56 protein-coding genes and 1 riboswitch (1 of these 57 running past the window's edge) are annotated in these 57,671 nt (G+C 52.4%); of the genes, 5 read left to right on the plus strand and 51 right to left on the minus strand.

Features of this window, described 5'->3' with window-relative positions; genetic code table 11:
• From GNP95_RS17510 to GNP95_RS17660, 32 genes are all read right to left on the minus strand, one after another.
• Nucleotides 1-634 (minus strand): hypothetical protein (locus GNP95_RS17510; protein ID WP_196427230.1); only part of this gene is annotated, 634 nt, incomplete at its 3' end.
• Between the two features lie 653 nt (nucleotides 635-1,287).
• Nucleotides 1,288-2,637, minus strand: coding sequence for a UDP-N-acetylglucosamine 1-carboxyvinyltransferase (gene murA / locus GNP95_RS17515; protein WP_155612154.1), 1,350 nt, complete (start codon nucleotides 2,635-2,637; stop codon nucleotides 1,288-1,290).
• Nucleotides 2,588-2,806, minus strand: coding sequence for a hypothetical protein (locus GNP95_RS25825; RefSeq protein WP_196427231.1), 219 nt, complete (start codon nucleotides 2,804-2,806; stop codon nucleotides 2,588-2,590). The genes murA and GNP95_RS25825 overlap by 50 nt, the downstream gene beginning before the upstream one ends.
• Nucleotides 2,807-2,972: 166 nt before the next feature.
• Nucleotides 2,973-3,224, minus strand: coding sequence for a DUF1146 family protein (locus GNP95_RS17520; RefSeq protein ID WP_155612155.1), 252 nt, complete (start codon nucleotides 3,222-3,224; stop codon nucleotides 2,973-2,975).
• 818 nt (nucleotides 3,225-4,042) lie between these two features.
• Nucleotides 4,043-4,468: a F0F1 ATP synthase subunit epsilon gene (locus GNP95_RS17525; RefSeq protein WP_330163486.1), complete on the minus strand. Its 426-nt coding sequence runs from the start codon at nucleotides 4,466-4,468 to the stop codon at nucleotides 4,043-4,045.
• A 61-nt stretch (nucleotides 4,469-4,529) separates the two neighbouring features.
• Complete coding sequence (gene atpD, locus GNP95_RS17530) at nucleotides 4,530-5,930, minus strand: F0F1 ATP synthase subunit beta (protein WP_155612156.1); 1,401 nt, start codon at nucleotides 5,928-5,930, stop codon at nucleotides 4,530-4,532.
• Nucleotides 5,931-6,077: 147 nt separating this feature from the next.
• Complete coding sequence (atpG, locus tag GNP95_RS17535) at nucleotides 6,078-6,938, minus strand: ATP synthase F1 subunit gamma (protein ID WP_155612157.1); 861 nt, start codon at nucleotides 6,936-6,938, stop codon at nucleotides 6,078-6,080.
• 275 nt (nucleotides 6,939-7,213) lie between these two features.
• On the minus strand, nucleotides 7,214-8,728 hold the full coding sequence (atpA, locus tag GNP95_RS17540) for a F0F1 ATP synthase subunit alpha (protein ID WP_155612158.1): 1,515 nt from the start codon (nucleotides 8,726-8,728) through the stop codon (nucleotides 7,214-7,216).
• A 15-nt stretch (nucleotides 8,729-8,743) separates the two neighbouring features.
• Complete coding sequence (locus GNP95_RS17545; RefSeq protein ID WP_155612159.1) at nucleotides 8,744-9,292, minus strand: F0F1 ATP synthase subunit delta; 549 nt, start codon at nucleotides 9,290-9,292, stop codon at nucleotides 8,744-8,746.
• Entirely contained in the window at nucleotides 9,289-9,780 is a 492-nt protein-coding gene (gene atpF / locus GNP95_RS17550; protein ID WP_330163487.1) for a F0F1 ATP synthase subunit B, read from the minus strand. The genes GNP95_RS17545 and atpF overlap by 4 nt, the downstream gene beginning before the upstream one ends.
• A 102-nt stretch (nucleotides 9,781-9,882) precedes the next feature.
• Nucleotides 9,883-10,095: a F0F1 ATP synthase subunit C gene (gene atpE, locus GNP95_RS17555; protein WP_379393095.1), complete on the minus strand. Its 213-nt coding sequence runs from the start codon at nucleotides 10,093-10,095 to the stop codon at nucleotides 9,883-9,885.
• 98 nt (nucleotides 10,096-10,193) lie between these two features.
• Entirely contained in the window at nucleotides 10,194-10,958 is a 765-nt protein-coding gene (gene atpB / locus GNP95_RS17560; RefSeq protein ID WP_155612161.1) for a F0F1 ATP synthase subunit A, read from the minus strand.
• A 34-nt stretch (nucleotides 10,959-10,992) separates the two neighbouring features.
• The gene (locus GNP95_RS17565) at nucleotides 10,993-11,370 is read right to left on the minus strand and encodes an ATP synthase subunit I (protein ID WP_155612162.1); all 378 of its coding nucleotides are present in this window, start codon (nucleotides 11,368-11,370) and stop codon (nucleotides 10,993-10,995) included.
• Entirely contained in the window at nucleotides 11,363-11,596 is a 234-nt protein-coding gene (locus tag GNP95_RS17570) for an AtpZ/AtpI family protein (protein ID WP_155612163.1), read from the minus strand. Before GNP95_RS17570 ends, GNP95_RS17565 begins: the two co-directional genes overlap by 8 nt.
• A 104-nt stretch (nucleotides 11,597-11,700) precedes the next feature.
• Nucleotides 11,701-12,867, minus strand: a complete 1,167-nt coding sequence (gene wecB, locus GNP95_RS17575) for a non-hydrolyzing UDP-N-acetylglucosamine 2-epimerase (RefSeq protein WP_155612164.1) — start codon at nucleotides 12,865-12,867, stop codon at nucleotides 11,701-11,703.
• Between the two features lie 44 nt (nucleotides 12,868-12,911).
• Complete coding sequence (gene upp, locus GNP95_RS17580) at nucleotides 12,912-13,541, minus strand: uracil phosphoribosyltransferase (RefSeq protein ID WP_155612165.1); 630 nt, start codon at nucleotides 13,539-13,541, stop codon at nucleotides 12,912-12,914.
• 303 nt (nucleotides 13,542-13,844) lie between these two features.
• Nucleotides 13,845-15,095 (minus strand): serine hydroxymethyltransferase, encoded by a 1,251-nt coding sequence (locus GNP95_RS17585; RefSeq protein WP_155612166.1) that lies wholly within the window; start codon nucleotides 15,093-15,095, stop codon nucleotides 13,845-13,847.
• 56 nt (nucleotides 15,096-15,151) lie between these two features.
• A complete protein-coding gene (locus tag GNP95_RS17590) occupies nucleotides 15,152-15,739 on the minus strand; it encodes a TIGR01440 family protein (protein ID WP_155612167.1) in 588 nt (195 codons plus the stop codon).
• Nucleotides 15,740-15,867: 128 nt separating this feature from the next.
• Nucleotides 15,868-15,950: riboswitch (ZMP/ZTP riboswitch) on the minus strand.
• A gap of 63 nt (nucleotides 15,951-16,013) precedes the next feature.
• On the minus strand, nucleotides 16,014-16,598 hold the full coding sequence (locus GNP95_RS17595; RefSeq protein WP_155612168.1) for a low molecular weight protein arginine phosphatase: 585 nt from the start codon (nucleotides 16,596-16,598) through the stop codon (nucleotides 16,014-16,016).
• 49 nt (nucleotides 16,599-16,647) lie between these two features.
• Entirely contained in the window at nucleotides 16,648-17,208 is a 561-nt protein-coding gene (locus GNP95_RS17600) for a manganese efflux pump MntP (RefSeq protein WP_155612169.1), read from the minus strand.
• 102 nt (nucleotides 17,209-17,310) lie between these two features.
• A complete protein-coding gene (locus GNP95_RS17605; RefSeq protein WP_155612170.1) occupies nucleotides 17,311-18,165 on the minus strand; it encodes a DUF72 domain-containing protein in 855 nt (284 codons plus the stop codon).
• 29 nt (nucleotides 18,166-18,194) lie between these two features.
• The gene (locus tag GNP95_RS17610; RefSeq protein WP_230873890.1) at nucleotides 18,195-19,409 is read right to left on the minus strand and encodes an L-threonylcarbamoyladenylate synthase; all 1,215 of its coding nucleotides are present in this window, start codon (nucleotides 19,407-19,409) and stop codon (nucleotides 18,195-18,197) included.
• Nucleotides 19,410-19,544: 135 nt separating this feature from the next.
• Nucleotides 19,545-20,285: a stage II sporulation protein R gene (spoIIR, locus tag GNP95_RS17615; protein ID WP_155612171.1), complete on the minus strand. Its 741-nt coding sequence runs from the start codon at nucleotides 20,283-20,285 to the stop codon at nucleotides 19,545-19,547.
• Between the two features lie 118 nt (nucleotides 20,286-20,403).
• Nucleotides 20,404-21,588 (minus strand): FtsW/RodA/SpoVE family cell cycle protein, encoded by a 1,185-nt coding sequence (locus tag GNP95_RS17620; RefSeq protein WP_155612172.1) that lies wholly within the window; start codon nucleotides 21,586-21,588, stop codon nucleotides 20,404-20,406.
• A gap of 264 nt (nucleotides 21,589-21,852) precedes the next feature.
• The gene (gene prmC / locus GNP95_RS17625) at nucleotides 21,853-22,746 is read right to left on the minus strand and encodes a peptide chain release factor N(5)-glutamine methyltransferase (protein WP_155612173.1); all 894 of its coding nucleotides are present in this window, start codon (nucleotides 22,744-22,746) and stop codon (nucleotides 21,853-21,855) included.
• Between the two features lie 4 nt (nucleotides 22,747-22,750).
• Nucleotides 22,751-23,818, minus strand: a complete 1,068-nt coding sequence (gene prfA / locus GNP95_RS17630) for a peptide chain release factor 1 (protein WP_155612174.1) — start codon at nucleotides 23,816-23,818, stop codon at nucleotides 22,751-22,753.
• A 149-nt stretch (nucleotides 23,819-23,967) separates the two neighbouring features.
• Nucleotides 23,968-24,771 carry a Cof-type HAD-IIB family hydrolase gene (locus GNP95_RS17635; protein ID WP_155612175.1) on the minus strand — a complete coding sequence of 268 codons (804 nt, stop codon included), beginning with the start codon at nucleotides 24,769-24,771 and terminating at the stop codon, nucleotides 23,968-23,970.
• A gap of 4 nt (nucleotides 24,772-24,775) precedes the next feature.
• Nucleotides 24,776-25,900, minus strand: coding sequence for an ABC transporter ATP-binding protein (locus GNP95_RS17640; RefSeq protein ID WP_230873891.1), 1,125 nt, complete (start codon nucleotides 25,898-25,900; stop codon nucleotides 24,776-24,778).
• Nucleotides 25,897-27,597 (minus strand): ABC transporter permease, encoded by a 1,701-nt coding sequence (locus GNP95_RS17645; protein WP_230873892.1) that lies wholly within the window; start codon nucleotides 27,595-27,597, stop codon nucleotides 25,897-25,899. The genes GNP95_RS17640 and GNP95_RS17645 overlap by 4 nt, the downstream gene beginning before the upstream one ends.
• Before the next feature lie 20 nt (nucleotides 27,598-27,617).
• A complete protein-coding gene (locus tag GNP95_RS17650) occupies nucleotides 27,618-28,718 on the minus strand; it encodes an ABC transporter substrate-binding protein (RefSeq protein ID WP_230873893.1) in 1,101 nt (366 codons plus the stop codon).
• A gap of 19 nt (nucleotides 28,719-28,737) precedes the next feature.
• The gene (locus GNP95_RS17655; RefSeq protein ID WP_230873903.1) at nucleotides 28,738-29,676 is read right to left on the minus strand and encodes a Cof-type HAD-IIB family hydrolase; all 939 of its coding nucleotides are present in this window, start codon (nucleotides 29,674-29,676) and stop codon (nucleotides 28,738-28,740) included.
• A gap of 76 nt (nucleotides 29,677-29,752) precedes the next feature.
• Nucleotides 29,753-30,487, minus strand: a complete 735-nt coding sequence (locus GNP95_RS17660) for an MBL fold metallo-hydrolase (RefSeq protein ID WP_155612177.1) — start codon at nucleotides 30,485-30,487, stop codon at nucleotides 29,753-29,755.
• A 251-nt stretch (nucleotides 30,488-30,738) separates the two neighbouring features.
• Here GNP95_RS17660 and GNP95_RS17665 point away from each other — a divergent pair, with 251 nt between their 5' ends.
• Nucleotides 30,739-31,677: a sugar-binding transcriptional regulator gene (locus tag GNP95_RS17665; RefSeq protein ID WP_330163488.1), complete on the plus strand. Its 939-nt coding sequence runs from the start codon at nucleotides 30,739-30,741 to the stop codon at nucleotides 31,675-31,677.
• A gap of 382 nt (nucleotides 31,678-32,059) precedes the next feature.
• Here the strand turns inward: GNP95_RS17665 and ychF are convergent, their stop codons facing one another.
• The 8 genes from ychF to mobA all read right to left on the minus strand — a co-directional run bounded on the left by ychF (nucleotide 32,060) and on the right by mobA (nucleotide 40,996).
• Nucleotides 32,060-33,160: a redox-regulated ATPase YchF gene (gene ychF / locus GNP95_RS17670; protein ID WP_155612178.1), complete on the minus strand. Its 1,101-nt coding sequence runs from the start codon at nucleotides 33,158-33,160 to the stop codon at nucleotides 32,060-32,062.
• Between the two features lie 123 nt (nucleotides 33,161-33,283).
• Nucleotides 33,284-34,111, minus strand: a complete 828-nt coding sequence (locus GNP95_RS17675; RefSeq protein WP_155612179.1) for an energy-coupling factor transporter transmembrane component T family protein — start codon at nucleotides 34,109-34,111, stop codon at nucleotides 33,284-33,286.
• The gene (locus GNP95_RS17680; RefSeq protein WP_155612180.1) at nucleotides 34,104-35,849 is read right to left on the minus strand and encodes an ABC transporter ATP-binding protein; all 1,746 of its coding nucleotides are present in this window, start codon (nucleotides 35,847-35,849) and stop codon (nucleotides 34,104-34,106) included. The genes GNP95_RS17675 and GNP95_RS17680 overlap by 8 nt, the downstream gene beginning before the upstream one ends.
• Nucleotides 35,850-35,863: 14 nt before the next feature.
• Nucleotides 35,864-36,430: an ECF-type riboflavin transporter substrate-binding protein gene (locus GNP95_RS17685; RefSeq protein ID WP_155612181.1), complete on the minus strand. Its 567-nt coding sequence runs from the start codon at nucleotides 36,428-36,430 to the stop codon at nucleotides 35,864-35,866.
• Nucleotides 36,431-36,595: 165 nt separating this feature from the next.
• Nucleotides 36,596-37,624 (minus strand): type 2 isopentenyl-diphosphate Delta-isomerase, encoded by a 1,029-nt coding sequence (gene fni / locus GNP95_RS17690; RefSeq protein WP_155612182.1) that lies wholly within the window; start codon nucleotides 37,622-37,624, stop codon nucleotides 36,596-36,598.
• A gap of 56 nt (nucleotides 37,625-37,680) precedes the next feature.
• A complete protein-coding gene (gene cls, locus GNP95_RS17695; protein ID WP_155612183.1) occupies nucleotides 37,681-39,189 on the minus strand; it encodes a cardiolipin synthase in 1,509 nt (502 codons plus the stop codon).
• A 243-nt stretch (nucleotides 39,190-39,432) separates the two neighbouring features.
• Nucleotides 39,433-40,128: a TorD/DmsD family molecular chaperone gene (locus GNP95_RS17700; RefSeq protein WP_155612184.1), complete on the minus strand. Its 696-nt coding sequence runs from the start codon at nucleotides 40,126-40,128 to the stop codon at nucleotides 39,433-39,435.
• Between the two features lie 214 nt (nucleotides 40,129-40,342).
• Nucleotides 40,343-40,996, minus strand: a complete 654-nt coding sequence (gene mobA, locus GNP95_RS17705) for a molybdenum cofactor guanylyltransferase (protein WP_155612185.1) — start codon at nucleotides 40,994-40,996, stop codon at nucleotides 40,343-40,345.
• A gap of 133 nt (nucleotides 40,997-41,129) precedes the next feature.
• Between mobA and GNP95_RS17710 the strand changes: the two genes are divergently transcribed.
• Entirely contained in the window at nucleotides 41,130-42,374 is a 1,245-nt protein-coding gene (locus GNP95_RS17710; protein ID WP_230873894.1) for an MFS transporter, read from the plus strand.
• Between the two features lie 227 nt (nucleotides 42,375-42,601).
• Nucleotides 42,602-43,579 carry a LacI family DNA-binding transcriptional regulator gene (locus tag GNP95_RS17715; protein WP_330163489.1) on the plus strand — a complete coding sequence of 326 codons (978 nt, stop codon included), beginning with the start codon at nucleotides 42,602-42,604 and terminating at the stop codon, nucleotides 43,577-43,579.
• Between the two features lie 125 nt (nucleotides 43,580-43,704).
• Here GNP95_RS17715 and GNP95_RS17720 read toward each other — a convergent pair whose 3' ends face one another.
• Nucleotides 43,705-43,923: a DUF378 domain-containing protein gene (locus GNP95_RS17720; protein WP_283926115.1), complete on the minus strand. Its 219-nt coding sequence runs from the start codon at nucleotides 43,921-43,923 to the stop codon at nucleotides 43,705-43,707.
• Nucleotides 43,924-44,907: 984 nt separating this feature from the next.
• Nucleotides 44,908-46,614, minus strand: coding sequence for a glutamine--tRNA ligase/YqeY domain fusion protein (locus GNP95_RS17725; RefSeq protein ID WP_413773759.1), 1,707 nt, complete (start codon nucleotides 46,612-46,614; stop codon nucleotides 44,908-44,910).
• 271 nt (nucleotides 46,615-46,885) lie between these two features.
• Between GNP95_RS17725 and GNP95_RS17730 the strand changes: the two genes are divergently transcribed.
• Nucleotides 46,886-47,146 carry a DUF2164 domain-containing protein gene (locus tag GNP95_RS17730; RefSeq protein WP_155612189.1) on the plus strand — a complete coding sequence of 87 codons (261 nt, stop codon included), beginning with the start codon at nucleotides 46,886-46,888 and terminating at the stop codon, nucleotides 47,144-47,146.
• A 60-nt stretch (nucleotides 47,147-47,206) separates the two neighbouring features.
• Here GNP95_RS17730 and GNP95_RS17735 read toward each other — a convergent pair whose 3' ends face one another.
• The 5 genes from GNP95_RS17735 to GNP95_RS17755 all read right to left on the minus strand — a co-directional run bounded on the left by GNP95_RS17735 (nucleotide 47,207) and on the right by GNP95_RS17755 (nucleotide 53,753).
• On the minus strand, nucleotides 47,207-47,743 hold the full coding sequence (locus tag GNP95_RS17735) for a GNAT family N-acetyltransferase (protein WP_155612190.1): 537 nt from the start codon (nucleotides 47,741-47,743) through the stop codon (nucleotides 47,207-47,209).
• Nucleotides 47,744-47,817: 74 nt separating this feature from the next.
• Nucleotides 47,818-49,038, minus strand: coding sequence for an MFS transporter (locus tag GNP95_RS17740; protein WP_155612191.1), 1,221 nt, complete (start codon nucleotides 49,036-49,038; stop codon nucleotides 47,818-47,820).
• Nucleotides 49,039-49,125: 87 nt separating this feature from the next.
• On the minus strand, nucleotides 49,126-51,213 hold the full coding sequence (locus GNP95_RS17745) for a molybdopterin-containing oxidoreductase family protein (protein WP_155612192.1): 2,088 nt from the start codon (nucleotides 51,211-51,213) through the stop codon (nucleotides 49,126-49,128).
• A gap of 161 nt (nucleotides 51,214-51,374) precedes the next feature.
• On the minus strand, nucleotides 51,375-52,202 hold the full coding sequence (locus GNP95_RS17750; RefSeq protein ID WP_155612193.1) for a formate/nitrite transporter family protein: 828 nt from the start codon (nucleotides 52,200-52,202) through the stop codon (nucleotides 51,375-51,377).
• A gap of 189 nt (nucleotides 52,203-52,391) precedes the next feature.
• On the minus strand, nucleotides 52,392-53,753 hold the full coding sequence (locus GNP95_RS17755; RefSeq protein ID WP_155612194.1) for an FAD-dependent oxidoreductase: 1,362 nt from the start codon (nucleotides 53,751-53,753) through the stop codon (nucleotides 52,392-52,394).
• 238 nt (nucleotides 53,754-53,991) lie between these two features.
• Between GNP95_RS17755 and GNP95_RS17760 the strand changes: the two genes are divergently transcribed.
• Nucleotides 53,992-54,624: an SDR family oxidoreductase gene (locus GNP95_RS17760; RefSeq protein WP_155612195.1), complete on the plus strand. Its 633-nt coding sequence runs from the start codon at nucleotides 53,992-53,994 to the stop codon at nucleotides 54,622-54,624.
• A 39-nt stretch (nucleotides 54,625-54,663) separates the two neighbouring features.
• On the opposite strand, the gene GNP95_RS17765 is transcribed toward GNP95_RS17760, so the two are convergent.
• From GNP95_RS17765 to GNP95_RS17780, 4 genes are all read right to left on the minus strand, one after another.
• The gene (locus tag GNP95_RS17765; protein ID WP_155612196.1) at nucleotides 54,664-55,476 is read right to left on the minus strand and encodes a hypothetical protein; all 813 of its coding nucleotides are present in this window, start codon (nucleotides 55,474-55,476) and stop codon (nucleotides 54,664-54,666) included.
• Nucleotides 55,477-55,521: 45 nt separating this feature from the next.
• Nucleotides 55,522-56,382, minus strand: a complete 861-nt coding sequence (locus GNP95_RS17770; protein WP_155612197.1) for an ABC transporter ATP-binding protein — start codon at nucleotides 56,380-56,382, stop codon at nucleotides 55,522-55,524.
• A gap of 176 nt (nucleotides 56,383-56,558) precedes the next feature.
• The gene (locus tag GNP95_RS17775) at nucleotides 56,559-56,903 is read right to left on the minus strand and encodes a DUF3243 domain-containing protein (RefSeq protein WP_155612198.1); all 345 of its coding nucleotides are present in this window, start codon (nucleotides 56,901-56,903) and stop codon (nucleotides 56,559-56,561) included.
• A 96-nt stretch (nucleotides 56,904-56,999) separates the two neighbouring features.
• Nucleotides 57,000-57,671: the 3' portion of a M15 family metallopeptidase gene (locus tag GNP95_RS17780; RefSeq protein WP_330163491.1), read on the minus strand. It continues 186 nt past the right edge of the window; only the last 672 of its 858 coding nucleotides appear in the window; the start codon falls outside the window, past its right edge; the stop codon is at nucleotides 57,000-57,002.

The raw sequence follows: 57,671 nt of genomic DNA on the forward strand, positions 1-57,671 counted from the left end.
GCGCGGACGGGCGCGCTGCGCTGCGCGGCTGCGGCTGCGGCGTGCCCCGCGCCGGAGCTGGCGCGCTCCGCATGCGGTCTGGCGTGCTGCCCGCAACCCTTAGCTGCGCCCAGCCGCCCCCACTTGACGGTGTAGTTCGCCCGTCCAGCTCTTCCACTGCAATACCTGCTTTGCTTTCCGCAGCACTGTTCGCCGCACTGCGCTGCCCGCTGACAGCCGCCACGCTGCGTTGCACACTCTTTACAAACCCGCCCGCCCCAGCGCTTGAAGTGCTGGACTGTATTCTGCTTTGCACATTTTGGTGCGTATTGTTTACCTCTTTGTGCAATATTGATCCTACATGCGGCTTATCCGGTCCCCTGCTTTGTCCCGGTACAAACCCCGCTTCCATATGCGCATCATCTTTTACACACAGTCCGTACTCCGTTCCCAGCGATGCCTGCTTCTGACCCTTCCGTCCTGCCACGGCTGGATCACGGCTTGCAGCGATTCTCGGCTGTTCTTGCCCTGCGGCCGCTCTTTTCCGCCAGCTGCTTTCCAGACTGCCCCCGATCGACGCACAGCTTTGATCTCTTTTATTTTTACGAGCCGATAGATTGATGACCAAATGTTCCTGATTAGAATCCGTACTCAAAATAAGCAACCTCCATCCCGATTCATGCTGCAGCCGCATGGCTTCCTCTGCCGAGGGGTTATGCGACCCTAGCGATTGAATTCGTTATACTTTTTGTTCGCTATACTTATAGATATGATCTTCACAAGCCTGCTAGAACCGGAATGGATAGGTCATCAGCCCGAATATATGAGAAACGAGCAGGTTTGATATGATGATCAGCCAGCATAATCTTATATATTGGCTCCCCTTCAAGCAGTGCTCGATATGCAATAATCTTATTCAACTCAGTTCAGCACCACTTCCCTCTGCCAACGGACAGAGCGCGCTCTATTTCTATTTTGAAGCTGAATTACAGTACTTATCGGGCCCAGTTGCACTTATGTTAATTTTCCCCTTCTATATAAGAGCTCATATAGCCAAATAACGGAACCACAGTCCGTACGCATTAGTTTTTGCTGCTTTTACGCAAAATAATGGATCAACGGTCCATTCAGTCAATTTCGCACCGATCCAATCCATTTCACGCCGACCGCGGCACCCAGCACGAATGGTGTTACACCATGTCCGGCGAAACCCAATTACGGCCATTTTCTCCTGCCGCAACAAAAAAAAGGACTGTGCACAAAAACACAGTCCTTTTCACATCTAAAGGTTATGATATTAATTCGCAATCATGCCCAGGTCGGTTGTACTTTAAGCATCGGGAGCTCATCCTTCTTATTGACAGGAACCCGTTCGCTTTGGGCAGCGGATTCCTTCTCGTCAACAGTGATTCGCCAGATGTCTGCCCCTAGGCCCGAAAGCTTCTCGGCCAAATTAACATAGCCGCGGTCAATATGATGTGTGCCGCTTACTTCCGTGGTACCATCAGCGACGAGCCCGGCAATTATGAGTGCGGCCCCGGCGCGCAAATCCGTAGCGCATACTTTGGCTCCGCTCAGCTTGGCACCGCCCGTGATGATGGAAGTACGTCCTTCCACTTTGATTTCCGCATTCATCAGTGCAAATTGCTCTACGTGCATGAAACGGTTCTCAAACACGGTTTCCGTTACCACGCTTGTTCCTTCGGACACAAGCAATAGCGCCATCATTTGCGACTGCATGTCGGTTGGGAAGCCCGGATATGGCAGCGTTTTGACGTCCACAGCCTTAAGCGGCTTATCCGCTATAACCCGCACACCATTCTCGTGTACTTCAACCTTTGCGCCCATTTCCTCAAGTTTGGCAATGACGGGACCCAGATGATCCGCAATCGCGCCCTCGACAAACACGTTTCCGCCTGTCGTGGCGGCAGCAATCATAAAGGTGCCTGCTTCGATGCGATCAGGAATTACTGTATGCTCTACGCCGCGCAGCTTCTCCACGCCTTCGATGCGAATGACGCCCGTTCCTGCACCGCGGACGATCGCGCCCATTCCGTTCAAGTAGTTGGCAAGATCTACGATTTCCGGCTCCTTCGCCGCATTCTCGATAACTGTCGTTCCTTCCGCCAGAGTAGCCGCCATCATAATATTCTCCGTTGCACCAACGCTGGCTACATCCAGATAAATTTTCGCTCCGCGCAGGCGTCCGTTCGATTTGGCTTCGATAAAACCCTGTCCTAGATTGATCTCAGCACCCATCGCTTCAAAACCTTTCAAATGCTGATCAATGGGTCTCGTACCGATCGCGCAGCCTCCAGGTAGAGAAATTCGCGTATAACCCGTGCGAGTCAACAAAGGTCCCATAACAAGAAAAGATGCCCGCATTTTCCGTACCCATTCGTACGGCGCTTCACAATTCGCGATCTTTTGCGCATTGACCGTAACTACTTCACGATCATATGTAACTGTCGCTCCGAGCGATTCCAAGACTTTGATAATGGTCATCACATCATCTAGCGGCGGGGCATCACGAATTACGCTTACGCCTTCCTCCCCCAGTAGCGATGCTGCGATGATCGGCAGCACAGAATTTTTAGCTCCGCTAACTTTAACGTTCCCGGACAAAATATTGCCGCCGCGGACGATAAATTTGCTCATCACTGTTTCCCTCCGCGCGTTCATTTTCACCCTTATTTTCGATGCAAAATAAAGGCATCCCGCTCATTTCCCTAAATTTCATCATATCATCGGTAGCTTGAGGCGCACAAGGCTCTAATCTTGTAGAAATAACACGAATCATGAAGAGTTTCGTCTTATTCGCAAGCATTCACCAGATCCCCTTGGCGTAATCCTTATTCACCATTGTTGACACAATGTTTTGATGTTATTCGACAAAGTTCACTCTGCGTATGATTACGCATAAAGGCTCCAAGACCCCCAAAAAATCCTGTAACCCGAATAGTCTAACACACTTATAACCAAAGACTTAGGAATTAAAACATATAGCGAAGCATCTGCGTATATCCCAAGTACTCCAATATGAAGGCTGCCACAAACCGTCCCAGCACGATGGCCAGAAGCAGATGGAGCAGCTTGCCTTGCGGCCCCTTCGGATGCCGGATGAATAAATCCAGCTTGAGATTTTGCAGCGCCCACCAGGACAAGACAATACAAGCCAGCGATATTAAAATGGCCGTCAAGCCATTCATGCCAACCGAAGTCGGCACTGAATCCATGGGATTCATATCTGCGCCTCCCGCCTTGTTCTATACTTATGCAACCGCCCCAGAAAGGGTTAAAACACTATAAATATATATCGGCAAGCATAATGTAAAAAATTTATAGACCCTATATATCATACTTGCCTGAGTGATAATAATCCAGTCTTTCTTTTCGCTCAGAGCGCTTCCATTTGTATATTTATTTAAAAGCTGTTTCACCCTGCTGCAATCGCAAAAACACACTCAGAATTATTGCCTCATAGCGGTCACAGGGAACCTGTTGCATTCTCCATCGTCGACATTTTCTGCTTCAATGCAACATAGTTCTATGTTACAAAATATTGTTCGTTTCCGCTACATCGAATTTGCAGCCTTGGATACTATATTCAATTTCATGCATTAAAGTCAACCATACCGCATTTTCGTATTTTCTGCGGCAGTATCCGCCATAAACCTCATGTAATATTCTGGGACATTTTTCATACGTAAACTGTAATTAAGCTTTGGAGCAAGGTTTCAGTGTGTTTTTTATACTGCCAGGTTCTTATGACCATGGCAATGCATTTACTGCCTGCAGAACATTTTTCATTAAAATTATTCAGAATTGGGCGAATGTCCCAATACCGATTGTATCTTAAGTCGGTCAAAAAAGGGGCCAAGGAAACGGTTATTACCCACTATTAATTACTACATTTTACAAGTCCTTCTTAATTTATACCTTCTTTTAATGAAGGCTGCAGGCGGATGGTTGAATATAGCTCATCGTAAGTGCCCCGCTCGCGGGTTCCCGAAAAAGAAAAAACCGAACACCAGAGTGTTCGGTTTGGCTATATAATTCACAATTAATGATGCTTTTTGATCTTCGCGTTGCCGGATACATTAATCCGGGTAATCGCCCTTTGCAGAGCCAATTCTGCACGACGGTGATCAATTCGATCCTGATTGTTGCCTGCAGACAACCTGCGCTCAGCACGCTCTCGTGCAGCTACCGCGCGATCGACATCGATCTCCTCCGGAAGCTCGGCGCTTTCTGCGAGAATGATAACTTTGTCTTTCTGGACTTCAACAAAGCCGCCATGTACCGCAATTGTGGTCGAATCTCCACCGGTTTTGGCCACAATTGGAGCAACCTGAAGCGGTGTTACCAGCGGAACGTGATGCGGCAAAATACCAAGCTCGCCCTCGACACCGCGGACGGTCAGGCTATTCACCTGCTCGGAGAACACCACTTGTTCCGGCGTAACAATTTCCAATAAAAAGGTGCTCACTAGTCATCCCTCCTGTTCGTGGGACAGTTCATTTCTGAAGCATCCGAGTTCACGGTGCGTATTACAACGTTTTTGCTTTTTCTACAGCCTCTTCGATCGTACCAACGTAGAGGAAGGCTGCTTCTGGAAGGGTATCGTGCTTGCCTTCAAGGATTTCCTTGAAGCTGCGAACCGTTTCAGCAATCGGCACATATTTACCTTTGATTCCAGTAAACTGCTCGGCAACGTGGAACGGTTGCGACAGGAAGCGTTCGATCTTCCGTGCACGGGATACGATCAGCTTGTCATCCTCGGACAACTCATCCATACCAAGGATCGCGATAATATCTTGCAATTCCTTATAACGAGCCAACAATTGTTTAACGCCTTGCGCTACGTTATAGTGTTCTTCGCCAACGATTTCAGGCGTCAAAATCCGGGAGCTGGAAGCCAGCGGGTCAACCGCAGGGAAAATCCCTTTCTCGGAAATTTTACGCTCAAGGTTCGTTGTTGCATCCAAGTGAGCAAATGTGGTCGCAGGAGCTGGATCCGTATAGTCATCCGCAGGAACATAAATCGCTTGGATGGAAGTAACGGAACCTTTCTTCGTCGATGTGATGCGCTCTTGAAGCTGACCCATCTCTGTAGCAAGCGTTGGTTGGTAACCAACCGCCGAAGGCATACGTCCAAGAAGGGCGGAAACCTCCGAACCCGCTTGAGTAAAGCGGAAGATGTTATCGATAAAGAGAAGTACGTCACGTCCCTCTTGATCACGGAAATATTCCGCCATCGTGAGGCCGGCCAAGGCTACGCGAAGCCTTGCGCCTGGTGGTTCGTTCATTTGCCCGAATACCATCGCGGTTTTACTGATAACGCCTGAGTCAGTCATCTCATGGTACAAGTCGTTACCCTCACGAGTCCGCTCGCCTACACCGGCAAATACGGAAATACCGCCATGTTCTTGAGCGATGTTATTGATCAGCTCTTGAATCGTAACGGTTTTACCAACACCCGCACCACCAAACAGGCCAATCTTACCGCCCTTGGCATATGGAGCAAGCAAGTCGATAACTTTAATACCAGTCTCAAGAATTTCCGATTGCGTCGAGAGCTCTTCGAATGAAGGCGGATCGCGGTGGATCGGATTTCTTTCGCCCGAAGTTACCTGTCCTTTATTATCAATTGTGTCTCCAAGCACGTTAAATACGCGGCCCAGAGTCACTTCACCTACTGGAACCGAAATTGGAGCGCCCAAGTCTACTGCTTCCACACCACGTACAAGACCATCGGTCGAGGACATGGCGATACAGCGGACCAGGTTGTCGCCCAAGTGATTGGATGCTTCCAGGATTAGACCACTGTCCTCATCCTGTCCACCCTGTTTCACAATTTTAATAGCGTTGAATATATCCGGGAGTTGTCCGCGTCCGAATTCAATGTCAACAACCGGACCCATTACGCTAACAACGCGTCCTTTGTTCATTATAGTTGTTTCCCTCCTTAAAGTTTTGCGGTGCTAACCAGCCGGAAGCCGTTCATGAGGAACATCACTTCTATACAATGGCTGGGAGCCATACAGTACCGCCTGGCGTTCCTGCATATCCGCAAACTATCATCGAAAACGGAAATGCTAGCTTTGAGCGTTGGCACCTGCCACGATTTCCGTAATTTCCTGGGTAATTGCCGCTTGACGAGCACGGTTATACGTCAGGGTCAGCTCGTTGATCATTTCCGTTGCGTTCTTCGTTGCGCTGCCCATTGCCGTCATCTTCGCTCCAAGCTCACTCGCCTTTCCTTCCAATAGGGCGCCGAAAATCAGTGTTTCAGCATACTTTGGAAGCAAAACTTCAAGCACAGCTTCAGGAGAAGGCTCATACTCGTATTCCGCTGTCGGTCCGGTCGTTTCGACACTGTCGAAAGGAAGCAGACGATCAACGGTCGGCAACTGGCTCATCGCATTGATGAATTTGTTATAACAAATATAGACCTCGTCAAATTGCTCTTCTTCAAAGCCCTGCACAGCCGCGTAGGCCAAAGACTTAATATCGGCGAACTTCGGCGAATCAGATAATTCGACGACATCCTTCAGCACTGGAAGCTCCCGGCGATTGAAGAATTCCCGCCCTTTGCGTCCAATCACGAATAAACCATATTCGGATTTGGATTTATGCTTCTGGCTGATTTCATCCATCACTCTACGAAGAATATTCGTATTATATCCGCCAACGAGCCCGCCATCGGCCGTAATGACAATGTAGGCCGTTCGTTTAACGGGGCGAGTCACGAGCATCGGATGTGTAACACCGTCAGTACTGGAAGCGATACTGCTGACGACTTCCTTCAGTTTCTCTGCATACGGACGGGAAGACTGGGCCTTCTCTTGCGCTCTTCTAAGCTTGGCCGAAGCGACCATCTCCATCGCCTTCGTAATCTGACGGGTGTTCTGGACACTCTTGATTTGACGTTTTATCTCGCGAATCCCTTTTGCCATGATTTCACCACCTTAAAGTTTTGGCAAAGCCAAAACTCGCATCGTAAGCATTACCTTGCTTTGGCTAAAAGCCAAAGTTACTTCGAAAGCATACGCTTAACTTCACAAAACGTATTCTCAAATTTCAGCTCTTGGCCAAAGCTGAACGTGCTCACACACCTGGCTCCAGAAATTGTCCGACCAGGCAAAACGCGATTCAGCTTTGACGCAAGCCAAAACCAGTATTCTTATACGTAATCATAAACCGGCAATTTCAGACGATTCATGAAGCTGTACTAATTAGAAGCGGAAAAACCTCTTTTGAACTTCTCGATAACTTCTTTCAGTTTTTCCTCGTTTTCTGCCGTCAAATCTTTCGTGTCGCGGATCGACTGAAGAACCTCTTCATGCTGGCTGTCCACAAAAGAAAGGAATTCAGCTTCGAAACGGCGCACATCTCCAACCGGAATATCATCAAGATATCCTTTGACTGCCGTATACAAGCTAATAACCTGTTTTTCAACGGATAGAGGTTGGTTTACGCCCTGTTTCAAGATTTCCATCATACGGGAACCACGAGTCAAACGAGCTTGCGTCGATTTATCGAGGTCGGAACCGAATTGGGAGAATGCCTGAAGCTCGCGGTATTGCGCCAAATCCAGACGAAGCGTACCAGCAACCTTCTTCATCGCTTTGATTTGGGCGGATCCACCTACCCGGGATACCGAGATACCGACGTTGATCGCCGGACGTTGGCCGGAGTAGAACAAGTCGGACTCCAGGAAGATCTGACCATCCGTAATGGAGATAACGTTCGTCGGAATATACGCCGATACGTCAGAAGCTTGGGTCTCGATAAATGGAAGTGCGGTAATCGACCCGCCACCCAGTTCATCGCTTAGCTTCGCTGCACGCTCCAACAGGCGGGAATGCAGATAGAAGACGTCACCCGGATATGCCTCACGGCCCGGAGGACGGCGAAGCAAGAGGGACAGCTCACGATAAGCAGCCGCTTGCTTGGACAAGTCGTCATAAATAATGAGTACGTGCTCGCCTTTGTACATAAAGTACTCGGCCATTGCAACGCCCGCATATGGCGCGATATAAAGAAGCGGTGACGGCTCCGAAGCAGATGCCGTAACGACAATCGTGTAATCAAGCGCTCCATGGCGACGAAGCGTCTCAACCACGTTTACGACAGTCGATTGCTTCTGTCCGATAGCTACGTATACGCATTTTACACCATTGCCTTTTTGGTTAATGATCGTATCGATCGCAATAGCGGTTTTACCTGTTTGACGGTCACCAATGATCAGCTCGCGCTGTCCGCGGCCGATTGGAACCATCGAGTCGATCGCTTTGATCCCGGTTTGCATCGGCTCATGAACCGATTTCCGGTCGATAACGCCCGGCGCATTGTTCTCAACGGGACGGAACTCCGTTGTTGCAACAGGTCCCTTTCCGTCTATCGGCTGACCCAACGGGTTCACAACGCGGCCCAGCAGGGCATCCCCTACGGGTACCTGCATAATTTGCCCGGTGCGTTTCACTTGGTTACCTTCACGAATATCGCTGTATGGTCCTAGAATAACAACCCCGACGTTGCTTTCTTCCAGGTTCAGCGCAAGACCAAAAACGCCGTTCTCAAACTCGAGTAGTTCGTTTGCCATGGCGTTCTCAAGCCCGTGGACGCGTGCGATACCATCACCAACTTGAATAACGGTGCCGACTTCGGCCACTTCAATTTCCGATTTATATTGTTCGATCTGACTTTTAATCAGCGTACTGATTTCTTCAGGTCTGATACTCAAGTTTTTCACCCCTATCTACAGTGCTTGTCTTCGAAAAGACTTCTCAAGCCGTTCAAGCTTTCTGGCCAAACTTCCATCGTACAGCGTATCGCCGATTCTGACTTTCATTCCGCCGAGCAGGTCTTTATCAATCTCGTTCAGAACACGAATCTTCTTGTTCACCAACGCGCCAAACTCGTCCGCAATTGCCGATTTCTCCTCTTCACTGAGAGGGTATGTCGTATAGACGATAGCCGTGGCAAGACCGAATGCATCCCCGGTAATTTTGATATAACGGTTCAGCAATTCTGGTAAAATTCCGGTTCTACCCCGCTCCACAAGCAGCTTTACCAATGAGACGACGGGCTTAGAGAGCTTGCCCTCGAGAGCAGCTTCAAGCGCTTCCCATTTCACCGCTTCTGAAATATTCGGAGTAGAAATGAACTTCTGGATATCCTTATCTTCATAAAAAGCATGTACGAGAGCTCTGATTTCCTGTTCAACTTCCAGTGTACGCCCTTCCTGCGCAGCAATTTCATACAGGGCTTTGGCGTATCTGCCCGCTACAACAGCTTCACGGCTCATGATTTGCTACCTACCTCTTTAAGATATTGGTTCACAAGCTTCTCTTGTTCTTCAGGATTATTCTCGACCTCACGCTCAATCAGCTTGGAGGCAATGTTGACGGAGAAAGCACCAATCTCGCCGCGCAGAGATTCGACAGCTTTGTTTCTCTCGTTCTCGATATCGCGGACAGCTTCGTTCTTCAAGCGCGTAGCATCCTGCTTCGCCTGCTCCAGCAAATCCCGGGCTTGCTTGCTGCTGCTTTGCTTCGATTGTTCAATGATTTCATAAGCTTCCTGACGTGCCTGGCTAAGAGCCTCTTTCTGCTCTTCGACATACGCGTTTGCTTGCTCTCTAGTTTGCTTAGCTTCTTCTAATTGTCCAAGTACCAGCTCGCGACGTTTCTCCATTACTTCAAACAGCTTGCCAAAAGCAAACTTGTTCAGCAGCCAATAAAGAATTCCAAAAGCAAGCATGGTAATAATAATATTCTCCCAAAGGACAGTCACGGATGTCACTCCTTTCCGTTAATAATAGTTTCTAATGTTATTTCTGTTCTTAAAACGAAGGCGTGGATGGCATAGGCCCTCCCCGCCAAACCGAAACTATTATTAAGAGAACATGATCAAGAACGCGATAACCGTTGCTGCGAGCGGAACAACCTCAACGATACCAACACCGATGAACATCGTCGTTTGAAGCTTGTTAGCTGCTTCTGGTTGACGAGCGATAGACTCAACTGTACTCTTTACGATCATCCCGTTACCAATACCTGCACCAAGTGCACCCATACCTACTGCAATAGCTGCTGCCAAATACGTCAATCCCATCTTAAATATCCTCCTTTAATATGTTCCTTTTATTATTAGTTATAATAGATCTCTGACAGGATGAAGCCATGCGGCCTCTTGCCTAGAGTTTACTAATGCTCTTCTTCGTGAATCGTGTACTGTGAAATGTATACCATCGTCAAAATGGTGAAAATGTAAGCCTGCAGTGCGCCAACGAATATACTGAAGCCCTGCCAAATGCCCATAAACGGAATACCGAGGTAACCCATCTTGATGATAACCGCAATCAGAACCTCACCTGCGAAGATGTTCGCAAATAGACGGATAGCCAATGCGATCGGCTTGGACAAATTCTCGATGATGTTCAGCGGCAAGAAAATTGGAAACGGCTCAAGGTAATGCTTGAAGTAATGCTTCCTATTATTCTTGATACCCAGGAAGTTCATCAGAATAAATACGACCAGCGCAAGTCCAGCCGTTACGGCAATATCAGCGGTAGGAGATTTCCACCATAAAATGTGGGCATGTTCCCCGTCCTTCAAAGTAGCCGTGGCTTCAATGACCTTCCCAAATACCATCTCAGGCTTATGGGCCTCAGTGATCACACCGAGCGGAAGCCCCAGAAGGTTAGATACGAATATGAATAAAATCAAGGTCAATCCCAATGATATATAAGGCTTGCCCTTCTTCAAGCTCATGGTGCTTCCAACAATCCCTTGAACGAACTCAACGACCCATTCCATAAAGTTCTGCATCTTGGATGGATTCTCGACCGATAAATTCGCTACAGCTAATCGGCATATGACAAATACGATGAGCATACTTACTAGAAGCATCATAACGGCGGATAAATCCAGGTGAAATCCTCCAAGCATAATTATCGGTGCGTCATGCATTTATTGTACTCACCCCTTTCCCCGCTTAAGATGTTCAAGCTTTGTTGCGAATTCCGATGACAATACTCACCGGGATCGTTAATAGCTGCGGAATGAATAACCCCAGAAGAACAGCCATTAACGACACTTGTTCAAACTTAACTGCTACCATAACTGCAAGAAAAACTAGACAAATTCTAGTAACGAAACCGAAATTAAACCTGCGCTGCTCCTGACTGACAACGAGCTGAACCAACTGCCGCACTTTAAGGGATAAATAACGGACGTAGATCAATCCGACAGCGAATCCCAAAATAAACCCGGCGAGAAGCGGCCTATACTCCGGGAGTACAGCCCATCCGAATAATAACGCGGATAGCAGCAGAAACGTAATCCGGAATACGGCTGTGACAATGGAACCTAAATCATCCATTCTGCGCCCCCAAAAACTTTTTGATTAGTACAAATATGTTGACGATTCCGAGGACGAGACCGGCTATCGCCCCGATAGCAATCCAGTAATTCGGGCCGTCAAAACGCTCCGTAAGCCATCTTGCACTCCAAAAGCCGACAACAATATACATAGCCAGCAAAAAGCCCGCCCCGCTAATGTAAGCGGCAGCAATCCAGAGATTGCCATTATTATCAGGAATTCTCATGTCGAACAATCCCAACTTATTTTACTGAATGTGTCTACTTTTTGTCAACGAAAGCGTTCCAAACCGTACAGTATAACTGTATGCTATCTCGTTCAAAAACACAATTATTGATCATTCGAATTTGTGAACTTTCTGTGAAAATCCTCTGGACGATGATCAATTACACCGAAATGGTGATATATCGCATTGACAATTCTTTCAGAGGCTCTTCCATCCCCGTAAGGATTTGCCGCCCGGCTCATGGATTCATAAAGCGAAACGTCCGTCAACAGCGCCTTGATCCGTTCATAGACCATCTCCTCATCCGTACCGACAAGTTCAAGCGTCCCTGCCTCAATCCCTTCCGGGCGCTCCGTCGTATCGCGGAGCACAAGCACTGGGACGCCAAAGGAAGGAGCCTCCTCCTGCATACCGCCCGAATCCGTTACGATCAGATGAGTATGCGGATAAATGTTGTGGAAATCCACAACGTCAAGAGGCTCGATCAGCTTGATGCGCGGATGGCCTCCCAGCGTGGCATGTGCCGGTTCTCTAACCGGAGGGCTAGGATGCACCGGGTAGACGATGGCCACATCCTCGAACTCATCAGCAATGCGCTTTACAGCACGGAAAATGTTCATATGCGGCTCGCCTTGCGATTCCCGGCGGTGAGCCGTCATAAGAATCAGCCGTTTGCCGGCAGCAAAGTCCAGCGCTGAGTTCCAGTAATTAGGCTGTACTGTATATTGAAACACATCCGTTATCGTGTTGCCTGTGATATATATACTTGACTCCGGCTTATTTTCCTTGCGCAAGTTGTTGGCTGACCACTCGGTCGGTGCAAAATGCAAATCCGCCAGAACCCCTGTTAATTGGCGGTTCATCTCCTCGGGATATGGCGACCATTTATTCCAAGTGCGCAGTCCAGCCTCGACATGCCCGATTTTAATACCCTGCAGAAACGCCGCATAGCTGGCCAAAAAGGTAGTCAGGGTATCCCCATGGACAAGCACGATATCCGGCTTCGCTTCGCGCAGAACGCTCTCCAGGCCGCCCAGGACCCGGATCGTGATTTCATTCAGGGTCTGGTTCGGCTTCATGACATCCAGGTCATAGTCCGGAACGATTTTGAACACCTCGAGCACCTGATCCAGCATCTCGCGATGCTGTGCCGTAACGCAGACCACCGATTCGATATGCTCCTTATGCTTCTGCAGCTCAAGAATTAACGGGGCCATCTTGATCGCTTCAGGCCTGACGCCAAAAATAGTCATTACCTTAATTTTAGACATGATTATTCCTTTCCTTAATTAATACCGCATCGTCCGCGGGTACTTTATTTTGTTCCATAGAGCCGGTCGCCCGCATCTCCCAATCCCGGAACGATGTAGCCATGCTCATCCAGGCGTTCATCCAGCGCAGCAACATAAATATCCACGTCAGGGTGAGCTTCCTGAACGGCTTGTACACCTTCAGGCGCCGCAATCAGGTTCATCATTTTAATTTGCGTACAGCCGCGCTTCTTCAGCACATCGATCGCGGCGATCGCCGATCCGCCCGTAGCCAGCATCGGGTCGATCACAATAAGCTCGCGCTCCTGAACGTCTGTCGGCAGCTTTACATAATATTCGACAGGCTGCAGGGTCTGCGGATCGCGGAACAATCCCACATGGCCTACCTTAGCTGCAGGAAGCAGCTTCAGCACGCCATCAAGCATGCCTAGGCCCGCGCGAAGAATAGGAATCAATCCGAGCATCCGTCCGGAGATCACTTTAGCCTCAGCCTCGCATACAGGCGTCTGCACCGTAATCGACTCCAACGGAACTTCTCTCGTAATCTCATAAGCCATCAGCGTGGCCACTTCATCCACCAATTCGCGGAAATCCTTCGTGTTCGTTTGCATGTCTCGAATAAAAGTCAGTTTGTGTTGAATCAAAGGGTGATCACATACCACCAGTTTTCCCATTATTTGTCCCTCCGGTTTATAGCTGAGTCTTCTCATCAGATGACAATCTCTAGCATCAAATGACGATCCTTTACATCAAATGATGCACAAATCCTGTTTATTATATCACTGTCTTTTTCCGATTGCTACGAACTGTATCAACCTGACTTCCGCCTTGCATCTAATGGCCTAATGAAATTAATTTACCGGCTTACTTTTATGAAGTCAGCCCCTCTTTAATTCTATAAAAAAAGGGCGTCCCTTACCTTCAGGTATCGGGACGCCACTCGTCATTCATGCTTTGGCTTGCTTCTTGAGCCTCAATTATTCGTAACGCAGCTCAGGGTACAGCGGGAATTGATCCGTTAACGCGCTAACCTCTTTGCGGGCTTGATCCAAGACAGACTCGTCCTTGGAGTTTTTAAGAACGTTGGCAATAATTTGTCCGATTGTTTTCATCGCCGCTTCATCCATGCCGCGGGAGGTAGCCGCAGGCGTACCGATGCGGATCCCGCTGGTGACGAACGGGCTGGTAGGATCAAATGGAATAGCATTTTTGTTCACAGTAATGCCGATGGAATCAAGCACATGCTCTGCGTCCTTGCCCGTGATGTTCAGATTGCGGGTATCGATCAGCATCAGATGGTTGTCCGTACCGCCGGACACCAGATTGAGTCCTTCGCCAACCAGCGTTTCAGCCAATGCTTTCGCATTCTTGACGACGTTCTCTGCATAGGTCTTGAACGATGGCTGCAGAGCCTCGCCCAAGGCAACCGCTTTGGAAGCAATAACATGCATGAGCGGACCGCCTTGCGTGCCCGGGAATACTGCTTTATCGATCGCCGCTGCCCAAGGCTTGCGGCAGAGGATCATGCCGCCGCGCGGACCGCGAAGCGTCTTGTGCGTCGTTGTCGTCACAAAATGCGCATGAGGAACCGGATTTGGATGAAGACCAGCAGCAACCAGGCCCGCGATATGAGCCATGTCTACCATAAAGAGCGCGCCGACATCATTGGCAATGGAAGCCAGTTTCTCGAAGTCAATGATGCGCGGATAAGCGCTGGCTCCAGCTACGATCAGGCGAGGGCGGTGTTTGAAAGCCGCTTTGCGCACTTCATCATAATCGATAAGGAATGTATCTTCTTGTACGCCGTAAGCTACAAAGTTATAAAGCAGACCAGAGGCATTAACCGGGCTTCCGTGCGTCAAGTGTCCGCCATGAGCCAGGTTCATGCCCAAAACCGTATCCCCAGGGTTGAGCGCAGCCAGATATACCGCAAGGTTCGCTTGGGCACCGGAGTGAGGCTGAACGTTGGCATGCTCTGCTCCAAACAATTCCTTGGCGCGGTCACGGGCGATGTCCTCTACGATATCCACGTGTTCGCAGCCGCCATAATAGCGTTTGCCTGGATATCCTTCCGCGTATTTGTTCGTCAGCACGGAACCCATAGCTTCGATAACCGCTTCGCTGACAATGTTCTCGGAAGCAATCAGTTCGATGTTGTTCCGTTGGCGCTTAAGCTCCAGATTCATCGCTTCCAGTACTGCAGGGTCTTGTTTTTTCAATTGATCCATTGTCCAAAATCCTCCTTATATTAAAAAATAATAAATTTGTGATGACACTCCAAACATCAATCGCACAGATGCGAATCCTGCACCTCCGGCAGCTGATAGACCGCCCGTTCCCCGCCGATCAGTTTCGGCCGCGTCCAAGCTGCGGTCACCCTGGCCTCCCCGATATACCGCCTCGCTGGGCGATAAGGAACAGCTACGCGCTTTAGATGCATGCCGATCAGCGTCTCGCCGACATCCAGGCCGCCATGAGCCTGAACGCTCTCTGCCAGGCAGGGCTGCTTCAGCTGGCGGTATGCCGCAGCTGCCATTGAACCGCCTGCCTTCGGCACAGGCACAGCCGCAACTTCAGTTAAACCCAGCCGCTCCAGCACAGAACGCTCCATGACCAGTGCCCGGTTCAAATGCTCGCAGCATTGAAAGGCTATTTCAAAGCCATGCTTGCTCTGCACTTCGGCAAATCCGGCATACAATTCAGCGGCTATATTCTCTGCGCCAGCCGTACCGATCCGTTGCCCCGCCACCTCGCTTGTACTAGCTCCGATGACAACCAGATGCCCGGATCCGAGGGAAGCTGCGGAGACCAGTTCCTCCAACACCTCGGCCGCTTGCTCGCGAAGCGATTGCTCCGTTCGTTCTATATCCATTATCGTATCCACCCTTCATAGACAAGCTTGTCTATATTATACCTAATAATTAAGAGGGATAGTGACGGCGGCGGTGCAGCGAATTGTCTGAAATGACGAAAAAGAGCATGACGCAGCAGATGCGTCGTGCTCTTTGCCCAGGCGACCGGCCGTATATTCCGATGCTCCATTGTGGTTTGATCCACTATCGTCGCCAGTTACATCGGATCCATTTCCATTCCACTTAAGAATAAAACATGCGCGTCACAATTGCAACCCGCTTTTTGCCTTTTCATTAACGTAAACGCTCTCTCTCGAGCTTCGCAATGAGCTTCTCCAAGGCGGCACTGATTTCTTGGGCCGTAAGGTTATAATCCTCACGACTGCCTCCGAATGGATCAGAAATGTCGTACCGCGGCATCCGCTGCAGCAGCTCGCGAATCCGCTGTTCCTTAGCCTCTTCCAAAGCTTGGCCCAGCGCGCGGCTCAGTTCAAGATCAGCGATCAACTGGTTAAGCTCGGCCTGCTCAGCCAGAACAACCTCATCATCCTCGACATATTCCTTCAACGTATAAATTTTATCCGCCTTCTCTGGGAAAGCGGCTATCGCCTGCTGCTTATGCCCCCCAGTCAGCGTAAGTATAAGATCGGCCCACTCGATCAATTCGGCATGAAGCGGGGTTGATGTGATCTGGTCATGGATTCCCTGATCCTTCAGCACGCCTTCGGCATGCCGGGAGATCGGCAGCCCCGCCACAGCGGCCACGCCCGCCGAAGCAACCTCCGCATCGATTCCCCGCTCCCGCGCCAGCTTGCGGAATATTCCTTCCGCCATCGGACTGCGGCAAGTGTTGCCGGTGCATACAAACAATATTCGCAAGCCTGTTCACCTCCAGCTAATATCTGGTTGTATCTTATGTGACATTGTATCAAAAGATGAAAATTAGTCCAAACGCAAGCAAAATGGCGCCGCCGGCAGCCTCCCCATATTCACCCAGCCGGCTCCCTACACCCCGGCCGAGCAGCAGACCCATGATCGACATGATCCCGCCAAACATAGCAAAAGCAATGACCGTCAGCAGCAGGTCGCTATGGAACATGCCCAGGGATACTCCTACAGAAAAGGAGTCCACGCTCACGCTTAGCGAAAACAGCAATACGCCAAAAAATGAACGGGTATCCACGAGCCGCTCATTGCCGCCAAAAAATGAGTTCCATATCATATGCCCCCCTAGGAGCACAAGCAAGCTGCCGGATACGTACTTGGACAGCCCTCCCAGCAATTCCCCCGCATATTGCCCGGCAACAATGCCCAGCAGCGGCATCAAAAAGTGGAACAAAGCAACCAGCAAGCTGATCCGGAATATTTCCATGCTCCTTACGCCGCGCATACCTATACCGACTCCCAGGGAAAAGGCGTCCATTCCCAAAGCTGCGGCCATTAAAGCTATCGTTAACAATTCACCCAGCCGCTCGAATACTACAGCCATAACGCCACACTCCCATGTCCGAGGATGGTTTTGTACAACCATATGCGAACAAAGGGTGGTTCATGACAAGCTTTTGGCCGTTGCCCTGCAGCCTATCCTTGGCTACTCACCGAATAAATCAAGCTGGGAAGGCGGCAGCTCCGCCGGCTCCATCCCGAGAATCTCCATCATCTCCCGGGCGTTCGAAGCCGCATCGCCGCCGGAGTTATTATTAAAAATCATGCAGATTTCCTTCGCACCCCGCGACTCCAGCACGCGAAGCATATTCCGCCATTCCGTCAATTCCTCTCGATTATAGCGGTACAAATAACGGATCTCCCTCCAATTGGGCGCACCGCTTTGCGTCCAGCCGGCGGTATTCCTGCCATGGAGCCGGACGATCGTCAACCGCTCGTCCGTTGGTTCAAGCACCGTAGGCACCGAGCCCAGGCCCACTTGAGGCTCGTCGCAGACGATATGAATCCAGCCTTCCTCACGCATAAAGTCCAGCGTTCGCTCGCGCATTCCCTCGGCAAACCAGCTCTGGTGCCTGAACTCAAGCGCTAACGGCAGCTGCCCCATCCATTTTCTGACCGCCCGCAGCTGCCGGACATGATCGGGATTGCAGTCGAACCAAGGCGGGAACTGGAACATCACCGCACGAAGACGTCCAGATTCCACGACCGGCTCGATCGAATCCAGATAAGCCTGGAACATGGGCCCAGGCCCCTCGAACGGAACCTTTCCCCGGGCGTGCCCGGTCATGCCTTGATAGGCCTTGAGAATAAAAGTAAACGAAGGCGGCGTCATCTCCAGCCAGCGAGAATACGTATCCCTGCCCAAAACAGCGTAAAACGAGCTGTCGACTTCCACAACGGGAAAATGACGGGCGTACCATCCCAGCTTCTGCTTGGACGGAGTGCCGGGCGGATACAGATCGTCATGATCTCCCCACCCGGTAAGCCCGATAGATATCATACGGCTTCACCGCCTTTCGTCAGTATTCCTTATACATCTATTACGTCATGCCCCGCCGCTTTAAGCAGGCGGTTCATGACGGCGGCGCCGAGGCCGTCCTCGGGGCAGGCCTCGGCCAGCATGTACGTGACGCCGCGCTCGTCGAAGCGGCGGAGCGCCGCGTAGAGACGGTGCGCAGCCGTCTCCAGCGCATGGACGCTGCCGAGCGAGAGCACGCAGTCGGCGCGGAAGTAAGGGAGGTGCTCGTCGAACGCGAGCACACCCGTCACTTCCCCGCGCCGCGCGGCCGCCTCGAGCTCGGCGGCAATCCGGGCCGCCACAGCTTCAGCGGCGGCCCCTCGCACGATGCGCAGCGTTCCGCGCGGCGCATAGTGCGTGTACTTCATTCCCGGCGACTTCGGTGCCGGGATGTCCTGGGCCCCGCCCGCCTCCCGCAGGGCGGGGTCCAGGGTCACGCCGCCCGGGGCGACGCGGGCGAGCTGCTCGGCCGTGATCCCGCCGGGGCGGAGCACGGTGACGGTGCCGTCAGCGCCGGCCTCCACCACCGTCGACTCCACGCCCACCCCCGTGGGCCCGCCGTCGACGATGCCGTCGATCACGCCGGCCAGATCCTCGCCCACATGCTGCGCCAGCGTGGGGCTCGGCCGCCCCGACCGGTTGGCGCTGGGCGCCGCCACCGGGCACCCCGCTGCGGCAATCAGCCGCAGCGCCACATCGTGGGCCGGCATACGCACGGCCACGGTGGGCAGTCCCGCCGTCACGCGCGGCGAGACGGCGCCGGGAGCCGCTGGCAGCACCAGCGTCAGCGGCCCCGGCCAGTAAGCCTCCATGAGCGCGCGCGCCGTCTCGTTCACCTCGGTAACGAGACCGTCCAGCTGCTTCACGTCGGCGATATGCACGATCAGCGGGTTGTCAGATGGCCGCCCTTTGGCGGCAAAAATCAACTCCACCGCTGCCGTGCTCCGGGCATCCGCGCCGAGGCCGTACACCGTCTCGGTCGGAAAGGCCACCGTTCCTCCTGCCGCCAGCACCGCTGCTGCCTCCGCGATCGCTTTTTCACCGTCCGATCCTTTGGCGTCCCACCATTGCGTCCGCTCTCCACCGGCTGCATTCGTACCCTGCGGCCGAATCCCTGGCTCCAGCTCCCGTTCCCCAGACCGCTTGTCACGCGTAGAACCTTCGCCTCGCAGCTCCATTATTCCGCTTTCCTCCATCGATTCCTTGACCTGATCCTTATCGTTCATGGCGTATCCACTCTAACTTTCATCTATAGTTGTAATTATTATAACCCAACCCGCCCAGCGCAAAAAGCTTGTCCGCCTCCATAACCCTATCCGCCCGGTTATACGCTTGGCATGACAAGCCTTCTTTTCAATCGCTTATTTAAACAAGCCCACAATCCAATCCCACAGTCCCGACAGCATATCCCACAGGAAAAAACGAACCTCCGCCTTCTCCTGCTGCACCGGCACATGCGTCTGCCCTGCTTCGTCCATATCGCCCGAACCTGGAGCGTTAGCTAGATCGGCGGCGCCTGCCGCAACTGCGCTCCCCGATGCCGGGGCCTTAGTTGGAAGATCAGCCTCAGCCTCGCTCCTGCCTTTCGCCAGCGCCTCCCCGCTCCCAGCGTCGATGAAGCAAAGCGGCGGAAACAGCACGCACCACCAATTTTTGCCCTCGCCCTTCCCCAATGTCACGCGCAGCGCTTCATAATCCCCTGCCGGATAAACGGCTCCGCCGTACATTTTCGTCGGAAAGGGGACAACCCCCAGCTCCACTTTATAAGCATAGGCTTTACCGCTTTTTTCAAGCGTCCGCTTTACCGTGTCTTCTACTAAATCGAGGTTGCTCTGTATGACCCGCCGAGCCTCCGCAAGGCTGACGGGAGCTTCCAGCTGCTGAACCCATCCATTCATCTGCTCAACGATCGCGTCGCGAACCTGCCGTTTGACCGCCTGATCTCCCGGCCGATCCGAATTAGCAAGGATCCTCAGCCGGATTGATTCCTCCGGTATGGAGCTGCCGAGAGCAGCGGCATCGTTTTTTTGTCCTTCCCAAGACATGAACAAAATCATTAAGCTGCAAAAAATAAGTGCGATACTGCGGAACTGCCGTCTCATTGCCGTTTCCCCCTCTACGAAACTACTGATGTCTATCAGTATGTCCGTTTAAGAGAAACGTAAACCTATCCATCTGCTAGATTAAGCTCTAATTCTACTAATCTATGGCCGCGGCAAATTACTGAGACCTGATTGAAGCGTACCGCGAAGTGGTCAAGGGGTGATCCTCCTCCGCCTCCTTGCCGTGAATCATAATACTCATCGCTACCCCGATGCTGGCCATATTAATCATCAATGACGTCCCCCCGTAACTGATAAAGGGCAAAGTAATTCCCGTCAGCGGCATCAGGCCAATGAACATCCCGATGTTCTCGAAAATCTGGTACAGCAGCATCGCCACGATGCCGACGATCAGCAGCGGTCCGGAACGGTCCCGGCAATCCAGCGATATTAGAATCAGCCTATGAATCAGGACAAAATACAGCAGCAGCAATACTGAGCAGCCAATAAAGCCGAATTCCTCGGCTATGACGACAAAGATCGAATCGGAATACGTGAGCGGCACTAGATCAGCCTGAACGTTGGCGCCCTGCATGAAGCCTTCGCCCGTCATTCCGCCGGTGGCGATAGCCAGCTTGGCATTTTTCGTATGATAGATCGCCTTGTCCGTGGCCATTTCCGGCATTAGCCAAGGGTCAATCCGTTCGATCCAGTGCTCCCGTCCGATATTTTCGAAGAAAGCATATACCTGCTCATAATATATTTTGTATGCACTGATCCCACCCAGAACGGATCCGCCAAAAATCGCCAAGGCAATCAATGCATGCGTGTATTTGATATTTCCAATCCAGAGCATCCCCGCCAAAATCACGAGATAACTCAGCGCATTCCCCAAGTCATTCTGAGCCATCACCGCGACAAAGGGGATGAAGGTTAACAAGCATACCGGCACGACATCCCGCCAGAACAATAGTCCAGATTTCCGCTTGCGAACCAGCAGGAATCCTAGAAAAATAACGAGGATCAGCTTAAAAAATTCCGCCGGCTGAAAGCTGATTCCGCCCGGCAGCGTCATCCAGCCCGTCGCGTTATGATATGTGTTCCCAATGAACATGACCACGACGAGCAGACATAGTCCAAACAAATAAATATATATCGCATTTTTGATCAGCAGGCGGAAATCAAGCATGGACACCAGAAAAAACACGGCAAAACCCAAAATGTAATATTTCAGCATTTGCAGGTGATACCCGCTGTACTTCGTGCCCGAGGTTGCGCTGTAAAGGACCGCGATACTGATCCCCATGAGGATAAGCAAAATAAATACAATCGTGAAGTCAATTTTTTTAAGCTTGTTAAGCATTTGCTGTCCTCCTGCTCCAAACGATGAATGTGCAAAAATCGCCACTACATTTATTGTAAGTAAAAGTCAGGTTAAAGTCTATCTGGCAGCCCCAGAAAAAGATTCTCCGAAGACAGGCGCCTTGCCTGCCGACAGCTCCTCTGAGAATAGACCCAGCCTTCAATTCGCCACAAAAAAATTCCCCGGACGATGCGCGGGTGTATTGCCTGCCGCCTCGTCCAGGGAAGCTGTTGCTGAGATACTCGCTATTGAAGTCACTCTAAATCAGCGAACCGCGACACCCAGCACATGCCGGTCAATTCCGGCCAAGTCCGGAACGGTCACAATGTCCTGCCAATGCCCGGCAGCCCGCAGCATCTCGGCTACATCGGCGGCCTGCCCCAAGCCCAGCTCGAAGCCTATCAACCGAGGCGGCTGCGGAAGCAGCGCGAGCTGCGCCATCATCTCGCGGTATGGCGCCAGGCCGTCCGGGCCTCCGTCGAGCGCGGTGCGCGGCTCGTAGTCGCGCACCTCCGGCTGGAGGCCCGCGATTACATCCGCCGGAATATACGGCGGATTGGACACCACGATGTCCAGCGGCTCGCCCGCAAACGGCTCAAGCAGGTTCCCCTGCTTGAACGCCACGTCCAGGCCGAGCCGCTGGACATTGCCCTGCGCCACCGCCAGCGCGTCCGGCGAGATATCGCTCGCCGCCACGCGCCAGTTCGGGCGCAGGTGCTTCAAGGCAGCGGCAATTGCGCCGCTGCCAGTGCCGATGTCGGCAGCGTACAGCGCGCTGCCGGCCGGCAGGCGATCGGCCTGCTGCACGATCGCCTCCACGAGCAGCTCCGTCTCCGGGCGGGGAATCAGCACAGCCGGCGTGACCTGAAAGGTCAGGCCGTAGAATTCCTGCTCCCCGATAATGTACTGCGCTGGCTCGCCCGCCGCTTTGCGGCGGATCACTTCCTCCCACGCGTCCTTCCTCTCGCGCGGGAAAGGATCGCGCAGCGCCGCCAAATAAGCGGCGCCCTCCAGGCCGAGCACATGCCGGATCAGCAGCTCGGCATTGGATTCCGGCTCCTGCACGCCCGCCGCCGCTAAAAAAGAAGAAGCCTCTCTGCGGGCTTCCGAAATATTGTGCTTGTCAGATAGGGTATAGCTTACGCCGTCTCTGTTCAAAGCGTTATTCTCCTTTATCCATCATTTCAGCTTGCTCCGCCAGGGTCAGCGCGGATACAAACTCTTCGATATCCCCGTTCATCACCTGATCCAGCTTATGAACAGTCAGACCGATCCGATGGTCGGTTACCCGGCTCTGCGGGAAATTGTACGTACGAATCCGCTCACTGCGGTCACCTGTACCCACTTTGCTCTTCCGCTCACCGGCGTATTTTGCCTCTTCCTCTTGGCGCATCATATCGGAAATCCGGGCCCGAAGCACCTGCAGCGCCTTCTCCTTATTGGAGTTCTGCGATTTGCCGTCCTGACACGTCGCCACGATACCCGTCGGGATATGCGTGACCCGCACGGCGGATTTCGTGGTGTTAACGGACTGTCCGCCTGCACCGCTAGAGCAGAACGTATCGACGCGGATGTCCTTGTCGAGAATTTCGACGTCCACTTCCTCAGCTTCCGGCATAACCGCTACCGTCGAGGTGGAAGTATGAATCCGACCGCCCGACTCCGTCGCCGGGATACGTTGTACGCGATGCGCACCGCTCTCGTATTTCATTTTGCTGTATGCGCCGCGGCCGTTAATCATGAAAATAATTTCTTTGAAGCCGCCGAGATCGCTCTCGTTGACGTCCATGACATCCACTTTCCAGCCTTGGTTGTCAGCAAAGCGCGTATACATGCGGTACAAGTCGGCCGCAAACAAAGCCGCTTCGTCCCCGCCGGCCGCACCGCGGATTTCCACGATAACGTTCTTGTCATCGTTCGGGTCTTTAGGCAAAAGAAGAATGCGAATCTGCTCCTCCAGCTCCTGCTGGCGGACGGACAGCTCCTCAATTTCCATCTTGACCATTTCACGCATTTCATCGTCCAGCTTCTCGGCCTGCATAGCTTTCGCCGCCTCGAGCTCTTCGATGACTTTCTTATATTCGGTATAAGCCTCGTAAGCAGGCTGCAAGTCCGATTGTTCCTTGGAATAATCCCTTAGTTTCTTCGTGTCATTCGCTACATCTGGATCGCAGAGCAATTCGCTCAGTTTCTCATAGCGATCAGCTAGGGATTGAAGTCGATCTAACAAGGGAAGCCACCTCTCTTTACATGGAAGTTTCCTGAAAATAGCCGTCCCTCAACGTTCAGCACATTAAGAGCAAACGACTGTTTATTATACCATAACTTCCGGCTTCTGAACAGGCCTTCCCGTCGCCATCTCCGTCCGCGCTTATGTACTCACGGCAGCAGTCCCACCATTTGCAGTCCGCGAGCGATTCCATGACGGTCTACATCCGCCGTCACATACTTTGCAGCTTGCTTGACGCAGTCTGGCGCATTCCCCATCGCAATACCGTGCCCCACATACTGCAGCATCTCCAGATCGTTCAGGTTGTCGCCGAATGCGTAGGCTTCCTCTGGCTCGAAACCCAGCCTGTGTATGAGTTGGGCGATGCCGCTCGCTTTCGAGCCTCCGCCCGGGAGGACGTCCAGCGAGAAGGGGTGCCAGCGCACAAAACTGAGCCCTGCAAACTTTTCCCTGTACTGCTGATCCTCCGGCTCCTTGCAGAACAGCATCGTCTGATAAATGGAACGCCCTCGGAAGTATTCGGGATCGCACGGAGGGTGAGCGTATTCCAGCGATGTTATGCACTCTTCGACATAGGGATGGTGCGTCATGCTGCTGCGCATGGAATCTGCATTTAAGTAAACCAATGGATGTCCGTTTGCCGCGGCAAACCGGGACAATTCGTCCAGGTCTTCCTTCCGGAACGGGTTCGTATAAATGCGCTCCCCCTTCATTACGACGTACTGCCCGTTAAACCCGATGTAGGAGTCGATTCCCAGCTCTTCGGCTACCCGCTGCAGCATAAATGGGGAGCGGCCCGTCGCCAGCGCAACCTCATGGCCAAGACCTTGCAGGGCCTGAATGGCTTCCTTCGCTGAATCGGGCAGCCGCTTGCGGTGGTCCAGCAACGTGCCGTCAATATCGAAAAACACAATGGCTCGGCGGCCTGCCACTAGTGCATTCAAGGCCGGCATGTTCTCACCACCCTGATGTAGCCTGGAGCGGAGCTGCGTCCGGCGTTGAACTTGGGCCTGCGCTAGAGGAAGCATCCATGGAAGCATTCGATGCTACGCCGGGAATATGCAGCGTAACCTGGTCATGCAGCTTGAAAGCGGCTGGAGAGATCACTTCCCATTGCTGGCCTGCTGCGCGGACGTCATAATTGAACTCTTTCCCTTGGAATTGGACATTCACGATTTCTCCGTACAGCCCACCGGTGTGAGCCGGCTCAAGCCGGAATTGATCGGGCCGCACCGGGTACAGTCCCTGTGATTTGAAGCAGTCCGCAACGGCGTCTCCAGGCCAAAACGTCGAAGGGTCGGCACCGAGCGGCATAAAGCGGTTGCCGCTCCAGCTTCCCTGTATTAAATTTGCCTTGGACACGAAACGGGCCACAAATTCGGTTTGCGGACGCAAATAAATTTCCTGCGGCGTGCCGACCTGCTCGATTCGACCGTCCTTCATGACGACGATCCGGTCAGCCATGGACAAAGCCTCTCCCTGGTCATGCGTCACATATACGATCGCGGAGCCCGTCTCGCGATGCACGGACTGGATTTCCCGGCGCATGTCCATTCGCAGCATCGCGTCCAGACTGCTCAGCGGTTCGTCCATCAACAGCAGCGCCGGCTGAGGTGCGATCGCCCGGGCAATGGCGACCCGCTGCTTCTGACCGCCGGACAGCTCATGCGGCATCCGCTTGGCGAGATGCGCGAGACCCACAAGCTGGAGCACCTCGTTAATCCGCTCGTCCTCCCGCTCGCGAATCGCCCGCGGCGTCTCCTTATGCGTCCGAATCGGAAACCGGACATGCTCATAAATATTCATATGCGGCCAGAGAGCAAAGTTCTGGAACACCATGCCGACTCGTCTTTTTTCCGGGGGAAGACTGGATCGGGAGGAAGCTACGACACTGCCGCCGATGGCAATCTCCCCGGAGGTCGGCTGTTCAAAGCCCGCGAGCATGCGCAGCAGAGTGGTTTTGCCACAACCCGAGGGTCCTAGAATCGCTACGAATTCACCGTCCGCAATGTTTAAGTCGATAGATTGCAAAGCCTGAAAACTCCCGAATGTCTTACTCACCTGTTTCAACTGAATAGTCATGATTGCACCCCTTTTCGGAAAGTAAATTTCTGAAGAAGTCCCAGCAATCCCGCGCCTGCGAAAATCAGGATTACGATGAGACTGGATAAGGCCGTGGAATAAAGGGTGTTTCCGGCCTGTTCAAATCCGAAAATCGCTACTCCGATCGTCTGGGAACCAGAAGAGTAGAGCAGCGCCGAGACCGTTAATTCGGTCAGCGCCGTCAGAAAGACGAGCAGTGCTCCGCTAAGCAGCCCAGGCAGCAGCAGCGGCAGCAGGATTTTTCGCCACCGCCGCCAGGCTCCGGCCCCTGAAATGCGCGCAGCTTCTTCCATGGAGGCGTCGACCTGCGCAAACGCGGTCACCCCCGCCCGAATTTGCAGAATGAGGAACCGGCAGACATAGGCGATAAATAAAATCGTTGTTGTCCCGTAGATGCCCGGATTCCAGCCCGGGATCGGCTCCATCCATACAAGAATCATGGACAAGGCAAAAACAATGCCCGGCAGCGTATAAGGGACAGAGATCGCCAGCTCCGCCAGACGATTGATTTTCGAAGGTCTGCGCACCCGAAAATAGGCAAACAAGGTACCGATGATCAGACAGACGATCAGGGTTGTCATGGAGAGCATCAGGCTGTTCAGGATCGACTTCCAGGTGGACGGATTGTCCAGCAGAATGTAGCGGTAATTATCCAGGGTCAAATTGCTGATGCCTTTGCCTCCATAGGATTTTTTAAGCGAAAGGCTAATCATTGAAAACAATGGAATGATCGTGATGAACATAAGACCGCCCCATAACACCGGATTGACCCAATAGCGGTGCTTGCCGAGCGAATAGCGCGGCTCCTCGTCAGGCCGCAGGGATTCCGCCTGTTTGCTTTTGCGGACGGACAGCCACTGCAGCAGCGTGCCTAGTACTGCTATCAAGCCGAGGATGACGGACAAAGAAGCCCCCCTCCCAAAAGCAGACGGCCCGAAGCCTATAATCTCCTCATAAATCAGCGTGCTTAATACGCTAATGTTGACCGGCGCCCCTAGAAAAGCGGGAATTCCGAAGTTATCCAGGGAAGCGAGGAAGACGAGCAGCCCGCCTGCCGTGACGCCAGGCAAAGCCAGAGGCATGGTGATCCGGGCAAAGGTCTTCCATCTCCCGGCGCCGCCCGTGCTCGCAGCCCATTCCAAATCCCGGGGGATTTTTCTCAGCACGTTGACCGTAAATAAATACACGAGCGGAAAATGATGAATGCCCATGACAAATATAATGCCGCCCACGCTATACATGCTCCAAGGCTTGGTCCCCGGACTGAACCACTGCAGCAGAACAGCCATCCATCCCTGCGGGCTCATAAAAGACGACCAAGATAAAGTCAGAACATAGGAGGGCAGAACGAAGCAAAGCAGCATCAGGAGATGCAGCCATTTTTTATGCGATAAGTCGGTGTAGGCCATCAGCCATGCCGCAGTCATCCCCAGGATGACGGACAGCAAGGTTGAACCGGTAACGATCACAAAGGTATACTTTATCGTTCTCCAGAAACGTTCCTGCTGCAGCAGCTCCGCATAATAATTAAGGGAGAAGCCCTGCTCTCCCTGTATGCTAAGCAGCACAAGCTTAACGATCGGCAAAACGAAGAAGAAAAATGTCGCGATGATTCCCACAGCAGCGGCCATGTTTCGGCTCGATGAGGCAGCGCCGGGAATATTGATTTCCGTCATAAGCTGCATGCCACCTTTTATTAGTTACCGAATAGTTCTGTAAATTTCTTCTTATCAGCTTCGCGCTCCTGGGTCAGCGTGTTCAGATCACCGGAGAGAATCTTAATATCAGCGATCCCCTTTAAGCCCTCCGGCGGTGCGACACCTTCGCGAATCGGTGTATATCCAATCTCTACAGACAGCTTCTGGCCTTCCTCAGACAGGACGAAGTCAACAAAGGCTTGCGCGGCTTCCTGATTATCCGTACCCTTCATAATTGCAATCGGCTCTGTGATGATCGGTACCCCTTCGGACGGATAGCTCAAATCGATCGGGGAGCCCTTCGCTTTCTCGCGGACGACCATATAGTCAACGACCATGCCGTAGGTTTTCTCTCCGCTGGCAACCGCTTTTAATACGGCTCCATTCCCTTTAATGACCGAGATGTTGTTGTCTTTCAGCACCTGGAGGTAATCCCAGCCAAAGCCTTCCGTCCGTGAAAATACGCCAATGTTATAGGCAGCGGCACCGGAATAGAGCGGGCTCGGCATAATCGCGGCATCCTTGCTGTCCGCGGAGGCAAGCGCCTGCCAGGATGTTGGCAGAGTAGACACCTTATCGGTATTGGCCGCTAGAATTGTGGCGATGACTTTCGTTCCGGTATACATGCCGTCCGGATCTACGAGCTCATCAGCGATATGCTCCGCCTCCGGCGACTTGTAGGACAACAGTAAATCTTCCTGCTTCAATCCTTCAAAGGTAACGGCATCCGCTAGCAGCAACACGTCGGCCTGCACGCTGCCCGCCTGCTTCTCCGCCTGGATTTTGGCGGTAACCTCCTCCGTTCCCGAACGGAAGGTCTCCACTTTGACTTCCGGATATTTCTTGTTGAACGCTTGAACCAGCTGCGCGGCATCCTCTTCCGGCTGGGAGGTATAGAATGTGAGCTGTCCCGTGATCCCGGCAGGCGCTGCTCCTCCAGACTGGGACTGCTCTGACCCTGCTGCAGGGGTGCCTGCGTTCCCGTTAGCAGCCGGCTTCGCCGGCGAACCGCAGGCGCTGAATATCATCATAGCTGCCGCCATGACGGCGATGACCGAAGTCTTTTTAAATGTAAACAATCTCTCTTGGTTTATGTACATTGTGGTTTCTCCCCTTATCCTAAAGTAGAAAATTGTGAATGACTCTCGCTACTCCGTCTTCCTCGTTGCTGCTTGTGACTGCCTTGGCCAGCCGCTTGATATGCGGCTCCGCATTCCCCATGGCTACGCCGAGTCCGGCCCAGGCCAGCATGTCGGCATCATTGTCGTAATCACCAACCGCCGCTACCTCTGAGGGGGCGATATGAAGCTCGCGGCAGAGCGACTCTAGTGCCGAGCGCTTGCTTACTCCGTAAGCATTCACATCGAAGCGATGCCGGCCGGTCCGGGTCAGTGTGAATGCTGGCGCGGCCTGCGGTTTCGAGCTAACCTCAGGACCACCTCCCAACTGCCCCATCCATTCCTCGATCAGTTCCGGGAAAGGGCCGATAATCGTCGCTTTGTAAATTGGCGGGACCGACATGATAGAACCAGACACGAACCGCTGCAAATCACCGACCGCCACCACTTCGATCATGCCCAGCTGCTCTGCGTAATTTTGTTCATTCAGCTCCTTGCCCGGGGAAACAACGACGTTCGCCAGCGGCCAGCGGACATTCGTCTCGTTAAGCTCGCGAACATAAAGCTTGTTATAGCCGTACAACTGAATGTAAGCGCCATGCTCGTCCGCAAACCGGATCAGTTCCCGGACATGCTCTGGCGGCAGCGGAGCCCCTGCTTTCAGTTCACCGGTCGCTTCATCCAAGATCACGGCCCCATTCAGCGCGATTAAAGGCGCGTTCATTTCCGCCGCCCTGGCATGCAGCCAGACGGAAGCCGGAAAGCGGCCGGAGGCGATAGTAACCCGTCCTCCCCTTCGCATATATACTCTGATCGCTTCATGGACGTCTGGCGTTATGATCTTGCCAGAATTAAGCAGCGTGCCGTCCATGTCTAGCGCCAGCAGCTGATATTCTCCCTGCACCCGGGTTATTCCCGGGTCTTGCCTGCCCGATGTCATCTGCAATGTTTGATCCCCTCCCTTGTTTGATGATTTGGCTTGTGTGCCGGGCTATTGTACCGTTGTTGTATTGCCCCTAAATGCTATATAGGACCGAGGTGTCCGGAAGCTCCACGGGTCCGCTGAAGATCTCGCTGGCCGATTGACGCATGTACTCCAAGTCGCCGTCCCCCGGCAAATGGACCAGCACGAGCCGCTTGACGTTCGCCTGGTCGGCGATCATTCCCGCCTGGCTCGCGTTCATATGGCCGGCCCCGGTCGTATGCACACTTCCTTCACAAATCGTTGCCTCGCAGAGAAAAATATCCGCTCCTCTCGCGAGCTCCACCAGGGCATCGCAGTAGGACGTATCTCCGGAGTAAACCAGCACCTTGTCCCGATAAGTCACCTTTACTGCATAGCATGGAACGGTATGAGACACGGATACAAACTCGATATCCGCCCCGGCAAGCCGGATTATGCGGTCCGGATCGATCCGCCGAATCTCTGTATGGTCTCCATGCAGCGTATTTAAAATATTGGCAGGCTCGTCCGGTGCGAACAGAAGCAGCCTCTCCTTCATTCTGCCGTTGCGGATCGCGTTTACTGCCGCATACTGCAGAATGCCGATGTCCGCCATATGATCGTAATGAAGATGGGATAAAATAACCGCGTCCAGCCTGTCCACACTCGTATACTGCGCCAGGCGGCTCATTACCCCGCTTCCGCAGTCCAGCAGAATCTGGCCTTCTCCCGTGTCGATCAAATACCCCGCCGTTGCCCCGCCAGCCGAAGGATAACCTCCCCAGTAGCCTAGAATTTTGATATCCATTGCATCCACTCACCTCAAGCTCTTCTTATGCGGAAATCACCTATGTGTGTTTTTTGTTTCAACTTTTACATTTGTTCCGACACAATACAATTGTAAAACGGCATTGTTTTTGTTACGTTAAACCTGCATCATCCGAATGTTAAATTTGCCGCAGCTGATTCCGCCCCGCCTTTTTGCGCTAAATTATCGTGTATACTATGTGGTGTCCTGTATTTGAGAAAGATTTTTCAAAGATAAAGGTGGCTTTGCACGTGAACGACAACATCAAATTGATGACGAAAATTTGTAAACTCTACTACTATGAATCCTGGACCCAGGAGAAAATCGCCGAGAAATTCGGCATATCGCGACCGATCATCTCCAAGATGATTCAGAAGGCACGGGAGATCGGCGTCGTGGAAATCATCGTGCATGATGATCCGCAGCAAACGACGGAGCTGGAAAAAGAGCTGGAACTGGCTTACCAGCTGCAGCAAGTGCTTGTTGTACCTACGAGGGACTTGAACAAGGAGCTCGTTACCAGTGCGGTAGGCAAAGCCGCTGCCCAATTCGTGCAGAAGCTGATCAAGAACGGAGACCGGATCGGGGTATCATGGGGAAATTCCTTATACCATATGGTCAGGGAGTTCCCGCTCGATAAGAAAGATGACGTCAAAATCATTCCGCTAATCGGGGGAACAGGCAACGAACGGACCGAGGTACATTCGAACCAAATCGCCTACGAGTTGTCCAAGAGGCTTGGCGGGAAATGCGAATCGCTGTACGCACCATCGATTGTCGAGACGGAAGAACTGCACGAACAGATCGTCAGGCTGCCGAATATAGCGTCCGTCCTCCAAGAGGGAGCACAAATCGACTTGGCGATCGTGGGGATCGGCAACCCCTACTCCATGTCCACCATGGAACGGTATGGCTATTTAAATGAGACGGTGCTGAGCGAATTAAAGGGCCTAGATACTGTAGCTGACATCAACTCAAGATTCATTAACCGGAGCGGGGAAATTGTCGATCATCCGATCAATAATAGGGTCATCGGCATCGGGCTGGAGCAATTGAAGCGGGTCGATAACGTGGTAGGGCTAGCCTTCGGACTGCATAAGATCGAGAGCATCAAGGCCGCTTTAACGGGCGGCTATATCAAGATGCTTGTCACGGATGAGGCCACCGCTTACAAGATCGTCGAAGATTAGGCGCATCGATTCACCACATTTGGCTGAACTTTTTGCTAACGGACATGAGATCCGCTATTGCTCGTTATTGTGCGAATTCTACGGGCTAACAGACTTTGGTTCCGCTATTCGGTGCAAATCATCGTATTTTCCCTAGAAACTTGTACAATTAGGGCTGCTGGGTCCGTTAGCTTTAATTTTTCCGGGATTTTGACAAAATAGCGGATCTAGAGTCCGTTAGGGCCGTTAGGGGCCGCTAGAGTCCGTTACCGGCTTACATGACTGAAGCCTTGGTATGACGGCACTTTACACGAATCAACCTCAAACCACACCGTGCCAAACAGCGCAAAAAAGCTTGCCGATCCTGGCAAGCTTTCTCTTTATATTATTCAGTTACCCGCATCTACACATTGAAACGGAAGTGCATAATGTCTCCGTCCTGCACGACGTACTCCTTGCCTTCCAGGCGCAGCTGTCCGCGCTCTTTGACCGCGCTCATCGAGCCGGCAGCCACCAGGTCATCATAGGATACAACTTCAGCGCGAATGAACCCGCGCTCGAAGTCCGTGTGAATAACTCCAGCCGCACCCGGCGCTTTCGTTCCTTTGCGGATCGTCCAGGCACGCACCTCCTGAACCCCAGCCGTAAAGTAAGTGTACAATCCGAGCAGGCGGTAAGCGGCTTGAATCAGGCGATCCAGTCCGGACGCCTCCAGGCCCAGCTCCTCCAGGAACATCGCTTTGTCCTCGCCCTCCAGCTCAGCGATCTCCGCCTCAACCTTGGCGCTAATCGGCACAACTTCAGCGTTCTCCGCTGCGGCGAATTCCTTCACCTGCTGCACGAACGGGTTGTTGTCCGCATCAGTTACACCATCCTCGCTCACGTTCGCTGCATACAGCACTGGTTTCAGTGTCAACAGATGCAGGTCGCGGACGATCAGCTTCTCGTCATCGGACAGCTCTACACTGCGGGCAGGCATGTCGTTGTACAGCGCTTCTTTCACGCGCTCCAGCACTTCGACTTCCTGTGCGTACTGCTTGTTGCCGCCTTTCATGTTCTTGCGGGAACGTTCGATCCGCTTCTCCACGCTATCCAGGTCAGCCAGAATGAGCTCTAGGTTAATCGTCTGAATGTCGCTAATCGGATTGATTTTTCCGTCGACATGGGTAATATTCTCGTCCTCAAAGCAGCGCACAACATGCACGATCGCATCCACCTCGCGAATGTGGGCCAAGAACTTGTTGCCGAGTCCCTCGCCTTTGCTCGCGCCGCGCACCAGACCTGCGATATCGACGAATTCAAAAGCAGTCGGCACCGTACGGTTCGGCACAACCAGCTCGGTTAATTTATCTAGACGCTCGTCCGGTACTTCGACCACTCCGACGTTCGGATCAATCGTACAGAACGGATAGTTCGCGGATTCCGCGCCTGCTTGCGTTATTGCATTAAACAGCGTAGATTTTCCGACGTTCGGCAAACCTACGATCCCTGCTTTTAAAGCCATATGAATGACAACTCCTCATTATAGTAATTGCTCAGCTTCTTGTCTTCTTCAATCATAGTACATATACCCTGGCCATATTTCAAGGACAACCGTATGGAATATCCTGCTTTGCACAGCACTGCCCTAGAACGGATACCAGAAACCGGGGAACACCTGCAGCTTCAAAAATATCGCCAGTCCGAGCAGCAGCGCGCACAGCACAACCGCCAGTTTATCTGCGGGCGACATGACCGTGCCCATATACCAGGTGCGGCTCCGCCCTGTGCCGAACCCTCGCAGATCCATCGCATCCGAGACGGATTCAATATGCTGGAGCGACGATTGCAGCAGCGGAACGACGACCAGCGAGAGGTTTTTCAGCCGTCTCCGCAAATTCCCGTCCTCCCGCGAGATGCCCAGCCCGCGCATTTGCATCGCATTCAGGATCGTCCGGAACTCCTGCGTCAAATCAGGAATATAGCGAAAGGCAATGCTCACCGCATACGCCATTTTGTACGGTACGCCCAGCTTATTGAGACTTGCGGCAAACCGGCTCGGATGCGTCGTAAATATAAAGAGCAGCGTAATCGGCAGTAAAGTCATATATTTCAGCGACAAAGTCAGCACATAGAACAGCGTTTCTTGGTTAATCGTGTTATAGCCGATAGGGATTCGCGGCGTATGACTGCCCGTCAGCGTTGTTCCGAAACGGGGCGTAAGCAGCAGAATAAAGGCACTGTTCAACACCGTGAACACCGTCAATATCCAGAAAAGGAACGACATCCGCTTCAGCGGAATACCCGTCGTCAGCAGCATGGCTAGACCTGCCGTCAGCATGACGGCAAATATGCGCAGATCTAGAAACAGAAACGTAACAACCGTCCAGCTCAGCAGCAGAATCAGCTTCACCGCCCCATCCATCCGGTGAAACAACGAATCCCCTTCAATATACAAGCTGCCTGTTCTACTCATCAGAGAGCTGCACCCCCTTGTTCATAACAAGATAAGCCTCGACAAGACGGGACGGCGAGGATAATCCGCATAATCTGGCGAACCGGGACAAGCTATCCTCCCGCAGCCGCGCCCTGTCCGTCACCTCCGCGTCAGACAGCACCTCCGCGACCTTGCCCGCAGCAATAACCTCGCCACCTGCCAGGACGACCGCGCGGTCGGCATATTCCAAAGCCAGATGCATGTCATGCGTAATGAATAAAAACGCCGTCCCCCTGGCCGCCAATCGTTCTATAAAGCCCATAAATTCGGTGTAGTGCCGGTAATCCTGGCCTGCCGTTGGCTCGTCCAGAATAATCAGCGCGGGGTCGAGTACGAGTACGGACGCGATGCAGAGCCGTTTTTTCTGCCCAAAACTCAGCGCCGACACAGGCCAGTTGCGGTATGGATACAGCCCGCACACGCGCAGCGCCTCATCGATCCGCCGTTCCCGCTCCTCTGCGGCGACGCCGCGGGCGCCCAGGCCCAGGCCCACCTCATCCCGGATCATATGCTGGGTAATCATTTGATGCGGATTTTGCAGGACGTAGCCGATCTGCTCGCCCCTGCGGCGTATGGACCAGCCTTCGATGTCCTCGCCTCGCCATAATACCGCTCCCGAGCGCGGCTTCATGAGCCCGGTGATCAGCCCGGACAGCGTCGATTTGCCCGCCCCGTTATTGCCCAGCAAAGCTACCGTTTCTCCTTCGCCTACATGAAAGGATACGTCCCGGATAACCTCCCGGCCCTGCGAATAGGCAAAGGATACATGCCGTACTTCCAGCAGAGGCTCGGAATGGATTATGTCCTGATTAGATCGCATCCTGACAGGAACAGAGCTGATCCACTGCTCCAGGCCGTCGCGAAGCGCCTCAAGTTTGGCTGGATTACCCTTGGCGGCCGCTGTCCCCTCAAGCTGAACCAAATGGCCCCATCGCTCTGCGGGCATGCCAGAATGGGCCAAAGCCTCCAAATAAAGCGGCTGGCGAAGGCCATGACGAGGAAGTACGCCGTCCGCCAATATCCGCTCCGGGACATCTGCGGCAACGATTTGCCCGCTATCCATGACGACGATCCGATCCACCGGCTGCTCCAGCACATCCTCGACCCGATGCTCAATGATCACCACCGTCTTGCCGCTATGCCGATGGATATCATTAATTAATGCCATCGCCCGCATACCGCTTACCGGATCAAGATTGGCGAGCGGTTCATCGAATAGCAGAATGTCCGCCTGCGTCGTCAGCACGCCCGCCAGCGACACGCTTTGCTTCTGCCCGCCCGACAGGTCATGCGGCCCCTGCGCCTCGAAGGCCAGCATGCCGACCAGATCAAGCGAGGAGACCACCTTGGCCTTCATCTCGGGCTGAAGTACGTTCTCATTCTCCATTTGAAAAGCAACATCTTCCCCGACCGTCTGCCCTACGAACTGGGCATCCGGATTTTGCAGAATCGTTCCGACCGCACGGCTGCGCTCGAATATCCCTAACGAAACGGCGGGCTGCCCGTTCAGCAGGAGCTCTCCCGAAATCTCGCCCCGATAGGAAAAGGGAATTAGCCCATTGATACAATGGGCTAATGTCGATTTGCCCGAGCCGCTTGGCCCGGCAATCCATATTTTCTCGCCATGATAAATGTCGAGATTGATATCAGTTAACGTCGGCTTGGACTGCTTTTTATAACGAAAGCTAAAATTCCGAAAGGAAATCACAGGCTGCATAACTACATAAACTCCTAACTGTCTGCGTCTATAGTCAGGTTCGCGTCATTCCGGTTGCGCTTCGCATAAGCCCATACGGCCGGAACGCCGAGAATGATGAAGACGGCTGTATTGGCAAGTCCGGCCGCAACTGCTTGGACGATAACCTTATCGCCAGGCTCACCCATGACAAAAATATCAAACAAATACGAGAAGGCCAAAGCTGCAAAAATACCGATAACGCCATACACAATAAACTGCACGATGTGCGTCTTCCTGATCTCCCCGTCCTGCGGATTGAAGCCTTTGGCCAGATAGATCAGACCCATGAAGGCCGCGGCAATTCCCGAGCCGAGAGCCCAGCCCCACCAGACGGTCCCGCTGGTAATAAAATCGTTGATAACATGTCCGAGAAAACCGGCAATGAAGCCGACGACCGGACCGAACAGCGCCCCGAAAATCGCCAGGAGAGCGATCGAAGGGCGCAGCTGCGTATCTGTGCCGATCGGAATGCCGATCCAGCTCGTTGCCCCGTAGAGAGCAGCACCGATTCCGATCGTAACGACCGTCCGGGTGCTCCACTTCCAAATGGATGGTTTCATCCTAAAATTCCCCCTTAACATTGAACTGGCCAGGCGCTATTTGGCGTTCCAAGCATCTCTTGGTGCCGTACCGGCAAAATAGCATCTGATTCAAATATAAGGGGGAACTTCTAGAAACGCAATATAATTCTCTGTAATTTCATCGGATTTATATGAAAAGTCTGTCTATTCCCGGCGTACCAGCCGCGCCGTGCCCTTCAGCGCCGCGATATTGCCGGCGCCGATACCGAACATGGCGGTGCGCAGCTCCAGCTCGACACGCTCCAATTGAGCGTCGAGCGCCTGCGCCGAATGCACCGCCGGTTCCAGCAGCGCCCGGCCGAACCCGGCCAGGTTAGCGCCAAGCGCCAGCGCCTTGGCGGCATCCACACCGGTGTTCAGGCCCCCGCTGCCGATCAGGGCGGCTTGCGGTACAGACGCCCGCACTTCGCGGATGCATTCGGCGGTGGGAATGCCCCAATCCGCGAATGCTTCCGCCGCGAGGCGCCGCACAGGGTCGGCGCTGCGGAACTTCTCAACCTGGCTCCAGGACGTACCGCCGGCGCCAGCTACATCGATGAACGCAGCGCCTGCCTCATGAAGCCGCTTCGCAGTCGCTCCATCGATCCCCCAGCCGACTTCCTTCACGCCGACCGGTATCGGCAGCTTTTTGCACAGCTCCTCAATCCGGGCCAGCACGCCGCGAAATGCCGTATTACCTTCCGGCTGGAAGATTTCCTGCAGCCCGTTCAAATGCAGCACGAGCATGTCCGCTCCGGCGATCTCTACCGCACGCATGCATTCATCCGGGCCGAAGCCGTAATTCAGCTGAACCGCGCCCAGGTTGGCAATAACCGGAATCGTCGGCGCTTTGGCGCGCACGGCAAACGTAGCCGCCAGTTCCTCGCGCTCGACCGCTGCACGGACCGAGCCTACGCCAAGAGCCCAGCCGCGATGCTCCGCGACCTCCGCCAGCCGCTCATTGATCACGCCAGCCAGTTCACTCCCCCCGGTCATCGAGCTGATCAGGAATGGCGTCCGGAGCGGGGCGCCCAGGAAGGATGTTTTCAAGCTAATCTCATCGAAATTCAGCTCGGGAAGCGCATTATGGCGGAAGATATACTTCTGAAACCCCGTCAGCACACCCTCGGCACCGACTTGCTCCTCCAGGCATATGCGGATGTGTTCACTTTTGCGTCCAGACGTATTTCCCATACTGCTCCTCCTTGTCATCGTTGTCTCTGCACAGCTCTTGTATAGTCAAAAGCATCTTATAACAGCGGCGAGAATAGCCGGGCTGCCGATTCCATGAACCGCACGAACAGCTTCTTCTCCATAAACGCTTTGTACTCGATTTGCTTCGTAAACAATAAATCACGCTCGAAATCCTTCACCATTTGCCCAATGCTGTCGGTTTGCACAAGCAGGGCATTCACCTCAAAGTTCAAATGAAAGCTGCGCATGTCCATATTGGCCGTGCCGACAGTAGCAATTTCCCCATCGACAATCAGCAGCTTCGAATGGAGAAAGCCTTTCTCATATTCGAAAATCTTCACTCCCGCCTCCAGCAGCTCAGGAAAATAAGAATGAGAGGCCAGGAACGGCAGCCATTTGTCCGGCTTGGCCGGAAATAGAATCCGTACGTCCAGGCCGGATAGACCAGCAATCTTAAGCGCCGTAAAAATATCATCATCCGGGATAAAATACGGCGTAGCCAGCCATATCGATTTCTTGGCTGAAGACATCATCGAGAAGAAGATGTTCTTCAGGGTCCGGCTCTCATTATCGGGCCCGCTAGGCACGATTTGCACGGCGCCTACGCAGCCTGTCTCCAGCTCTGGAGACAGGTACTGCAACGACATGATCTTTTCCCCGGTAACGTAGTTCCAGTCCTGGAGAAAAATAATCTGCAGCGAGCGAACCGCTTCCCCTTTGACGAGCATATGCGTGTCCCGCCAAAATCCGTACGTCTTGTTGCGGCTCAAGTATTCGTCCCCCACGTTCAAGCCGCCGATAAAGCCGGTCGTGCCGTCGATGACAACAATCTTCCGGTGATTGCGATAGTTGACCCGGCTGGACAGAGCCAGAAAACGGACTTGTCCATATATACCAACCTTGACTCCGGCATCCTCCAGCTCGCGGATAAACGATTTCGGCAGGCCGATACTGCCCACCGCATCGAACATGAACCGAACCTCGACCCCGGCTTTTGCCTTCTCAATCAGCGTCTTCTGGATTTCGCGCCCAATGTCGTCCGCCCGGTAAATATAATATTCCATATGTATATGATGCTCAGCCTTCTTCAGCTCCTTCAGGAGCGAAGAGAAGGTCTCTTCTCCGTTCGTCAGCACCTTCGTGCGGGTATACATGGAAAACGGCGTACGGGCCAGACGCTGAGACAGCTGAAGCAGCCGCTGCTCTTCCGGGGTAAACTGCGATAAATCGCGAGGCAGCATATAAGCATTATTATCGATGCGCTCGTAGTTTCTCCGATCCTCCTCGGCCTTCTTGTCGAAATTCCGGCGCTTGAAATAGTTCTGGCCAAACAGGAAATAAAATATGAGTCCGACAACCGGAAGCAGGCCAAGCACCAAAATCCAAGCCACGGTGCTCGAAGGGTTGCGATTTTCCATGAATATCGCGAAGCCGATCGTTATGACCGTCAAGGTTTGAAAAATACTGACCAGGGTACCCCCGAACTTCCCGAAGACGCCAAATCCAAAATAATAAAACGCGAAAAGTATGGCGGCAATCAATAAAATTTGCAATCCACGTCTCATGGTTGTCTCCTTTTCACAGTATGCTGCAGTGATTCTATTTTACATGATCCGCAACTTTCTTCCTAATACAATATTGAAGCCAGCTTCTATTATAGCGTAAACGACAGAACATAGGCATGCCTTGTCCGGGAGCGCCCCATACTCCATATTGAGGTCATACTAACAAAAAAGAGACGATTCGTCAGGCGGCTTGCATCCAGCACCGCCCTGACGGATCGTCCCTATTGTATAGCTCTGCGTGTATTAGCTTATGTGTGCTCTCCATTGACGAAGCTGATCTAAATCATCGGCCAGGAACTCTCGCAGCAGCTCGGCCAGACCGCTGTAAAGCGGACTTTTCGTAGCCCGGATCAGCTCCTCCGCCAGCCGCGGGGCCCATTTCAGCAAATGAACTTCCAGGAAACGAATCTGGGTATCTGCCATCTCCATGCAACTGTGGCGCATATGGCTCACGTCGGCCTTGCTGCGCATTCCTTCCGCCATCACCGCCATAAATTCCAGCTCCATGGCAATATGGTCGTCTCTCTCGCCGGTTAATTTATTAAACACTACGCCGCTATCGGCGTACATGGACCGAATATGGGAAATGCAAGCAGCGGCATTTGCCCCATCCCTTTTTGCCCGGAAAGTCCCTTCGCACGGAATCAGCATAGACTGATCCCCTAGAAAGAGCCGCCGATATTCCTCCGCCTCCTGGTGGCACGCGCTGCGAAAATGCCGTTCAGGAATGCTCTCCAAATAACTTTTCAGCCTCTTGCCGCCTCTGCTGTTTGGAATTCGATGCGTCAGTTCTGCCCGCTGCCGCCACTGGGCAATCAAGGACATACGCGGCGGACGGCTCAGAAAGTCCATCAGCAGCTCATATACCCAGCCACGGCGCTCCAACCAATCGTTTTGCTCCGGCGTTGCCTGAACAGGTTCTTTGAACAACATGGTCATATTGGTCATCTCCCTGCGAAGAAATATAAGACAAGTATAGGCCCGTAGGTTAAGGTTTATGCCTGACATCGTTGGAAAAAAAGATGATTTCCTTCTTGACTCGGAAATCATCCAAGCAGCATATACCGACACATGATTAAGGGGGTCATGTATCACTCACCTTCATTATATCCCATTAATGAAAACGCTTTATATGATATATTTTACATTTCGGTTAACAATTTCTCTGCCCCAAATTCTGCTGTTCGGCATATAGCTGAGCAGTCTTGTAATCCTCCGGCTGATTCATATTGAATACAGCCAGCTCTGCGGGCAGTCCGGAGGCCTGGCCCAGCTCCTCCCCGCTGATATATTTGGCCGGAAGGCTGGAAATCCAGTGGTTTACCCGAAGATGCCCCTCCCCAAGCGCCCGTTCTAGCTCAGGCAATACGCTGCGGCGATACATTGCCAGCAGCGGCTGCGCCCGGTCGCCTACATAGGGAATAACAGCCTCCATGGGCTCTCCATGTCCGCCCCGCCTCTGGTTCTCCAGCATCTGAGCCTGCTCGGCCATATAACGGAACAAAGCTGCATTTGCAAAGGGCATGTCACAGCTTACGACAAGACTCCACTTACGGGCCGATGCAGCAAGCCCGGCATGCAGCCCTGCCAGCGGCCCACAACCGGAATAGATGTCTTGCCGCAGTGGAAGGCCTAATTCGGCATAAAGAGCGGATGGACCGCAGGAAATAATGACCTCGTCAGTGGCCTTCTGCAGCTCACAAGCCAGCCGTTCAATGACTGGCTGACCATCTATCGGCAGTACCGCCTTATTCGTTCCCATGCGGCTCGACCTGCCGCCCGCTAAAATAATTCCAGTCCACTCCATCGGATTGTCTCCTTATGTTAAAGAAAGGTTATAATTAGTAATATTTCAGTCAATACGGAAAAAGATGGTTTGTAACCTTTTTCGTCCCTGTGTTACATTGAGAACGTAACCATTAATTATTAGTGAGCTATCGATGTTAAATCGATTTGGACAGAAGGGAATGGCGCGTTTGCGGAATTATACTGAGAATCCGTCAGATTCTTTACTGCCCTTGGGGCTGCTTAATTTTTTCATCTATGGGACTATGGTTATCTTTGCAGCCTTCTTCCAATTATATTTGCTGGACGTCGGCATGGACAAGCTGGAGATCGGCAGCCTAATGGCAATTGCCCCTCTGGTTTCCTTGATTGCCCATCCATTCTGGAGGTATTTGAGCGATCGCACCCAGAATATCCGCATCATCCTGCTAATTATGCTCACGGGCCTTCTTATAGCCGGTCATATGGTGTTCAAAGTGGACACTTATAATATGCTTTATTTTACGATGATTCTGCTGTATTTTTTTCAGAGCCCTCTATTATCGCAGAGCAACAGTCTCATTCTCGGATATATCGAAGGGACGGATTTAAAATTCAATACTTACCGGCTGTGGGGCTCATTAGGCTGGACCTTGCTCGCTTTGGGCTCAGGGGCAGTCATCGATCAGGTTGGGCACAACGGCATTTCGCTGCTGTTCAGCGTGACCCTAATGCTGGCGATCGGCTCATCGCTGATGCTCCCGTCCATTCGCAAGACGACTAACACGCCCTGGATAAGAGCACTTGAGATTACCCGGGTTCTGCAAAATAAATATTTTATCGCCTTCATTGTCTTCGGAGTCCTGGTCTCCATCCCTAATGCCATTAATACGATATTCATGCCGATATTCATGAATGATCTGGGCAGCACCAGACTGGAGGTTGGCGGCGCGGTGTTCCTGTCCACCCTATTTGAAGCAGGCACATTTACGCTGCTCCACCGCTATCTCAAACGCAGAATCACGTATTTAATGGCTTGTATCACGATCGTGAGCATTCTGTTTGCGCTGCGGTGGCAGTTGATGTCTGTAGCTTCCACGCCGCTGCAGATCATTTTTATCCAGGTGCTGCATGCCGTGACGTTCGGCGGCTTCTTTTATGTGGGCACCCGGCTGACCGCCCTGCTGCTGCCCCGTCCTCTCCGCTCCTCCGGGCAAGCGGTTTATGCGTTTGCGCTGAGCGGCCTAGCCTTCATACTTGCCGGCTTCCTCGGCGGATGGCTGTTCCAGAGCTTCGGAGCGGTGATTATGTACCGGTTTGGCGTTACGTTTACGATATTTGGTGCAGCAGGCTTTGCCGCGATGTGGTATCGCATCTACAAGGCTGGATATTCACCCATCCCATTATCCGAAGAACCTTAAATGAACTGTCGTGTCCGGTGCTCGAGCAAGAGCATCGGGCTTTTCTTCCAGTAGAACGTTATAAAAAAGGAAAACAACTCTCCGCCTCGTCACGCCCAGCTATAACTGGTTACGCCAAACAGCAAAAGCGTTGTTTTCCATGGTACTTCTTTATTCTAAACTATGAAATGCATTTCAGATCAACGATGATCGCATTAAAATTTTTGGATGGAAGGAGAGACATACGGGTGCCAAACATTAAGCAGATCGCCGAGGCTGCCGGAGTTTCTGTCAGCACGGTTTCCCGAGTCCTGAACAATCACCCCTATGTCCGGGAAGATAAGCGCAAGGCCGTCGAAGAGGCCGTTGAACGTCTGCAATATTCACGCAATATGAATGCCGTCCATCTGGTCAAAGGAGCGACGCAAACGATCGGTGTCGTTCTGCCCCAAATCAATAATGCCTATTTCGGCAGAGTCGTCGAAGGGATCGGCGAGCAGGCGCTGCAGGTCAATTACCAGTTGATGCTGTGCCAGACAGGCTATCGTACCCATGAGGAACGGAGGGCGCTGCACATGCTGAGGGATAAAATCGTGGATGGACTCATCATCGTCTCGCGTTCGCTCTCCCTGAATCAAATCGAGAAATATGCCAAATACGGCCCCATTACACTGTGCGAAGAAGTCCGCGGCCGCCCCTTATCCTGCGTTTATTTCGATCATTATGCCTCTTTCCAAAAGGCAATCATCTACCTGTGGAATAAAGGCCATCGCCGGATCGGCTACACGGTGAACCGCAGGAATAGTGCCAGCAGTACCACCCGCAATAAGGCATACCTGGACACGCTGGCTTCCCTTGGAGGCGAGAGCCGTGAAACCTGGATCTTCGACAACTGCTTGCATCTCGAGGATGGCGCCGGGCTGCTGACAAAAATCTTGGCCATGGACGACCCGCCGAGCGCTCTCCTGATCACCGGAGATCAGGTAGCCGCCGGATTGATGATCGCCGCCCAGAATCAAGGCGTGCGGATTCCCGACGATCTTGCCTTCATCGGCCTCGATAACCAGCCGATCTCCAAGCTGCTCGGCATCACCACGATCGATAACCGGCTGAACGAGATCGGCGCAGAGGCCTTCGGCATCAGCTATAGGCAAATTAGCAAACAGACCGACAGCACGATCATCCAGGAGCTTGGCTTCAAAATCGTCGAACGGTCCAGCGTTTAGATTAATTGGCGGCATTACAAAACAAGCTGCCCCTCGAAGGATCATCTGCTGATGAATGGGGGCAGCTTGTTTGCGTAAACAATAAATCCAGTCAACCTGTTGTCCCGGACAGATTCTGCTCCTGTTTAACGGGTAGCCCTGTTGTTATCCACGGCTGTGCTGCCAAAAAACTTGATGCAGTACAGAGCAGAAATGCCTACAATCGCATAAATGATGCGGGCCGCTGCGCTGCCTTGCCCGCCGAAGATCGAGGCTACCAAATCATACTGGAACAACCCGACCAGCAGCCAGTTAATGCCGCCGATAATTAGCAGTGTAAGAGCAATCGTATCTAATGTTTTCACCTTAAATCCTCCTATGGGAAATCAAATTTAGATTATGTTTTGTTATGTTATACTATTTCCTAAAATTACGGCTTTTAAAAACACATTTTAAAAATATTCGCAGCTCTGATAAAAATGTCACTTATAACGAGAGCATCAAAACGGAAACCAGTGAATACAGCAGATACGCAACGGACATGAGATCCGCTATTTCCTCATTTTTGCTATTTTCGACGGGCTAACGGACACAGAATCAGCTATTCCCCCGTAATTTACAATATTTCAGGGTCTTTGTACCGAATAACGGAACTAGGGTCCGTTGGCAGTCATTTTTGGGGATTTTTACATGAATAGAGGACGGAGGGTCCGTTAAATTTTACAAAGTATGTGAGTAACCGTTACTTCACTGTCCCCTTTAGTACTACTTCCCAATGTTACTTGTTGCTCCCGTGGTACTTGCCTGCTCCCCGTGGAACTTCTTTCTGCCCCTAACGCTACCCTTACACTGCTTATACATTACTTCTATAAAACTGCTACATTGCTTCTACATGCTTCTACATGCTTCTACATGCTTCTAGATGCTTCTACAGTACTGCTACATCGCTACTACACTACTACTTAAAACTACTGTCTTACTTTGCTCCCCCTACTCTGGCCATCACCTTGCATTGCTGCCCTCACCACCGGCTAGCACAGCTATGTCACTGTCACTGCCACTGAAGCTGTCACTGTCATTGTCATTATAACTGTCGCTACCACCACATATTACCGCTGCCACTACCACGATCACCAACACTGCCCACCATTGCACCACCACTTTCACGACCATATTCTCCCCATGGTCCACAGCTTTCAAGAGCTCATTCCCCTCGCTTTCTTTAGCTATACTGCAGCCGCCATCGCACAACACATGGCAACACACGGCCTTGCTGAACGCAAAATACCCCGCATTAAGCAACGCTTAATGCGGGGTATTCATATATACAGATACGCAGTAAATGCTGGTTACTTTTTATCCGGCAGCTGGAAGGAACTCTTCAGAGATACGACCAGGTTAAAGACCGGACGGCCCGGCGCCGAATACTTGGAATCGACGTTGAAGTAGCCGTGGCGGAAAAACTGGAATTTATCCTGCGGCTTCACATCCTTCAAGCCCGGCTCCACAAAACCTTGAACGACCTTCAAAGAGTTCGGGTTAAGGTAGTCCATGAAGGTCTTTTCTTCGCCGCCTTCTTCATCGTCGAGCTGAACCCCTTCCTCCACCTGAGCATCCTGGATCAGCGGCTCATATAGCCTGAATTCGGCTGGCACCGCCTGCGATGCCTCGACCCAATGGATCGTACCCTTCACCTTGCGGCCGGTAAACCCGCTGCCGCTCTTCGTTTCCGGATCGTAAGTGCAGTGGATCTCCACTACATTGCCTTCTTCATCCTTGATCACTTCATTGCATTTGATGAAATAAGCATGCTTCAAACGCACCTCATTGCCCGGGAACAAGCGGAAATACTTGCTTGGCGGGTTCTCCATGAAGTCCTCGCGCTCAATATAAATTTCCCGGGAGAACGGGATTTGGCGATGGCCCATTTCCGGGTTCTCACTGTTGTTCTCGGCTTCGAGCAATTCGGTTTGCCCTTCCGGGTAGTTCGTGATCACGACTTTAAGCGGGTCAAGGACAGCCATCGTTCTTGGCGCCTTCAGCTTCAAATCCTCGCGGATGAAATGATCCAGCATCTTCAGATCAATTTCCCCGTACGCCTTGGATATGCCTGCTTCGAACACGAAAGCCTTGATCGCTTCCGGCGTTACGCCGCGGCGGCGCAAGCCGGATATCGTCGGCATTCTCGGGTCGTCCCAGCCGTCCACGATGCCTTCGTCAACCAGCAGCTTCAGCTTCCGCTTGCTCGTTACGGTCTGGGTTAGATTCAAGCGCCCGAATTCATACTGGCGGGGAACACTTGGCATCTCCGTCTCCTCGATGACCCAATCATAGAACGGACGCTGATCTTCAAATTCTGTCGTGCAGAGCGAGTGCGTGATGCCCTCGATCGCATCCTCCAGCGGATGGGCGTAGGTATACATCGGATAGATACACCACTTGTCTCCCGTGTTGTGATGAGAAGCATGGAGAATGCGGTAAATGACCGGATCCCGCAGGTTAATGTTCGGCGATGCCATGTCAATTTTGGCGCGCAGCACCTTCTCGCCGTCCTTGAATTCCCCGGCACGCATCCGGGCGAACAGATCGAGGTTCTCCTCCACGGAACGGTCGCGATACGGGCTATTCTGACCTGGCTCGGTCAACGTTCCGCGGGTCGCTCGAATCTCGTCGGGGCTTTGATCGTCAACATAGGCTTTACCCTTCTTGATTAGCACGATCGCCCGCTCATACATCTCTTCGAAATAATCCGAGGCAAAATGCAGCTCTTCCCAATCAAAGCCAAGCCATTTCACGTCTTCCTTGATCGAGTTGACGTACTCCACGTCCTCCTTGACGGGGTTTGTATCGTCAAAGCGCAGATGGGTGCGGCCGCCGAATTCATCAGCAATCGTAAAGTTAATCCAGATCGCTTTGGCATGCCCGATATGCAAATAACCGTTTGGCTCCGGCGGAAAGCGCGTGACGATCTCCTTCACTTTGCCGCTTTTCAGATCCTCGGTAATAATGTTCTTAATAAAGTTAGGAGGTGTACTGTTGCTGCTGTTATGCTCCACGGATATCAACCTTTCCTTATATGATAAACCTCGTTCTGATCCGATTTTTCTTCTTTTAAATATACCGATAACTCCGCAATAGTTCAATGGCATAGGCGCAGCCCGGCGCTTTTGTTATGATATAAGGAAGTATAGACCTTCGTAGCTCACGCATCCTTATATCACAAGGGTAATCCCGATAATCGAGGTCAAGGCTTTCTGAAAAGTACGTCGATAGACGTGTTTTCATCTAAATGAAGTCATCAATTCATACGAAAGGACGTCATCAAATATGGCCATCAGCCCATTGAAGCTGCCTAGAGAGCAGCGCGAACAAATGATATCGCTCATTCAGGAATATTTCGAGGTGGAACGGGGCGAACAAATCGGCGATTTGGCCGCAGACGGCATGCTGGAGTTTTTTCTGAAGCAAATCGGTCCTTATGTATACAATCAGGCACTAAGCGACTCCCGCCAGCTTGTGAATGAACGAATGGCATCGCTGGAAGAAGATATCTATGCGCTTGAGCTGAGACCCGGACGAGTCAGATAACGCCAGGGACAAGCCTATCTAAACATCAGCTGCCTGACATAGACCTCCGGCACGGGATGGCTATTTGCCATCACTTGCTGGAGGAATAACCGGGCACCACATTAAAATATCGTCCACATATTCCCCTTCGATGCAATATTCCGCAATCAGCCTGCCCTGCATCATAAACCCGCAGCTTTCATAAAAGGCAACAGCGCAAGGATTCGTGCTGAGCGCGCGCAGGGAGAGCTTGCGGATGCCCTCTTCCGCGGCCAGCTCCTTCATTGCCGCCATTAGACTGCTTCCAATTCCGAGCCGCCGGTAAGCCGGATGAATCGCCACATGAATTTCATACACATGGCGATGGCATGGCATCGCCGTCGGTGCGGCAAAACCCAAATATCCGCACACCCGCTCACCGATTACAGCTACGAGCTGGCCGCCTGGCGGGCAGTTCCGCAAATATTGCTCCCGGGACGCCCATTTGATAGGAGAGGGGCTGGTCCGGCTGGTCCAGACCAACGCGTCAATCTCCATTAATTGAACTGCGTCCCGCAGCTCCGATCGCCTGATCCAGATGCTGAACTTCCGAGGCACATCCGTTTCATCGCCATGCATGACGCCATCCCTTTCCATCGTTCCTAATAATGATGTACTACCATTATACCACTATAGGGAATTTGCTATAAATCTCATACCGCACGCTCTGGGACAGCATTTGCCCGGTTCATCCGGGAATGGGTGAAGAAGAAGCTGATGGATAACACCGCAGTCCCGGCAGCCAGCCAAGCGACCGGCGGAAGACCGCCGCCATCATACATCGAGCCCATAATATACGGGCCGATCACTCTTCCTGCAGCTCCCAGACCGCCTACAAGCCCGATATAGAACGGCGCCTCCTTGCCGCACCGCTCGGCTATAAACGAAGGGATCGCGGGAGAAATCAGCATCTCTCCGAGCGTGGCCAGCACCATCGCCAGCACCATGCCCGGATAATTGTTCATGATGACAATGACGATGTAGGCCGACAAGTAGAACATCGCGCTAATCGTCATCTGAGCATTCTCCGTACGGGCAAACATTCGCTTGATCGCCCCCGTCACCGGCTGAGCGACGAAGATCAATATACCGTTCAGTGTCCACAAATAGCCATAAGCCGTTTTGGACATCCCTTCCGAAATGATATACGGCGATACCCCAGTGTTCCATATCGAATTGCCGAACCAGAGGAATAGCGAGCCGATCCCCATGTAGAGATAAATCCGCGTATTTCCAAGCAGCATCCCCATTCCCTTGCCTTCGGGCGGAGTACCTTTCTTCATCTGTACTGCGGATTCAGAGCCAATGCCGTCAATCCGCGATAGATACGAGAAGAAGAACAACGCGAAGCCCGCTGAGGTTACTCCGTTCATGATAAAGCTCAAATGATACGAAAATTCGGCCAGAAATCCGCTCAGCGCCGTACCTACGGCTACTCCAATATTGTTGGCCACATAAATGACATTAAACAGCTCTCCGCGCCGGTCGGCAAACCGGAAGCCGACAAACGCCTGGATTGCCGGAAGCGACACGGCATTGCAGAAGCCGATGAAGCCCATCATCGTCACAAAAAACAGCCAGTAGCTGCTGATAAAAGGCAATGTAAACAATCCGAGCGCATTTAGAATCAGGGAGCCGACGATCAATCTTTTAACGCCGATTCTGTGATACAGCCCGCCTCCAAGGAGCTGTCCGGCGATGCCGCCGACGGATTGGATCAGAATGACAAAGCCGGCGTCCGCCATGCTGCGGCCCAGCTCATCAAACACATACATCGACACGAGCGGCCACATGAGCGACCCGCCTGCGGAATTGACAAGACTGGCGACTAGAAAACCTCTCACTTCTTTAGGATACTGCTCCAAAAATTTCAACGTTATCGCCCACCATCTGCATGAAGAGGAAAAAGCCCTTGCGGGCTTTTCCTATACACAAAAATAATTATCTAGTATCGCGCAATCTTATTGATTCGGCAAGCACTTCCGTTGACGCTTTACCTCGACAACAGTCGAGAAGAAAGTCGCCCCATTCCCCATATCGGCAAGGCGTTCAGGAGTAAGTGCATTCGCACGCTGGCGCTTGCCATCCTGCTCCCACCACAGTCCCTGGCTGACAACGGTGCCCGGCAGCATTTTATCCGTTATCGCCGCCGTAACCTCGAACTGCCCGCGATCGTTCCACACGAGAACCGCATCCCCGTCGGATATTCCCCGCACCATCGCATCCTCCGGATGAATTTGCAGTGTCGGCTCCTTCTCCAGAGCTGCCAGCTTCTCCACATTGGCGAAGGTGGAGTTAAGAAAGCTGTGGTTCGGCGGCGAAATGAACATGAGCGGATAGCGGGAGCCTGTGCCCGGCCGCCGTTCGCCGTCATAACCTTCCACGAGCGGAACATAAGTGGGCAGCGGCGGAAGTCCGGCCTCGGCCATGCGCTGCGAATACAGTTCAATTTTGCCGGAAGGGGTCGGAGGCGCCGTGAAATAACGGCTCTGATATTCCATATTCAGCTTCAGGTAGCGATGCTCCTTCAACCCATCCAGCGTAATATGCTCGATATGCGGATTTGCCGGGTGATCCAGAGCCTGGCGAATCATATCCTCTTCCGTATCTTGGAAGGCCTCCTCCGTGAACCCCATTGCCTGCGCAAGCAGCTTGAATACCTCCATATTGCTCTTGCTCTCCCCCTGCGGGGGAATAACCGGCTCCTGAAGCTGGATGTAGTGATGCCAGTAGGACCGGTATAGGTCCGTATTCTCGAAGGTTGATGTTGCCGGTAAGATAATATCCGCATATTTGGCCGTATCAGTCATGAACAGATCATGTACGACCGTGAACAAATCCTCGCGCAGCAAGCCTTGCTCCACCTTGTCTGTATCAGGGGCTACGACAGCCGGATTCGCGCAGTAGACGAACATTCCCCGGATCGGGGGATTCAGGGACAGCAGCGCCTCGCCAAGCTGATTCATGCTGACAATCCGGGCATCGGGATTCGCCCGGAGGTCGGAACGCTCCAATGCCATTCCATTGAATTTGGAATAATCGCCGTTCGCTTTAGTGGCGCCGCCTCCCTCGACGAGCCACTGCCCAGTCAGCGCTGGAAGGCAGACGATCGTCCGGATGTTCATGCCGCCGTTGTCGTGATGCTGCAGTCCGTTGCCGATTTGTATAAACGCCGGGGATGTTTCACCGTACATTTTGGCTAGCTTGACGATATCATCCGCCGGGACCCCGGTAATGGCCGCCACCTTGTCCGGCGTATACTGCTTCACATGCTCGCGCAGCTCTTGATGGCCGATAGTATATTTCTCGAGGAACTCCTCATTCACCAGGCCGCAGTCGAAGAGGACATGCATCAAACCGAGCGCCAGAGCCGCGTCCGTTCCCGGATGAAGCGGAATGAACCAGTCCGCCCGGTCGCCAGTCCGATTCCGGTGCACATCGATAACGACGAGCTTCGCCCCTTGCTTGCGCGCCTTTTCTATGATGGACCATGCGTGCATATTCGTGCTGATCGTGTTCTGTCCCCATACAATGAACAGCTTGGCCTTGGCGGTCTCCTCCGGACTCTTCCCCCCCATGAATCCCATCGTATACTTCCAGCCTACGTTGCCGGCAGCATTGCAAATCCCTTGATCCAGCCGGGTCGAGCCAATCCTGTGAAAGAAACGGCGGTCCATGCCATCCACGCTCAGCGCTCCCATATTGCCATAGAAGCTGTAAGGCATAATGCTCTCCGAGCCGTAATCGCGAATCAACTCCGTAAATCGCCCGGCAATTTCGCCAATGGCTTCGTCCCAAGTCATTCGCTCAAATTTTCCTTCGCCCTTGGCTCCCGTCCGCCGCAGCGGGTAGAGAATGCGTTCCGGATGATATATACGCTCCGTCATGTTGCGGACTTTATTGCAGATGGCGCCTTTCGTGACCGGATGCGCGGGATTCCCCGTCACCTTTACGATTTTTCCGTCTTCCTTATGCAGTAACAGGCCGCAGGTATCCGGACAATCCAATGGACACACAGCCGGAAATATTCCGTTTTCCTCTCGGACCATGTAAACACATCCCCTATTCTCATGTCTTCCTTTTGTAATCATCTTAGGAAAAAGACGGGGCCCTGTCTACTGGAACCTGAAATCAGCCGGATTGGCGACATGCCTAAAAAAATCAGCCTGTTGCATGATCAACAGGCTGATTCGCTTCATAAGCTGTTAAATTATGCGTGCTTGCTTACGGGAATGGATGCAAGCTCGGGCTGCTGCACAGCTTTTGTTTTTCTGTCCTTTAAATAAGCCGTCCAATATGCGCCTGCGACAAACAAAGCGCCGCCGGTTAAATTGCCTAGCCAGACAGGCACGAAATTTCGGACATAATCTCCCCAAGAGTAATAACCCTCAAATATCGCTGCGGGGATAAGGAACATGTTAGCGACAACGTGCTGGAAGCCGATGGCGACAAAGGCCATCGTCGGGAACCAGATGCCGAGGATTTTGCCGCTCATATTATCGGCGCCGTAGGACAGCCACACGGCAAGCGCAACAAGCCAGTTGCAGCCGATTCCGGATACGAAGGCCTGCAGAAAGCTGTCATCCAGCTTATGCCCGGCCATCGCGATCAATTTATCAAGATAAGGACCGCTGGCCGTCAGTCCGACGACATGCCCGAAGAAATATGCTACAAAGACGGCGCCGAGAAAGTTGGCGACCGTGATGAGCATGATATTCTTCAGCATTTCTAGCGTCGTAATGCGCCCCGCCATCCGTGCGAGCGGCACGGCCATCATGTTGCCTGTCAGCAGCTCGCCGCCAGCAAGCAGGACGAGAATCAAGCCGATCGGGAACACGGCAGCACCGATGAAATTGACGATGCTTCCCCATTCCTGCGGCGCATTGCTGATTACCCGTATATCGAGCAGAAATCCAAGCGCGATAAACGCTCCGCCGAGAAATCCTAATATCATTACAGTCAGCAGCGGATTACGCGCCTTCTGGACTCCCGTATCCACGGTTATTTCCGCGATTTGCGGCGGTTTGTAATAAGCCATGGTTATCATCTCCTCTTGAACTGAGCCATTATCTCTACTGTATCCTCATTGTATCGTGCTTTGGCGCGCCGGCAATGTAACATTAGTCACGTTGGTTATGAAAGAAGCCACCGCACAGGAGAACGTCTCTCCCGGCAGTGGCTGTATGCTTGACAAGAATAATCTGAGCAGTGATTTCTGATCCAGAGGCTACACTTGAACAATTTCCTGTGCCGGCACTTCAGGGAGCACTTGCAATCCGGCACTGTTCAAGAAATTCCATGGCTTGTTAAAATGAGGCTGGAAGAAGAAATCGACGAATGCGAGCTCTTCCATTTTCATATCGTTCTGGATGCAGACTGAAATGGTATTGATCGCTTGCGTCAAATCCACCTTGGACATGATTTGCGCGCCCAGAATGCGATTTGTTCCTTGCTCGTATACGAGCTTCAGCGTAACCTTCTCATGAGTCGGCATGAATTCCGGACGGTAGCTGTCGGTCACCAGTACCGAGTCCGCTTCAAGCCCGGCTTCTCTGGCTGCCGATTCCGTCAGCCCGGTTGCCGCAATATTGTTCTCATAAATCTTGATGCCCGAGGTCCCCTGGGTACCTAGGTATTTCACTGTCGGGGTCAACAAATTGCGTGCGGCTAATGTTCCCATGCGCACGGCGTTCGTCGCAAGCGGAATATAGGCATGGCTTTTTAACGGATTATAATATACCGCGCAGCTGTCGCCTGCCGCAAACACATCGCTTTTGCTCGTCCGCATATACTCGTCAACGATAATTGCCCCGTTATCCAGCATATCGACTTGACCTTTCAGCAGCTCCGTATTCGGCTTGAAGCCGATGCAGAGAATCACGACGTCTGCAGCATACCGGCCATGATTGGTGATTACCGCATTCACCTTGCCTTCCTCGCCTTCAAAGCGCACGACCTTCTCGCCAAGCGCCAGGGCAATCCCGCGTTCACGCAGGGTATCTTCAATGACGTCCGTGTATTCTGCGTCAAGATATTTGCTCAGGATCCGCTCTTCCGCATCGATCAGCGTCACGTTTTTGCCGTTCATTTGGAAGGCTTCGACCAGTTCAATGCCAATGTAACCTGCACCGACGACGACAATATTTTGCGCTTCCTTACCTTTCTCGATAATCAGGTTGGAATGATTGAAGTTTTTGGACAGAATAATGTTATCCAGCTCGATCCCTGGGAATCGGGGTACGACAGGCCAGGAACCCGTAGTTACGATCAGTTTATCGAAATGATCCGCAAACTCCTCCCCAGTCTGCAAATTCCGTGCCGTAAGCTGCTTCCGGTCTGTATCCACAGCGGTCACTTCGTGAAGCATTTTTGTCTTTACGCCAAGCTCCGCAAGCTGCTCGGGCGAAGAATAGAATAATCCCTGAGGGTCCTTCACTACGCCGCCGACATATAAAGCTATTCCGCACGACAGGAAGGAAATATTGTCATTGCGCTCATATACGGTAATCTCCGCCTCTGGATATAATTTTGCTGTATTTACAATGGCTGCCGTCCCTGCATGCGTACATCCAATAACTGCTACTCTCATGATTACTTCCTCCTTATGATGGCCCGATGTTATATATTGTTCAAAAATCGGGATGTTTATTGTGAAATATATCACTTGAGAAAATAAAATATTGTGAAATCATTCACCTTGTAACTCTTATTATAGTGTGATCTTTTTCACAATGCAAGGGGTTATGAACATTTTTTTAAGGGTAATGATAAATACCCCTGTTAACTGGGGGTATTGCCAATATCATCTAGATACCGGAGGACTGCCCATGTATACCGTCTTTGTAGCGGGAGCGCACGGAAGAACAGGTCGTCACATCGTTAAAGCGCTTCTCAGAGAAAATTATGAAGTTAGGGGTCTGGTTCGCAATGAATCACAGCGGGATCACTTGCAGGAATGGGGGGCAAAGCCGTACATCGGGGATTTGAGAACTGTGTTCTCGGAAGGGATTGATGGGGCGGACGCCGTCATTTGCGCGGTCGGCGCGGGAGATAAGGGAGACCCTGAGGAAATTGACCATCTCGGAACCGTTCGATTGATCGAGCAGTCCGCCATGCTGGGTGTTAAACGCTTCATTCTAATCAGCTCGATGGGGACACTGGAGCCGGAACGTATGCCGAAAATTTTGAAGCCATATTTATTAGCCAAACGCCGGGCCGAAAAAGTACTGGAAGAAAGCACGTTGTGCCATACCATTATACGTCCAGGAGGTCTGACCGATGATTTGCCTATAGGCAAAGTATCGATCCGCGATGGGTTCACCTATTCGGGATTTATCTCACGAAACGATGTGGCCGAGGCGGCGGTTCTTGCCTTAAAGCTGCCTGAGACGGAGCATGCCGCCTTCAATTTAATTGCAGGGGAGACCCCGCTAGTCCAAGCTTTGCAGTCGCTAAAGTAATCGCTAATCACTCACAAAAGCCGCCCTAGCCAGGGCGGCTTATTTCTTGCTGGATTCCATTTGCCTCTGCATCAGCTGGCTCCGCTTCTCTTCCCTCTGCTGCTTGGTCAGCTTAGGGCAAGTGTAACAATAGCCTAAATCAGTTTTCGTACGGTAAGCCAGACAGCAGGTGGGCTTCAAGGGCATCATCTCGCCAGGCGTATAAGGATTATCTACCAGGATTTCCTTGACCGCAAACGGATTGCGTTTGACACCAAACCACTCCGCGGACATTTCCTTGACAGATTCATGGTCCGCCCATAGCCGCTCACGCTGCTCCGCAGTGTCCAGCCTACTCGCTAATTGCTTGATATAATAAGCAATTCCGAGCGGCAGCTGTCCCCAGAGCTGCGTAACCGGCAGCTTGGACAAGCCGGCTACCGATTCCATCACCGGCCGCAGGGTCTCCAGGTAGAAGCTGCCTAACCGCTGCTCCTGCCAGCCGTTAGCCTCGCCTTCCGGCCGCACGGACTCTGTATCGTCCCGCAGCACGAAGAAGATCGTTGGAAATTGCTGAACCCGAACGATCTGCAGCGTCAAATTGTCCAATCGGAAATTTAACTGCGAGCCCGTCAATGACGCCATATAATGCAGCGCTGTGCAAAGAACCCGCCAGCTTGCCGCGAAATACGTCGCCGCAACCTGAATATCAAGCCCTTTAATCTCGGATTGGTATAAAGTCAAAAACTGCTCGGCCCGCTGCCGATCCAGAAGTTCTCTTCCCTCAACCGTATAAATGGCCTGCTCTCTGCAGCTGCGAACCACGTAACAATGCTGTTCTAAGAATTGATAATCGATAGCCAACCGCTGCATATGATCCCCCTGCTTCACTCTAAGCTTCTTGAACGTCCCGGCAAATTAACGAAGTGCAGCTACCTTGTCGCCGACACCCGTAAGCACGCTGTTCTTCGGAAGCTGTCCCTTGCTCTCCGCTACGCGATACAGCTCATACGGAAGGCACAGCGGTACCCCGCTCCGCGGATCGGTCACAATATCCGCCTCAATACCGAATACTTCGCGCAGGACGGAAGAGGTAACCACTTCGGCTGGTGCTCCTTCGGCGATGGCTTGCCCTTTCTTAATAGCGATCATATGGTGGGCATACCTCGCGGCATGGTTCAAGTCATGCACGACCATGACGATGGTGCGGCTGGATTCCGCATTCAGGTGCTCCAGCAGCTGCAGCACCTCCAACTGGTGCGCCATATCCAGGAAAGTCGTCGGCTCATCCAGAAATAGAATGTCCGTCTCCTGTGCCAGCGCCATGGCGATCCAGGCCCGCTGCCGCTGTCCCCCGGACAGCTGCTCAAGCGCCCGGTCCGCAAATTCATTCATTCCAGTGGCATCGATCGCCCAATCGACGATTTTCCGGTCCTCGGACTTCAGGCTCCCGAAACCCTTCTGATGCGGAAAGCGGCCGTACGATACAAGCTCATAGACCGTAAGCCCGTCGGGTGCAGTCGGATTCTGAGGCAGAATGGCCAGCTGCTTGGCCACTTCTCGGGTCGATTGCTTATGAATGGATTTTCCGTTCAACAGAACCGTTCCGGATTTAGGCTGCAGGATGCGCGCCATCGTTTTGAGTACTGTAGATTTCCCTGAACCGTTCGCCCCGACAAGGGCGGTTATTTTCCCTTTAGGAATGCTGATATTCAAGTCTTCTACAATGAGACGGTCTCCATAAGCGATATTTAAGTGGGATGTATTTAATCCGATCATCATGATCTCCCTTTCCGCAACACGACATATTGATTATATATGAACACAACACGACCAATATCTAACAAAAAGTCCTCTGTTCTAAAGATACTGATAATCATTATCAGTTGTCAATAGAAAAAGGTGATTTCCATAAGGAAACCACCCTTCATTTAAGCTCAGTCCATCTTATTGCGTCATGGCGTCGTTCTAACAAGCCTAACCAGGATATGGGCCAAAGCATGGCGATGCTCCTGCTCCCCGGCTTTCCACAGCTCTTGCAGCAGCTTCTCCTCCCGGTTGCGCGGCTCCTCGTTAGCAGCCAGGTAATCGCCGATCTTCTCCGCCGCCTTCGCCATCATCTCTTCGCTAAGCCCTATGCTTTGAGCTACCTCGATCCGCCCGCCCAAATAACGTTTGAAGGCATCAAAATTTTCGAGGATATCCTCCTTACGTTCCCCATCCATACGCCTAAGCGCATCATCCACTTTATTCAGCGCCATCTCGCCTTCTTTGTTGACTACATGATTATGCTCGGACATTCCCTACGCCTCCTTAAAGTTTAGTTGGAGTTCGTAACTACATAACCCGGTTGGCAGCGAGATGAATCATAAATTCCGGTCGGCAAAAGCTTAGCTTTAAGGAGTTCCGGATACCGGAACAGCATCATAATATTCCTCCAAGGTAATGTCCCGTTCAAAAATATCCGCGGCGATTTCCTTGCCGACATAGCGTAGATGCCAAGGCTCATACTTATAGCCTGTAATAGCTTCTTTCCCCTCGGGATAACGAATGATAAAGCCGTATTCCGCGGAGTGCTGGGCAAGCCACTCGGCCTCCTTCGTTCCTCCAAAGCAATCCTCCGCAGCACACTTCCCGTCGCTCGCCGAGATGTCGATCGCAAGCCCGGTCTCATGCTCGCTATGACCTGGGACCGCGCTGTATGTCTTGGCCTTCTCTTCTCCGTCTCTCGCTACATAACGATTGAACAAAGACGTTTGCGTACTGTGAGACCGGTAGGCTGATACGCCAGCCAAATAAATGCCGTCCCGCTCGGCCCCGGCGAACATTTCCTCCAGCGCCTTGGCAGCCTCGCTGCGCATCATCCGCTTCTCAATCTTCTCCTTGAACGTAAACCGTACATCCGGATAGACCAGATCGGACGGCTCATAATCTTCAGGTAAAGCCAGCTCTTTATTAACAAGCACGGCAATACTGTGAGGATCGGCGGCAGCCGCCTTGTCGGCCGCTGAGGAGCCTTTCTGCGGATTGTTAGCCGCTGGCGCCTGCTCCGAGTCCGGACCGGCACC

Source organism: Paenibacillus woosongensis (genome assembly GCF_009725165.1).
In the GTDB taxonomy this organism is placed as follows: domain Bacteria; phylum Bacillota; class Bacilli; order Paenibacillales; family Paenibacillaceae; genus Fontibacillus; species Fontibacillus woosongensis.

Excerpts from the sequence above, each read along its gene's own strand:
- GNP95_RS17520 (WP_155612155.1), bottom strand. The coding sequence starts at position 3,224 with ATGAATCCCATGGATTCAGTGCCGACTTCGGTTGGCATGAATGGCTTG.
- GNP95_RS17770 (WP_155612197.1), bottom strand. The coding sequence starts at position 56,382 with ATGATCGGATTAAATACATCCCACTTAAATATCGCTTATGGAGACCGT.
- mobA (WP_155612185.1), bottom strand. The coding sequence starts at position 40,996 with ATGGAGTGGACTGGAATTATTTTAGCGGGCGGCAGGTCGAGCCGCATG.
- GNP95_RS17570 (WP_155612163.1), bottom strand. The coding sequence starts at position 11,596 with ATGAGAATTCCTGATAATAATGGCAATCTCTGGATTGCTGCCGCTTAC.
- GNP95_RS17650 (WP_230873893.1), bottom strand. The coding sequence starts at position 28,718 with ATGTACATAAACCAAGAGAGATTGTTTACATTTAAAAAGACTTCGGTC.
- wecB (WP_155612164.1), bottom strand. The coding sequence starts at position 12,867 with ATGTCTAAAATTAAGGTAATGACTATTTTTGGCGTCAGGCCTGAAGCG.
- GNP95_RS17640 (WP_230873891.1), bottom strand. The coding sequence starts at position 25,900 with ATGACTATTCAGTTGAAACAGGTGAGTAAGACATTCGGGAGTTTTCAG.
- spoIIR (WP_155612171.1), bottom strand. The coding sequence starts at position 20,285 with ATGAGACGGCAGTTCCGCAGTATCGCACTTATTTTTTGCAGCTTAATG.
- GNP95_RS17745 (WP_155612192.1), bottom strand. The coding sequence starts at position 51,213 with ATGGTCCGAGAGGAAAACGGAATATTTCCGGCTGTGTGTCCATTGGAT.
- GNP95_RS17590 (WP_155612167.1), bottom strand. The coding sequence starts at position 15,739 with ATGGATATAGAACGAACGGAGCAATCGCTTCGCGAGCAAGCGGCCGAG.
- GNP95_RS17750 (WP_155612193.1), bottom strand. The coding sequence starts at position 52,202 with ATGGCTTATTACAAACCGCCGCAAATCGCGGAAATAACCGTGGATACG.
- atpB (WP_155612161.1), bottom strand. The coding sequence starts at position 10,958 with ATGCATGACGCACCGATAATTATGCTTGGAGGATTTCACCTGGATTTA.
- GNP95_RS17765 (WP_155612196.1), bottom strand. The coding sequence starts at position 55,476 with ATGCAGCGGTTGGCTATCGATTATCAATTCTTAGAACAGCATTGTTAC.
- GNP95_RS17545 (WP_155612159.1), bottom strand. The coding sequence starts at position 9,292 with ATGAGCCGTGAAGCTGTTGTAGCGGGCAGATACGCCAAAGCCCTGTAT.
- GNP95_RS17755 (WP_155612194.1), bottom strand. The coding sequence starts at position 53,753 with ATGAGAGTAGCAGTTATTGGATGTACGCATGCAGGGACGGCAGCCATT.
- GNP95_RS17680 (WP_155612180.1), bottom strand. The coding sequence starts at position 35,849 with ATGCAGCCTGTGATTTCCTTTCGGAATTTTAGCTTTCGTTATAAAAAG.
- ychF (WP_155612178.1), bottom strand. The coding sequence starts at position 33,160 with ATGGCTTTAAAAGCAGGGATCGTAGGTTTGCCGAACGTCGGAAAATCT.
- GNP95_RS17660 (WP_155612177.1), bottom strand. The coding sequence starts at position 30,487 with ATGGATATCAAAATTCTAGGCTACTGGGGAGGTTATCCTTCGGCTGGC.
- GNP95_RS17675 (WP_155612179.1), bottom strand. The coding sequence starts at position 34,111 with ATGAGTAGAACAGGCAGCTTGTATATTGAAGGGGATTCGTTGTTTCAC.
- GNP95_RS17645 (WP_230873892.1), bottom strand. The coding sequence starts at position 27,597 with ATGACGGAAATCAATATTCCCGGCGCTGCCTCATCGAGCCGAAACATG.
- murA (WP_155612154.1), bottom strand. The coding sequence starts at position 2,637 with ATGAGCAAATTTATCGTCCGCGGCGGCAATATTTTGTCCGGGAACGTT.
- GNP95_RS17655 (WP_230873903.1), bottom strand. The coding sequence starts at position 29,676 with ATGACATCGGGCAGGCAAGACCCGGGAATAACCCGGGTGCAGGGAGAA.
- GNP95_RS17620 (WP_155612172.1), bottom strand. The coding sequence starts at position 21,588 with ATGCTTAACAAGCTTAAAAAAATTGACTTCACGATTGTATTTATTTTG.
- GNP95_RS17710 (WP_230873894.1), top strand. The coding sequence starts at position 41,130 with ATGTTAAATCGATTTGGACAGAAGGGAATGGCGCGTTTGCGGAATTAT.
- GNP95_RS17700 (WP_155612184.1), bottom strand. The coding sequence starts at position 40,128 with ATGACCATGTTGTTCAAAGAACCTGTTCAGGCAACGCCGGAGCAAAAC.
- GNP95_RS17735 (WP_155612190.1), bottom strand. The coding sequence starts at position 47,743 with ATGCATGGCGATGAAACGGATGTGCCTCGGAAGTTCAGCATCTGGATC.
- GNP95_RS25825 (WP_196427231.1), bottom strand. The coding sequence starts at position 2,806 with ATGCTTGCGAATAAGACGAAACTCTTCATGATTCGTGTTATTTCTACA.
- GNP95_RS17585 (WP_155612166.1), bottom strand. The coding sequence starts at position 15,095 with ATGGATCAATTGAAAAAACAAGACCCTGCAGTACTGGAAGCGATGAAT.
- cls (WP_155612183.1), bottom strand. The coding sequence starts at position 39,189 with ATGAGACGTGGATTGCAAATTTTATTGATTGCCGCCATACTTTTCGCG.
- GNP95_RS17635 (WP_155612175.1), bottom strand. The coding sequence starts at position 24,771 with ATGCCGGCCTTGAATGCACTAGTGGCAGGCCGCCGAGCCATTGTGTTT.
- GNP95_RS17760 (WP_155612195.1), top strand. The coding sequence starts at position 53,992 with ATGTATACCGTCTTTGTAGCGGGAGCGCACGGAAGAACAGGTCGTCAC.
- GNP95_RS17565 (WP_155612162.1), bottom strand. The coding sequence starts at position 11,370 with ATGGATGATTTAGGTTCCATTGTCACAGCCGTATTCCGGATTACGTTT.
- fni (WP_155612182.1), bottom strand. The coding sequence starts at position 37,624 with ATGGGAAATACGTCTGGACGCAAAAGTGAACACATCCGCATATGCCTG.
- atpG (WP_155612157.1), bottom strand. The coding sequence starts at position 6,938 with ATGGCAAAAGGGATTCGCGAGATAAAACGTCAAATCAAGAGTGTCCAG.
- GNP95_RS17605 (WP_155612170.1), bottom strand. The coding sequence starts at position 18,165 with ATGATATCTATCGGGCTTACCGGGTGGGGAGATCATGACGATCTGTAT.
- atpD (WP_155612156.1), bottom strand. The coding sequence starts at position 5,930 with ATGAACAAAGGACGCGTTGTTAGCGTAATGGGTCCGGTTGTTGACATT.
- GNP95_RS17600 (WP_155612169.1), bottom strand. The coding sequence starts at position 17,208 with ATGGCTGTAGTATTCGAGCGGCTGGGTGAATTGTTAACGATAGCTTTA.
- GNP95_RS17775 (WP_155612198.1), bottom strand. The coding sequence starts at position 56,903 with ATGTCCGAGCATAATCATGTAGTCAACAAAGAAGGCGAGATGGCGCTG.
- GNP95_RS17685 (WP_155612181.1), bottom strand. The coding sequence starts at position 36,430 with ATGAAACCATCCATTTGGAAGTGGAGCACCCGGACGGTCGTTACGATC.
- upp (WP_155612165.1), bottom strand. The coding sequence starts at position 13,541 with ATGGGAAAACTGGTGGTATGTGATCACCCTTTGATTCAACACAAACTG.
- GNP95_RS17730 (WP_155612189.1), top strand. The coding sequence starts at position 46,886 with ATGGCCATCAGCCCATTGAAGCTGCCTAGAGAGCAGCGCGAACAAATG.
- GNP95_RS17610 (WP_230873890.1), bottom strand. The coding sequence starts at position 19,409 with ATGAACGATAAGGATCAGGTCAAGGAATCGATGGAGGAAAGCGGAATA.